45 protein-coding genes (1 of these 45 running past the window's edge) are annotated in these 57,671 nt (G+C 37.8%); 4 read left to right on the forward strand and 41 right to left on the reverse strand.

What is annotated here, in order from left to right:
• From BLP50_RS04455 to BLP50_RS04470, 4 genes are all read right to left on the reverse strand, one after another.
• The coding region (locus tag BLP50_RS04455) for an Mbeg1-like protein (RefSeq protein ID WP_090151661.1) at positions 1-1,335 on the reverse strand (1,335 nt) is incomplete at its 3' end.
• Positions 1,332-2,015, reverse strand: coding sequence for a hypothetical protein (locus BLP50_RS04460; protein ID WP_090151663.1), 684 nt, complete (start codon positions 2,013-2,015; stop codon positions 1,332-1,334). The genes BLP50_RS04460 and BLP50_RS04455, both read right to left, overlap by 4 nt.
• A gap of 98 nt (positions 2,016-2,113) precedes the next feature.
• A complete protein-coding gene (locus BLP50_RS04465; RefSeq protein ID WP_090151667.1) occupies positions 2,114-3,436 on the reverse strand; it encodes a hypothetical protein in 1,323 nt (440 codons plus the stop codon).
• A gap of 34 nt (positions 3,437-3,470) precedes the next feature.
• A complete protein-coding gene (locus BLP50_RS04470; protein ID WP_143001121.1) occupies positions 3,471-4,997 on the reverse strand; it encodes a hypothetical protein in 1,527 nt (508 codons plus the stop codon).
• A gap of 448 nt (positions 4,998-5,445) precedes the next feature.
• Between BLP50_RS04470 and BLP50_RS04475 the strand changes: the two genes are divergently transcribed.
• The gene (locus tag BLP50_RS04475) at positions 5,446-6,240 is read left to right on the forward strand and encodes a hypothetical protein (protein WP_090151673.1); all 795 of its coding nucleotides are present in this window, start codon (positions 5,446-5,448) and stop codon (positions 6,238-6,240) included.
• A 102-nt stretch (positions 6,241-6,342) separates the two neighbouring features.
• Here BLP50_RS04475 and BLP50_RS04480 read toward each other — a convergent pair whose 3' ends face one another.
• Genes BLP50_RS04480 through BLP50_RS04490 form a run of 3 tightly spaced genes read right to left on the reverse strand, consistent with a single transcriptional unit; the run spans position 6,343 to position 9,993 of the window.
• Positions 6,343-7,266 carry a hypothetical protein gene (locus BLP50_RS04480; RefSeq protein WP_090151676.1) on the reverse strand — a complete coding sequence of 308 codons (924 nt, stop codon included), beginning with the start codon at positions 7,264-7,266 and terminating at the stop codon, positions 6,343-6,345.
• A 14-nt stretch (positions 7,267-7,280) separates the two neighbouring features.
• The gene (locus BLP50_RS04485) at positions 7,281-9,095 is read right to left on the reverse strand and encodes a diguanylate cyclase domain-containing protein (protein ID WP_090151680.1); all 1,815 of its coding nucleotides are present in this window, start codon (positions 9,093-9,095) and stop codon (positions 7,281-7,283) included.
• Between the two features lie 43 nt (positions 9,096-9,138).
• Entirely contained in the window at positions 9,139-9,993 is an 855-nt protein-coding gene (locus BLP50_RS04490; protein WP_090151683.1) for a hypothetical protein, read from the reverse strand.
• Positions 9,994-10,248: 255 nt separating this feature from the next.
• Here BLP50_RS04490 and lepB point away from each other — a divergent pair, with 255 nt between their 5' ends.
• Both lepB and BLP50_RS04500 read left to right on the forward strand, forming a co-directional pair.
• A complete protein-coding gene (gene lepB, locus BLP50_RS04495; protein ID WP_176753682.1) occupies positions 10,249-10,785 on the forward strand; it encodes a signal peptidase I in 537 nt (178 codons plus the stop codon).
• A gap of 56 nt (positions 10,786-10,841) precedes the next feature.
• On the forward strand, positions 10,842-11,069 hold the full coding sequence (locus BLP50_RS04500; RefSeq protein WP_090151692.1) for a hypothetical protein: 228 nt from the start codon (positions 10,842-10,844) through the stop codon (positions 11,067-11,069).
• Between the two features lie 121 nt (positions 11,070-11,190).
• Here the strand turns inward: BLP50_RS04500 and BLP50_RS04505 are convergent, their stop codons facing one another.
• The 18 genes from BLP50_RS04505 to BLP50_RS04590 form a co-directional block, all read right to left on the reverse strand.
• Positions 11,191-11,988 carry a response regulator transcription factor gene (locus BLP50_RS04505; RefSeq protein WP_090151694.1) on the reverse strand — a complete coding sequence of 266 codons (798 nt, stop codon included), beginning with the start codon at positions 11,986-11,988 and terminating at the stop codon, positions 11,191-11,193.
• Between the two features lie 88 nt (positions 11,989-12,076).
• Complete coding sequence (locus tag BLP50_RS04510) at positions 12,077-12,703, reverse strand: hypothetical protein (RefSeq protein ID WP_090151696.1); 627 nt, start codon at positions 12,701-12,703, stop codon at positions 12,077-12,079.
• 111 nt (positions 12,704-12,814) lie between these two features.
• Positions 12,815-14,248, reverse strand: coding sequence for an MATE family efflux transporter (locus BLP50_RS04515; RefSeq protein ID WP_090151699.1), 1,434 nt, complete (start codon positions 14,246-14,248; stop codon positions 12,815-12,817).
• Between the two features lie 30 nt (positions 14,249-14,278).
• Positions 14,279-15,013, reverse strand: coding sequence for a thioesterase II family protein (locus BLP50_RS04520; protein ID WP_090151702.1), 735 nt, complete (start codon positions 15,011-15,013; stop codon positions 14,279-14,281).
• A 3-nt stretch (positions 15,014-15,016) separates the two neighbouring features.
• A complete protein-coding gene (locus BLP50_RS04525) occupies positions 15,017-16,735 on the reverse strand; it encodes an ABC transporter ATP-binding protein (protein ID WP_090151705.1) in 1,719 nt (572 codons plus the stop codon).
• The gene (locus BLP50_RS04530) at positions 16,729-18,540 is read right to left on the reverse strand and encodes an ABC transporter ATP-binding protein (RefSeq protein WP_090151708.1); all 1,812 of its coding nucleotides are present in this window, start codon (positions 18,538-18,540) and stop codon (positions 16,729-16,731) included. The genes BLP50_RS04525 and BLP50_RS04530 overlap by 7 nt, the downstream gene beginning before the upstream one ends.
• A 16-nt stretch (positions 18,541-18,556) precedes the next feature.
• Positions 18,557-19,159: a TetR/AcrR family transcriptional regulator gene (locus tag BLP50_RS04535; protein WP_090151711.1), complete on the reverse strand. Its 603-nt coding sequence runs from the start codon at positions 19,157-19,159 to the stop codon at positions 18,557-18,559.
• An 80-nt stretch (positions 19,160-19,239) separates the two neighbouring features.
• The gene (locus BLP50_RS04540) at positions 19,240-20,016 is read right to left on the reverse strand and encodes an alpha/beta fold hydrolase (protein ID WP_090151714.1); all 777 of its coding nucleotides are present in this window, start codon (positions 20,014-20,016) and stop codon (positions 19,240-19,242) included.
• Positions 19,988-21,088, reverse strand: a complete 1,101-nt coding sequence (locus tag BLP50_RS04545) for an NAD-dependent epimerase/dehydratase family protein (RefSeq protein ID WP_090151716.1) — start codon at positions 21,086-21,088, stop codon at positions 19,988-19,990. Before BLP50_RS04545 ends, BLP50_RS04540 begins: the two co-directional genes overlap by 29 nt.
• A gap of 13 nt (positions 21,089-21,101) precedes the next feature.
• On the reverse strand, positions 21,102-26,660 hold the full coding sequence (locus BLP50_RS04550; RefSeq protein WP_090151720.1) for a non-ribosomal peptide synthetase: 5,559 nt from the start codon (positions 26,658-26,660) through the stop codon (positions 21,102-21,104).
• A gap of 42 nt (positions 26,661-26,702) precedes the next feature.
• Positions 26,703-30,089, reverse strand: coding sequence for a non-ribosomal peptide synthetase (locus BLP50_RS04555; RefSeq protein WP_090151723.1), 3,387 nt, complete (start codon positions 30,087-30,089; stop codon positions 26,703-26,705).
• Complete coding sequence (locus BLP50_RS04560; protein ID WP_090151726.1) at positions 30,086-31,666, reverse strand: (2,3-dihydroxybenzoyl)adenylate synthase; 1,581 nt, start codon at positions 31,664-31,666, stop codon at positions 30,086-30,088. Before BLP50_RS04560 ends, BLP50_RS04555 begins: the two co-directional genes overlap by 4 nt.
• An 88-nt stretch (positions 31,667-31,754) precedes the next feature.
• Complete coding sequence (locus BLP50_RS04565; protein ID WP_090151729.1) at positions 31,755-32,354, reverse strand: MptD family putative ECF transporter S component; 600 nt, start codon at positions 32,352-32,354, stop codon at positions 31,755-31,757.
• A gap of 1 nt (position 32,355) precedes the next feature.
• Positions 32,356-33,768: an ABC transporter ATP-binding protein gene (locus BLP50_RS04570; protein ID WP_090151732.1), complete on the reverse strand. Its 1,413-nt coding sequence runs from the start codon at positions 33,766-33,768 to the stop codon at positions 32,356-32,358.
• Positions 33,750-34,430, reverse strand: coding sequence for an energy-coupling factor transporter transmembrane component T (locus BLP50_RS04575; protein WP_090151735.1), 681 nt, complete (start codon positions 34,428-34,430; stop codon positions 33,750-33,752). Before BLP50_RS04575 ends, BLP50_RS04570 begins: the two co-directional genes overlap by 19 nt.
• Before the next feature lie 207 nt (positions 34,431-34,637).
• Positions 34,638-36,368 carry an ABC transporter ATP-binding protein gene (locus BLP50_RS04580; protein ID WP_090151738.1) on the reverse strand — a complete coding sequence of 577 codons (1,731 nt, stop codon included), beginning with the start codon at positions 36,366-36,368 and terminating at the stop codon, positions 34,638-34,640.
• Positions 36,362-38,104: an ABC transporter ATP-binding protein gene (locus tag BLP50_RS04585; protein WP_090151741.1), complete on the reverse strand. Its 1,743-nt coding sequence runs from the start codon at positions 38,102-38,104 to the stop codon at positions 36,362-36,364. Before BLP50_RS04585 ends, BLP50_RS04580 begins: the two co-directional genes overlap by 7 nt.
• Before the next feature lie 76 nt (positions 38,105-38,180).
• Positions 38,181-38,795 carry a TetR/AcrR family transcriptional regulator gene (locus BLP50_RS04590; protein WP_090151744.1) on the reverse strand — a complete coding sequence of 205 codons (615 nt, stop codon included), beginning with the start codon at positions 38,793-38,795 and terminating at the stop codon, positions 38,181-38,183.
• Positions 38,796-38,995: 200 nt separating this feature from the next.
• Between BLP50_RS04590 and BLP50_RS04595 the strand changes: the two genes are divergently transcribed.
• Positions 38,996-39,598, forward strand: a complete 603-nt coding sequence (locus BLP50_RS04595) for a 4'-phosphopantetheinyl transferase family protein (protein WP_090151748.1) — start codon at positions 38,996-38,998, stop codon at positions 39,596-39,598.
• A gap of 4 nt (positions 39,599-39,602) precedes the next feature.
• Here the strand turns inward: BLP50_RS04595 and BLP50_RS04600 are convergent, their stop codons facing one another.
• The 16 genes from BLP50_RS04600 to clpX all read right to left on the reverse strand — a co-directional run.
• Entirely contained in the window at positions 39,603-40,367 is a 765-nt protein-coding gene (locus BLP50_RS04600) for a class I SAM-dependent methyltransferase (RefSeq protein WP_090151751.1), read from the reverse strand.
• Positions 40,368-40,409: 42 nt separating this feature from the next.
• A complete protein-coding gene (locus tag BLP50_RS04605) occupies positions 40,410-41,030 on the reverse strand; it encodes a class I SAM-dependent DNA methyltransferase (protein ID WP_090151754.1) in 621 nt (206 codons plus the stop codon).
• A 176-nt stretch (positions 41,031-41,206) separates the two neighbouring features.
• Positions 41,207-43,777 (reverse strand): translation factor GTPase family protein, encoded by a 2,571-nt coding sequence (locus BLP50_RS04610; RefSeq protein WP_090151756.1) that lies wholly within the window; start codon positions 43,775-43,777, stop codon positions 41,207-41,209.
• 108 nt (positions 43,778-43,885) lie between these two features.
• On the reverse strand, positions 43,886-44,344 hold the full coding sequence (locus BLP50_RS04615) for a GNAT family N-acetyltransferase (protein WP_090151759.1): 459 nt from the start codon (positions 44,342-44,344) through the stop codon (positions 43,886-43,888).
• A gap of 138 nt (positions 44,345-44,482) precedes the next feature.
• A complete protein-coding gene (locus BLP50_RS04620) occupies positions 44,483-45,259 on the reverse strand; it encodes a DeoR/GlpR family DNA-binding transcription regulator (protein ID WP_090151762.1) in 777 nt (258 codons plus the stop codon).
• A 53-nt stretch (positions 45,260-45,312) separates the two neighbouring features.
• A complete protein-coding gene (locus BLP50_RS04625; protein ID WP_090151765.1) occupies positions 45,313-46,053 on the reverse strand; it encodes a class II aldolase/adducin family protein in 741 nt (246 codons plus the stop codon).
• A 256-nt stretch (positions 46,054-46,309) separates the two neighbouring features.
• Positions 46,310-46,990, reverse strand: a complete 681-nt coding sequence (gene tsaA / locus BLP50_RS04635; RefSeq protein WP_176753683.1) for a tRNA (N6-threonylcarbamoyladenosine(37)-N6)-methyltransferase TrmO — start codon at positions 46,988-46,990, stop codon at positions 46,310-46,312.
• A 112-nt stretch (positions 46,991-47,102) separates the two neighbouring features.
• Positions 47,103-47,627, reverse strand: a complete 525-nt coding sequence (locus tag BLP50_RS04640; RefSeq protein ID WP_090151774.1) for an adenine phosphoribosyltransferase — start codon at positions 47,625-47,627, stop codon at positions 47,103-47,105.
• A 244-nt stretch (positions 47,628-47,871) separates the two neighbouring features.
• A complete protein-coding gene (locus BLP50_RS04645; protein ID WP_090151777.1) occupies positions 47,872-49,281 on the reverse strand; it encodes a flagellin N-terminal helical domain-containing protein in 1,410 nt (469 codons plus the stop codon).
• A 403-nt stretch (positions 49,282-49,684) separates the two neighbouring features.
• A complete protein-coding gene (locus BLP50_RS04650; RefSeq protein WP_090151779.1) occupies positions 49,685-51,034 on the reverse strand; it encodes an MATE family efflux transporter in 1,350 nt (449 codons plus the stop codon).
• Positions 51,035-51,287: 253 nt separating this feature from the next.
• On the reverse strand, positions 51,288-52,673 hold the full coding sequence (locus tag BLP50_RS04655) for a flagellin N-terminal helical domain-containing protein (protein WP_090151782.1): 1,386 nt from the start codon (positions 52,671-52,673) through the stop codon (positions 51,288-51,290).
• A 733-nt stretch (positions 52,674-53,406) separates the two neighbouring features.
• A complete protein-coding gene (locus tag BLP50_RS04660) occupies positions 53,407-54,210 on the reverse strand; it encodes a metal ABC transporter permease (RefSeq protein ID WP_090151785.1) in 804 nt (267 codons plus the stop codon).
• Positions 54,200-54,964, reverse strand: a complete 765-nt coding sequence (locus tag BLP50_RS04665; protein ID WP_090151788.1) for a metal ABC transporter ATP-binding protein — start codon at positions 54,962-54,964, stop codon at positions 54,200-54,202. Before BLP50_RS04665 ends, BLP50_RS04660 begins: the two co-directional genes overlap by 11 nt.
• 232 nt (positions 54,965-55,196) lie before the next feature.
• A complete protein-coding gene (locus BLP50_RS04670; RefSeq protein WP_090151792.1) occupies positions 55,197-56,222 on the reverse strand; it encodes a metal ABC transporter substrate-binding protein in 1,026 nt (341 codons plus the stop codon).
• Positions 56,222-56,842 carry a ribosome biogenesis GTP-binding protein YihA/YsxC gene (yihA, locus tag BLP50_RS04675; RefSeq protein WP_090151795.1) on the reverse strand — a complete coding sequence of 207 codons (621 nt, stop codon included), beginning with the start codon at positions 56,840-56,842 and terminating at the stop codon, positions 56,222-56,224. Before yihA ends, BLP50_RS04670 begins: the two co-directional genes overlap by 1 nt.
• Positions 56,842-57,671 carry the 3' portion of an ATP-dependent Clp protease ATP-binding subunit ClpX gene (gene clpX / locus BLP50_RS04680; RefSeq protein ID WP_090151798.1) on the reverse strand. The gene runs 463 nt beyond the window's last position, so 830 of the gene's 1,293 nt are visible here — the last part of the coding sequence; the start codon falls outside the window, past its right edge — the gene reads right to left on this strand; the stop codon is at positions 56,842-56,844. The genes yihA and clpX overlap by 1 nt, the downstream gene beginning before the upstream one ends.

Raw genomic sequence — 57,671 nt, forward strand, 5'->3', positions numbered from 1 at the left:
CTGATTAATAGTCTCCGCCTCCGGTTTATGGGATTTGAACATATATTTTTTTTCATACGGATTTCGTAGTTCCGTACTTATCATTTTTGATTTTAATGAATCTTGCGATTCTAGTGTTGGATATTCAATAACATTTTCATCCGTTTTTACGTTGTAGACTGTCTGTTGATTGTCTCTACTTTCGGTGTTGTCTTTACCTGTATCTTTTAATCTAAGAGTCTGTATCAGTCCCCACCAGTCTTTCAGTTTCACATTCTCTGATATACTAAACTGTATAAACTCTATGAGTATCATTATCTTTATAAGATTACCAGCTTTAGCCTTATGCTTCGCGTCTAATTTGCTTTCATTCCCTATTAATTCTCCTGCAATAGGTCCCAAATAGTTAGCAATTTTTTGTACATCTTTAGTTTCTCTTTCATCCATCAAATGTGTCGTAAATTTACGTAATAAAGCAATGTTTCTATTCTCATTCGTATTTACGAATACTGGGCTCTTGTCGGAACCAATTAGCTCCATTTTTCCATCACTAGATTTAAACATTGCAAATGGACTATGAAACTGTGCTCCACTTTGTATTCCAAAGGCTTCACAATACTTTTGCTCAGCATTCGGAATTTGCTTCATTAACACATGCACGTAATCTCTATCTACCGAATAGTTTGTAATCTTGCTACCATGTTTATCTATTTGTGATTTATAACCTTCTAGGAATTCATTAGAAAATCCTTGACCATCCATTGCTACACACTTGGATATTTTGTCTGAGTCTGAGACTATAGTTGTGTACATGGCTTTATTTGCGCCCTTGGAATGTCCTACAACCACTATATCATCAAATGACTTCTCATTCCTCTGAAAAAACTTTAAGGCATTATCCTGGCAAGGAGTATCTTTTAGATAAATTGCTTTAACGTTGTCGTCCCACTCGTCATATCCCGTAGTCCCTTTGTAGGTAATTATTCCTTGCTTAGAAACTGGGTCTTGATAACAAATTTGAAGATTATATTGCTCTTCGTTCTTCGTAGTTATTTGCTCAGAATCAATTACAACAAGCTTCTTTAGTTCATCATCATTACTGATTGTTTCTATAATGTTCGCCCAATCTTTACCACTAATTAAAGCGCCATCAACAATGTTTTTCTTTTCTTCATTTTCAAGATTGATATAGTTGCGAAGGTTGTTAAGGGCTTTGTCATCGAAAGATTTCAAAGCATATTCAATAGTATTATTATGAGCAAGTTTTAATAATTTATCCTCAATTCCTGCCGCTTTTAAAACATTCTCATCTATGTATGTTATATGCTCTAGTAATGCTAATTTTTCATCTGTCATCTTTTTGTCCAACCAATGCCTTTTTCTCTATCCTTCTCATGACTCATGTAATGAATAACAATATCATCCAAGTCAAAACATCTATTGTGTTCCTTAGCGGTTATCTTATCCACAATTGATTCTCCAAAACAATACATATTAATATTATGTACTCGAGAATCACCCGTGATAGTCAATATAACCTTGTCCATTAATTGCTCCGTCACTGACAGATCAGTATTTTCAAGGTATATGTATATATGAAAGCACTTGACCTCACCCTCGTCAGAAACTCCAGTCAATTCAACAAACATCTTGTACTTCTGACCTTCAAGGATTCCAGCAAGCTTTTCTTCCATTTCTTTTTGTACAACACGAGTTTGCGTAACCCAAGCATAACCGTCTCTAAAACCAATCTTTTCGCGCTTTACTGTAAAACAATCTATATCAGGATCATCCCCCTGCGCATAACAAAGTAATGATTCTTCGTCCATAAAAAGAGGATTTCTACGCCTATATCCCGCATAACAAAATGGCTTCTCGTATTTTTTCTCCACATATTCAAGCATTTCCTCTATAGCTACAATAGACTGACGTTGGATGGTGGTAAGCTGCTTCCATTCTGTTGGTAAATCTTTAGACCGAAGTATCTCGAGCTGTCTTTCATTTAATTTTGATTTTCTTTTAAAAATATTTCCCATAATAATTCTCCATGCATTAATTTTTTCCAATATTGGATTTGAACATTATACCATTTGTCACTAGAAAAAATCATAGAAATGGCGCATTAATGCGTAGTTTAATATACGTAAGAGTTAATTCCTTCTTTTTCAATCTCAGTTTCCTTCTCAATTGTAATAGCGTCGTTGACAATATAGTTATCAAGTCCTTTGGCACTGACAAATTCAAATCCAATATCCCGTGTGCCATTTTTAATAGAGCCGTCGAGATTCTGACATAATACATGAACAAATTTATCTGAATATCCCGGGAGTCCATTGGTTTTTAATTCTCTAATAATAAACTCTATCTCCGCCATACACTTCTTGTCTGGTGTAACCAACTTATCGTTGTTCCTTACATACTTTCCTGCCTTCATTCTTATCTCTGACAAAGCTTTATTAAGTGCTTTCTCTTTTCTCATAAAAGAGTTAACCTCCTGATTAGCAGAAATTGCTCTTCTAGAATAAGAAGCATCCGAAGTAAGAATAGGTTTATCCTCTCCCCTTAATACTTCCGAAGTATATTTCGAAAGCATTGTAAATTTTTGTGTCCGACTCATATCAGAAGTAACTGGAATAGTTGAAAGAATAGGTGGTGTTATTTTTCTATTTTCAAAAGCAAACCTATCTGTATCACAATCATATAAGATTGCTTTGCTTCCTGACATATTCTCTATCTTGGCATCCAATCCCTGTTGAGCACGATTAATAAACTCCTGAAGAGTCTCATTATTTGTATTTGCAACTAACTCCTGATATTTCCTATAGATTGTTGACGCTGCAAAGATAGTATATTTAGCCGCCATATTAACAATTGTTGTAACAAGATCCTTTTTGTTTTCTTTATATGCTTGATTTGGATAAACAATCACCTTACCAGACTTATCATCTAATCCATAAGGCACGTCATTCTTTGCCAATTCTGCCGTAAAGATTGCTCTTGTTACAGAATTCTTAAATTCAAATATAGGAGTACGTTGACCTTTAAAAATAGGCTCATTTTTAATGTCACGAATCATAACATTAAAATCTAATTCTCTATAGATTCTTCCATTTTGAATAAAGACACTATCCTGTGCCGCAAGAAATATTTCTTTATCTCTTCCTCTTATAGCTATCGATAGCATTTCCTGTTCTCTCATCAAGCATGGAAGAATAATATATGGAGTATTCTTAGCATCAAGAATTCTCATAATAGCTTTTGCATCATTTGCATAAAAAATATTGGATAGTAACGATTCGCCCTCACGAACAGCCTTGTATAACTCTTTTAAATTATATTGCGCTTTTGATAGTCCTTGATTATCTTGAAACTTTTCTAATTCATTTAACACGCCTTGAATAAAACTAAGTATCTCTTTTTCATCAACAACAATATTTGTTCCAATTGTACTTGCCATTTTACTTTCTCCTTAATTAATAAATGCTCCAGTCCTATTGTTCATTAGGATATGTTTCTTCATTATTTTCAATTTCTTCATTATCTTCTTCATTATCATTATCTTCTTCATTATCTTCGCTCTCTACTTCATCAAGACTAGGAAAATCTTGTAAATATGAAGGGAATACTGATAGTGATTCACTGTCCGGTGTGGATTTAATGTTTGTAAGGTTAATATCATATGTGTGCCACAATCCTGCTACAACAAGGGTGTAACATTTCCCATCTCCTTTTATATCAAGAGTGTATGTATTATATATACGGTCGTAGGTTAATTGTTTGACAGTGTCTTCCACAAGAAGATAAACGTCACCTGAAGCATCAATTTCGGAAGGATTAATTTTAATTGTGCAATTCTCATTTTCCATTAGTGTTAAATTATACGTTTGCATAGATACTTCTTTTAATGTACTTTGATTTGTTGCAACCTGCGTTTTATCTACAGTATCTTCATCTGTTATATAGCCTAGACTTTCTTGTGCTGCTGTTGTGGATGACCATGAATTTAAATCCTCAGTTTCAGAATATGCACCTTTTGCAATATCACGATGCCCGTCATCAAGAATTAATAGTGGTTTATTAAATGATTCAGCATCATCATTATCGTATGAATCCATTCCGACAACAATTCTAACAAGTCCTGTGTATGAAGAAGATCCAATACACTTAGCAAAGAGCCTATAATACCCTGTTACAAAATAATCTGGGATATCAACTTCCCAAGCACTTGCTCTAAGCGGTGTTACGTCTGTAGATTTATATATTTCAAACTGCTCAAATGCATGCATGTTACATGTCGCTAAATAATGAAGATAATTTGTACCATCATAGACTTCTAAGTCATAGGTTTCGTCTTTAACGCATCCTTTGAGAATCTTTGACTTAAGATCAATTTCTTCATACGCACTGCCGGTAGAATCAGTACCTTCAAGTTCAATGCTCGAACGAATAATATCTTTTGTTATATCTAATCGCCCTATATTTGAAAGCGTAATATTCTGCCCCTCAATCACATCCTTCTCAATATTTTCTAAAGATGAACCTGGTAAAATGCATCCCATCTCTTCATCCAAATCAATGTAATAGCGAGTATCTCCTGTTGTAGCATGGATATTGTATATAGGAACTGTATAACCTAGGTCTTGATAACGTTCGAATGTAATGTAATCAACTGCATCCGTATCCTTGTAATAAATTAGCTTATCTCCCTTTTCTAAATAAAGAGTAGGGATATTCTTTTCCTCTTCTTCTGAATAATACAATTGTCTAGTGGAAGGGTCTGCTGGAACATAATCACTTGGTTCTTCTTTCTGTTCGTAATTAGCATTAGCCCCCCACGCTGGATAATATACTCCATTATGAAGTACATAAAATTCATCTGATTCTAGAGAATTAATATCTACTCCTGTCGAAGCATTCTCGTCGGCCTGTAAATCCTCACTTTCTTTTGAATTGCCAGTAACTGAGCCAACAAAATCTGTCGCTTGAGCCGTGAGTTTACCAAGTGAACATGCCGTCAATGGTATAGTACATATTGCCGCTAAAAAAGTCGCAAATATTTTCTTTTTCATGCTTTATAAAATCACCTTTCTTCTATTTTATGTCTGTTCATAATCTAATTAATCTTCTCCTTGAATTTTAGATTCATATAAATAATGGTCTTAAATTTATTTTTTCATATAAATTTTATAGATAATATTTTTCCTAATTATCTTCAACGTCTATTTATGGTTTTGAATTATTATTCATTTTTTCCAAAAATTCACATAACCATCAAATTACTTTTATTTTCTTGTGTTAAATTTATCATTGCAGCGTTATATCACTTTAAAAATTGTATTTTTATGTATTTTTTATAATTTTATAAATATTTTTTCCACATTATTTATTTTTTTTCATGTAAAAAATAATTTCTAACCATTATTTGATAGCAGTTAATTTTTATAGATTTTTTATTAGGAGGATTAAATGGGAGAAACACAAAATGTTAATGGAATTGACATGAAAGACGGTCAGCGTGTTTATCTTGAGCTCAACCGTGAATTTCAAAAAGTTGCCAGTAAATATTCATGGCAGAATTTTACAAATTTGGTTGCTTTTGAAAGAGAAGTACATAAAGATCATATTTTTTCACCAGTCCTTGCATACACACTTATGAAAGCTACTTTAGAGCAAGGGTTGCGCGAAGAATGTAATCGCAATAACATAATTTCTTCTAGTCGACTTCCAGATGCACTTGATGAGCTATATAGTATCTCATATACATTCTTCAAGGATAAGATTTCGACTTGGGATTATACTAGAGGTGTTTATTTTGACAGATATATCAAAGCACATTGTAGAGATTTATATAGACTCGTAGAATTCTCAGTCGCAGGTTATAATTCAAAAAGCAAGAAAGCATTAGAATTTTACAAAAAAAATGATATTGTAAGGCTTGATGAACAATACAATTACGATATAGACGATGATAACTTAAGTCATATCTCATGTGATACAAGTAATAATAGAACACTGATGTCTCCCGAGGAATACTATATTAGTCAGGAAGAGGAAGAATCTAAACAACGACTTAATAGTCTTCTAGAACGAAACGGTGAAAATATTGAAGAAGAAAAAGCATTCTACTTTACATTTGTTAATAGTTTCTTAGGCGGCCCAAATCATGTGCCTAATGATTTTTATCAAAAAGAGGTTGAATTTTTCTTTGGATCCGAAGGATTTGAAATGTCTAGAGAAGATGCGGCATTGTTGCATAGATAAATGATATTACATAGAGCTTAGTAATTTGATGAGTTACCTCAATATACTAGGCTCTATTTTATTGCAAAAAAAGAGAACCCTGTTAAAGATTCTCTTTGTATATTACATTGCTATGTCCATTGATTCAGTTTTAGAAGCCTCATCTATTCCTTTAATAAATGTATTTAAAAACTCAGTAACCTTATCTGGCTTCTTTTGGTATTTTTTTCTAAATTCAGCATATAAACGAACATATTCAAATTGCTGGGATCTAGAAAGATTATTCTTGAAGTAAAAATCAAGGAATGACTTATTATGAATACCCCTATTTGCCAAAATCTTATAAACTCCAAGGGATTTAAGTCCGTTTTTCTTGGCTTCCGCACATACTCGAAGTTTTTCTTCTACAGTATGAATTCCTTCCAAATCGAAAAAAGTTTCAAGTGCTTCTGCTATAAGTTCATCAACCACTTTCCCTTTACTTGGAGTGTGATAAGAACCTTTGGTACTCTTTTTAATCTTTCCATAAAGATTGATATTTCTTAAAACACTATCTTCCGCATCAAGTACATCTCTTATATCATATGTATTTCCATATGTTTCTTCATAATATTCTGGAAAAGCCTCTTTTAAACAAACTTTTTTCTTATCGAACAGACAAATCTTTAAGTTATACTCTGATGTTTCGGAACAAATTTTTGAAGCGATAGAATTAAGCTGCATAGTGGCAAGTAACTTTGTTGACCAAAGAGCATCAAGCATCTCGGGAGTAAGTTTACATACATCTGTAACTATTGTTCTAAAGATATGTACCAATAAATCATAATCAGCTTGATTTAATTTAATGCCTTCTTTTGTAGCAACATTTGTTGTTAGCTTTTCGTTAGTTTTTTCATCTTCGACAGCTTTTGTTAAAAGACGGCCTGTTAATACAACATTGGTTGCCTGAGTAAGAAGCATTTTTGTCTTAAGGTTATTATCTTTTAAAAATTTATTCTTATTTTCTTCTACTTGATTTAGATATTCTTGCTCTTTACTTTTGTCCATCGTGTTTATTTCCTTTATCTGATGTATACATGTTCAAATGTATTAATTCCTTCTATCATCTGAATATCCTTTTCGCTAATTTCTTGATCCAAGGGAATACCATCTGCAATGGTCTGGAAAAGATCTGTTACCTCTTTTGAATATTTATCTGCCCCATAATACAAGGCTCCACCTTGATACATTGCATAGATGTATGAAAAATCAATTTCTCCATCAAGCTCATATAGCATTTCTAAGAACTCTTCTGCATCTGCAAAAATAAACAAATGATTGAAATCAGAAGATGTCATAAAAATTGCGATTATGTCACCTCTACGCCTTCTAATTTGATGCTGAATATCTTCAAAATCCTCTGCTTCAATTGGTTCGTGTTTATCTTTAACATTAGCTTTAAGTCTTCTTTGGGCCGAAGATAGACGTTCGTCATATGAAAGATTCTTTTGCGGTTCCTTGCTTATTGCTTTCTCAAGGACATCTATTGCTTCATCAATCTCTGTAAAATTTGTATCCTGACTATAATTAACAGCTAACGATATTGTGTTGGCCTTTATTTTGAAAGATTCCAAGTCCTGATTCGGAGCATTAATTACCAAAAATCGTCCTTGTTCTATATAGAACACCGCTTCTCTATCAAAAGATTTCAGAAGCAATTCGGAAAGCAACGCTGTTTTTTCTTCTAGCTGACTCATTTTGAGTTCCTTATTATTTTCAAGAGAAATAAGCGTGAGACTGTCTAGTTTTGTTATCTTCTTAAAATCAAGAGCTGTTTTGTTATAGCAACCAGTCCTTCTGTCTTTGAAGGCAAGCTCTTTCCATCTAGACTCATCACTACTTATCTCCTTCAAATCTTTCTTTTTAGGCTCAGTTTTTCTTACAGAATCTTTATACCTCTTCTTATCATTATCCAGAAGCTGATTGGCTTCTTTTTTTAGCTCTATTAAATCTTTCTTTCCATTAGCAAAAGCTACACCTTTAGACGCAGAATAGATAATACTGTTATTATCTTTCTTTGTATGTAAAATAAGGGCTTTTGTAATAAGAGAAATCTTATTTTCAACGTCTTTTTTTTCGCCTTCAGTTATAACGATAAAATTGCCCCCGTCTATTCGATAAGATTGATTATTGAATTGACGATTAATCTCACTTGCTACTGTTGTAATAAGTTTGTTCCCTGCGTCATGCCCCAAGATATCATTTGTGAGTTTTAGGTTATTGATATCATAATAGACAAGTATTCCTTTTTCAAGATTAAACGACAAAATATCTTCATCGTAGGCTATTTTATTCAATAATCCTGTTAACGTGTCATGGGTTGCTTCATATTTCCAATCAATTATAGACTCATGAACCATTTCAATTGGCTGCTCTATTTCTGTATCCTCATCGTCATCAATCGGATTATCATCAGTTATCTCCGGCAGGTATAAATCTACAAAATTTCTAAGTTGCCTGAATTCCTCTAAGGATTCATTTTGTTTTTCCTCTCTTATACTAGCCTCTTCCGCTGCTCTTTGTTTTGCTATTTCAAGATTTCTTTGTCGGATAATATCTTCTCTAGCAAGTTGATCTATTTGTTTTAGCTTTTCTATTTCTTCCTGTTCTTTTTTAATTGGAGCATGATTCTGCTCATTCACTTTCTGAATCATGTTTAAAAGTTCATCGCTACAATCTTCAGAATGTTTTACATTTTCTCCAGATATGGCTTTAACATGAGGTGTATCATTTTCAGAAAAATTCATTGAATGAATGAAGGTGTCAACTGCACTATATTTTTGCTGATTCATATAAATAGTCTCATCTGTATTAGGAACAGACGCTGCTGCATCCATAATTCTCCTCCTACTATTAAATATTCAAATTGCATCAAATACTCTATAGTTTCTTTTTAATAAAGATTGTTACTCCTACTAAAGCTACAATTCCGATTAATGGGACTATAGGGAGGCTTTTTTTGTCTGTTTCTTTAGTATAATTTTCGTTTGTATTTTCTTCATATCTAACACTATCTATCACATAATCTCTATTGGAATCAGTATCGTCTTTATCACCCAAAGAACTATTGCTTTCAATAGTAACGTCATCTAATTGCTCGTCATTGTTATTTCCGGATATTTCCTTTGCATATTCTGCAAATTCTTGAACATTTTCTTCGACAAATTGGGTATTTGTCGCGAAAATAGCATATAGCTTAATACTATGAGTCGACTCTGTTACTGTCACAGGATACCTGACTTTATTCGCTTCAAACTCTTCCTCTGTGGCTCCTTCTACTCTGCCTGGATATTCCAAATCTGGAGTTAATACGGCAAAATTTAAATAACTATTGGTACTAAAATTATAGGTGCCCGGTTCAATAAAGAATGTGTAATGTAATAGTGTTCCAGTACCTATATTTTTATCTAATCTTTTTGCATTCTCCCAACGATTCTGATAACAAAATTCGCTTAGATTATTTGGCCCAAAACTATATCCCTCAGGCACATCTACATTTTCTGCTGTAAAAAACCACGAAAATGTACCTTCCTGAAATAGTTTCTGTGGATATAATACAGTCAAGCTTACCTGACAAGTTACATTTGGATGCTCTTTCCTATCTACTAAAATAGTTCCATCATCTTCTATTCGGTCATAGTCCTCATAATTATATGCATAACCTGTTATTCCCATAGAATAAAATAAAAAGCAAGCAGCTAATATGCTTAAAATTTGATGTTTAATTTTTCTCATGTGTTTTCTCCTTTTGTTATAATCTTTTTCATTTTTATCACATATATTATCTTGATAATTAAATAATGGAAGAAAAAAAGAAAACCGCATATTTTTCTATTCAAATTTTTAAAATTCTCTCAAAAAATCTCACTAAAAAATTTTATTAAGACATTATTTTTACATGAGCAACATAATTCGTATTGCTAATCCATCGTGAAGATCTCTAAAAATTTTATTATGTAGGGACTTCTATGCTAAGAGAGGTAAAAACTGGTGCGTAATTGTATTAAAGAAATAAACCAATCAATAAAAGCCTTATTATCCATCCGAGCTTTCCGTGTATTTATTACTGCCTTTAGCATTATTGTCTTTTTCATTAGTTTTACTTCTTTTAAGGGCGTTACTGCCTCAAATGAAATGTATCCGACCTTTAATAAAGGTGAAAAGCTAATAGCCATGAGGAGTAATTCTTATACATACGGAGATATAGTTACATATAAATCACCTCTTGATACTTCTGATGCATATATTATTAGACGAGTTATTGGACTTCCTGGTGATACCATCTATTTTCATGACGGAACACTTTATATAAACGGGGCTGCAACCGACGAAGAATATGTTTATTATGACCCCTCTAAAGAAGGTTACGTTGAGGGAATAATTTATACATTAGAAGACAATCAATATTTTTTAGCTGGAGATAATAGAAATTATTCTGTTGACTCTAGGGTATGTGGTGGCATAGTTTCAGATGATATATTTGGAAAGATTGTTTTTTCAACAAGTAGATTTTTCAATTTTAGATAGTAATATTTTGAAATAAAAAGATCTTGTATATACGCTAAATGAGAGGTAGCCAGGACATGTTTAGACTTTTTAGATTAGCAAAAGAGAATAAGTTCAAAGACGGACAGCTAGTAAAAGCTATTTGTGATATTACCGCTCCACGAGCTGAAATAAAACAAGGAACTTTGTGTACCGTAACCCCTTGTAATTTATTTTTTAGAAGTGATTGCTATGATATTTTCTCGGTGGAAAATGAAAGAGATTTAATTTTATTTGTTCCTGAAGAATACTTAGATACAGTATAATCAGCGAATTAATCCAAATAACGTAAATAACAACAGTTACTAAATGCCAACTAGAAAGGTTACTTTAAAGTAGCCTTTTCTGCTGGCTTTTAGTAATTTATTTAATTATAAATCTTGGAAATTATTGAACCGAAAATTTATATCCTATCTTATAGATTGTATTAATATAGTTACCTGAAATTCCAAGTTTTTTACGGAGGTTATTTACATAGATATCCACTATTTTCGGGGTTTTAGTATAAGATGCACCCCAAATTTTCTCAAGTATTTGTTGCCGAGAAAGGATAATATTTTTATTAACAATGAAATAGTATAGAATCTTATATTCTTTATCTGACAAAATTACTTCATTACCAGATACAAAAACTCTCCTCGCTTTATTATTTAAAAATACATGACCCTCAGTGTATTCTTCTTTTGAATCTATAATAATTCGCTTATCATTCAGCACATTTCTTTTTTCTTTTGTGGCATTTTTAATTCTGTAAACTAATTCCGTTAAGAATTCCGTATTTACGTTATTACTATGGTACGTGAAAAAATCAACTGCTCCAATGATAAAGGCAATTTCTCTAGTCAAAACATCTTTTTTGCAATATAGATATTGCTTTTCTTCTTGTGTGTATAATTTAGATAACACAGCATCATCTTCTTGTGCTTCTTCTGAAACAAATAGTATAGGGATATCTGGATAATGTTTATGTATAGTTGATGCTACTGAAATTCCACTAACATCAAACAAATAAACATCAGTTATTACCGCCATAATACTACTGATATTATGGCTCATTTTCATCAAATCCATTCCATTGTCTGTTATAAAAACGCGGATACAATCTATATCTAGCTTTGTCTCCAAATGAAATTTTATTGCATTACAAATTTTGTCATTTCTATTCGCCAATAAGATATTGTACATAACTTAATTCCTATATTCTGAATTCTGTTATTATGTATATTACTAATTCTTTCGAAAAAAAGAAAGACAGCATTACCTGTCTTATCTTTTATCTCTCAAAATCTTCAAATTCTTGACTATCTTTTTCTATTTCAGTTTCTTTTTTGCCAATAATCTCCTTTGATTTTGATAAAAAGAGGAAGCGTGTTTGTTTCTTATCCATCCTCTCGGTTTCTTTTTTTAAACTACCTATAAGTATTCTATCCATTTTTTGGGATAAACTCGTTAATGATAATCTTTCTAGGCTAGATAAGGAATACAAACACTCCTCTAGTTCAGGATCATTTTCTTTATTTATAGACTGAATGGTTTTCTCTTTTAGTTTACTTATATAAATTTCAAAATCTTCTATCGGATATTTTTCCTCACCTGCTGGGCTTTCTTTTATATATGCTCTTTTATTATCAAAATCTATTTTAATTGTAACCCCGCTGCGCTTAGATATATCAATTGGAATATTGATATATTTAACGTTTTGAATTCTTAGGAAATCACCCTTTTCATTTATAAATGAGTTTACAGCTAGCACAATCTCTCTAAAATTATTTTTTATTCTCTCGCTTGTTATATTAACCTGATCTATCAATGCTCTCTGCTGTATATTTAACTTCTCACTCAGTCTAATTTGATCATAATTGTTTTCCCGTATAAATTTTTCAAATCCTGGTAAATCCATTTTTTAATTCCTTTCATTATACAAATAGATAATTTGATTTTCTCCATATGCTTAATAATATGAAGACTGTTCTATTTCTATAATTAAATAATGGATTATATATTTTTTTTATTAACCTTCCATCTTCTCTACTTTTGCAGAAGCTGTTTCTGTAGCATTTTCGATATGTGGATTTGTAGTCTCTGATAGTTCTTTTCTGATTTTAGCAAATGCGCTTGTCATAAAGATTACTACCATTACCATTACAACAATATCAGTAAATGTCTGTGCAAAGAATACACCGCCTACGCCCAATGCCTTGATTCGTGGAAGTAATATTACAAGTGGAATGAATAATACTACCTGACGAAGAAGTGTAAGGATAGCTGCAATACTTCCCTTTCCAATAGCCTGGAAGAATGTGATTGCAAGAATCATAACACCGTATGAAATATATGTGGCGAAAAGAATTCTAAGCATTGGCGCACCCATAACTACAACGTCGCTTGCATCCTTGATAAACATTGAAAGCATCTTGTCAGGGAAGCACATAATTGGGATGTAGAATACTGCTGCAATAATTGTAGCCGCAATCATAAATGCCTTGTTAAAGCCTACCATTCTGTCATATTTCTTAGCACCATAGTTGGTTCCGATAGCTGGCTGGAAGCCCTGGCTGATTCCCCAAAGAGGAATAAATGCAAATGCCTGCAAGCTAAGTGAAGCACCAAGGATTGTCTGCCAACTGCTACCACCAAATGACTCTACAGTGTTGTACATAATAGTCTGCTGTACCATCTGAAGCACCTGCATCATCATTGCAGAAACACCTACGCTAAGTACTGGCTTAACCATTGAAGAATTTACACCAATCTTGCCAATCTTAATCTGCTCACTCTTATTTAAGAAATAGTAAAGAGTGATGCATGCCTGAACAAACTGAGAAATGATAGTTGCAAAAGCAGCACCTGTAACACCATTTTCCTTGCCAACAATAGTAATCATAATTGGATCAAGAATGATATTTAAAATGGCACCGATTGCCATAAATGTCATAGCCTTCTTAAGCTTTCCTTCGCCTCTCATTACCATGTTTGCTGACTGGGCAAAGTTAACAAATAATGAACCGCAGAATACTATACGAAGATATCTTACTGCCTCATTTAAAATGTCTCCCTTAGCACCGCTAAGTGAAAGGAGCTGTGGTGTAAAAGCAAGTCCCACAACCATTACAATCACAGAAAGAATTCCAATTAATGCCATAAGATTTCCCATGATGCCATCAATTGTTTTCTTATCCTTTTTACCAATAGCAATTGATAAAAGTGATGATGAACCCACACCGATTAGTGTAGAAACACCACTATTTAAAAGTGTAAATGGATAGGATACCTTTACTGCAGTCATGGCTGTAGCATTAACCATCTGCCCTACAAATACTGCATCCATAAAGTTATAAAGACCAATTACAACCATTCCAAGAATAGCTGGAATACTAAGTGTCAGCATTGTGCTAACGATATTTCCAGAGACCAACATCTCTCTAGTATCTTCACTCTTTTTCATTTTTCCCTCCGTTAAATCATTTCTAAACGACTAATTAACCTTATCAAAATATTCTTTTATTTGACTAAGCACCTCTTGCTCTTTCTCCTTAATATAAAAGTGAGTACCCTCAAACATCCTATATGAAAAATCATCCTGAGTATAACTTGCCCAAGCCTTGATAGCAGGCTCTAAGGCGTCATAATCCTGATTTGCCCCCATTGCACATATAGGACATTTTATTGGGGTGTTGTCCTCGCATACATAGTCTTCGCTAAGTCTAAAATCAGCTTTCAGCATAGGAAGAAACATATCAAGCAGCTGCCTGTTCTCAAGTAGTACCTGAGGGATCCCATCGTAATTTAAAAGTGCCTCTATAAATCTGTCATCCGGAAGATGTGCGATTTTTTCTGACTCTAATCTATCTGGCGGCGGGCAGGCAGACACTACAGCAAGCTTTGCCATACGTCCATTCTTTTCAAGTAATTTTTCTACCTCAAAAAGCATCTTTGTCCCCATGCTATGGCCAAACAAAATAAAATCATTTTCTAGAGTCATGAGAATCTCCACTATTTGGCTGGCAATTTCTGTCATTGACTCCATTGGTTTTTCAACGATTCTCTCCTCACGTCCTGGCAGCTGCACTGGGCAAATAACATATGGCTTTTTTAAATATTTGCTCCAGGAATTAAAGAATGATGCTCCGCCCCCCGCATGTGGGAGGCAAATAACAACAATGTCATTCTTTTCTATTTTCTCAAGCCCTTTTATTAATTTTGTTTCCATTAGTTACGCTTCTTTCTGAAGGGCTACCATGTGTGAATATAAGCCACCGCTTGTGATAAGCTGCTCTGGCTTGCCTGACTCTACGACCTTGCCATCATCGAGAACTATAATCTGATCCGCATTTGCGATAGTTCTCATTCTGTGGGCAATTACAATTACAGTCTTATTCTTAAGAAGTACTGAAAGCGCATCCTGAACAAGGTTCTCACTCTCTGCATCCATTGATGCTGTAGCCTCGTCAAGGAGAACAATTGGAGCATTTTTAAGAAGTGCTCTGGCAATAGAAATTCTCTGGCGCTCACCACCTGAAAGTGTGCTTCCGTTTTCACCGATTCTTGTGTTGTATCCCTCAGGAAGCTTATCTATAAATTCCTCGCAGCATGCAGCCTTAGCAGCAGCAATGACCTCTTCGTCAGTAGCATCTTTTCTACCAAGTCTGATGTTCTCCATGACAGTGTCATCAAAAAGAAGTACATCCTGGAAAACAACTGAGAAATTCTTAAGAAGCACTTCCTGGTCGATACTTGAAACATCTACGCCGCCAAGAGTAATCTTTCCCTTGTTGGCATCCCAGAATCTTGATGCAAGTCTTGATACAGTAGACTTTCCTGAACCTGATGGTCCAACAAGTGCTGTAACCTGACCCTGTTTAGCAACAAATGAAACACCCTTTAAAACTTTCTCATCATTGTAAGCAAACTCAACATCCTTAAACTCGATGTCATAACCATTGTTCTGGCAATTACGGCTTCCTGACTGCTCTGGAATAGCTTCAATCTCTTTTGTGCGCTTGATACTAACCATTGCAGAAAAAATCTCTGCCATAAGCATGAAGCATGAGTTAAATGGATCGTAAATACGGCCTGCCATAATCAAATACATAATGAAATATGGAATACTAAGTGTACCGTCTGATACAAGCTTTGCACCAACTAAAAGAACAAGTACAAGACCAAATCTAAGAACAAACTGAGCTGTTGTTGTAGCAGCGCCAGGAGCTAATTCGTTTTTGAAAGATGCCTTAACTACATTTTCAAGCTTTGTATCAATCTTGCCTAAGTACTCATTTTCTCTAGAAGATGACTTGATTTCCTGAATAGTATCTAAGAATTCCTGAACTCCATCATAGGCTGTTCTCTTTGCATCCATATTTGCAGCCTCTGCCTTCTGCTGAGCCTTTCTTGCGTAAATAACAATAAGTGCTGCAACAGGAACAGGTGCTAAAATACATAGTCCCATTCTCCAATCAATCACAATCAAGCAAACAGCTGATATTGCAAACATAGTAAGTGTTCCAAGCATAAGTGGAATAGCATTTGAAAATGTTCGCTCAAGAGCTGTACAATCTCCCATCATTGTGGTTGTTAAATCAGCAAGATTCTTCTCACCGAAAAATGAAAGTGGAAGCTTTCTAATTTTCTCAGCAAGAGTGAGACGTCTATTTGCGCTCTCCTCGTATGCAACTGTGTATGTCTTGTCATACTGAATCCACTGAGAGATAAAAATAATCACATACATAATCAATGTAAGTGCAATAAATCCACCAATTCCAAAATCAGTTTCAAATACTCCTGTATCAATGCCTGTAAGCATCTCAAGTACAAGAAGCATCATGATTCCAACTGGAAACATCAATAAAATATTATAAATAGCTGTAGCTGCAATTCCCTTCTTTAAATCCTTTGCGCCACCATCACTAAGAGCAAATATTCTTTTTAACATGCCTGACCCTCACTTTCTGCATCTGATGTATTCTTAATATGCCAATTTGTAGTCTTCTGATAGTTAGACCACATCTTTGCATATTCACCATCTGCTGCCACCAGATTCTGGTGTGTACCCTGCTCTACTAATTGACCTTCATTCATAACTAAAATCTGGTCAGCATCAACGATAGTAGAAAGTCTGTGAGCAATCATAATAACTGTCTTGTTCTTTACAAGTTCCTTAAATGCAGCCTGAATCTGGCTTTCATTTTCTGGATCCGCATATGCGGTAGCCTCATCTAAAATTACAATTGGAGCATTCTTAAGAATAGCTCTTGCAATGGCAATTCTCTGAGTCTCACCACCTGAGAGATACACGCCCTGTGTACCTACAACAGTATCAATTCCCTGTGGGAATTTTGCTAAAATGTCATCGCACTGTGCAAGATGTGCTGCCTCAAGCGCCTCTTCTCTTGTGGCACCAGGACGACCTGCGCAGATATTAGCAAGCAATGACTCCTTGAAAAGCTTTGGATTCTGGAAAACGAAAGAAACCTTCTCCATCAAATCCTTCTGGCTCATGTTTCTGATGTCCACTCCACCGATTAGGATGGCGCCATCATTAACATCATAGAATCTAGGAATAAGGCTTGCTGTTGTAGTCTTACCAGAACCAGAATGTCCTACAATAGCTGTGCTCTCTCCTGCATTTACCTTAAAGCTAAGGTTCTCAACTGCATTCTTATTTGCTCCCTCGTATGCAAATGTAACGTTCTTAAACTCAATATCAAATCCCTCTGACTTCTGAAGGTCTCTAGCATCCTCCATAGGTGTAGCTGTAAGGATTGTATCGATACGACGCATTGCCTCCTCGGCCTGCATCTTGTAGCTAGTCATGTACATAATCTTGTTAAGCATTACTGAACAAGCTGGTGTGAAAATCAAGTAGAATAAGAACTTCTGAGTAAAGCCAAGCAAATCATTTGTATTAAGAGCTACCAATACACCTGCTGGAATTAACACCAAAAAGCTTGAATTAATAAGTGAAGAAAAAGCTACCATACCCTTTCTGCAGGAAAGTGTATATGCAAGAGCATTTTCCTTGTAGTCATTAATTGCCTTTGTAAACTTGGTAAATGACTCAACTGTCTGTCCAAATACCTTAACTACTGAAATACCGCGGACATACTCAACTGCCTCATGGTTCATAGTCTCCATGGCATCCTGATATGTCTTCATGAATTCCATGCTCTCCTTGCCCATAAGAGCTCCCTGAAGCACAAAACTAATTGCAAATAATACGAAAAGTGGAATACCGATTCTAAAGTCGAAAGCCACCATAACAACCAAACTTACAATCATTGTTACGTATGCTCCGACTAAATCAGGCAACTGATGTGCGATAAATGTCTCTGTCTGGAAACTGTTATCGTCAATGATTTTTCTGAGCATACCACTTGGATTTGCCTCGAAATAACCAAGTGGCATTTTTGAAAGATGACGAAGTGCTGCCATCTTAAGATTTTTTTCTGTTCTAAAGGCTACTACGTGTGAACAAAGCAAAGCAATGAAATAAAGTAATAACCCAATAAACTCAGCGACTACAGCTTTGATTCCCCAACCTACAAGTGCTGCACTGTTAAGTGTCTCACCTGCAAAAACTACAACCAACTCTTTTGCCGCAAAAAATACGCAAAGGAAAGGTGCCATAATAAATACTGCACTGATTCCTGATAAAACTTGCGCTACAGTAAGTAAACCTCTGCTATTGCCAGTAAAAGATAATAAACGCTTTAAACCATTATTCTTATCTTTTTTCATATTATCCTCCTAATTATTAGAGGAATTGGCTCCAACCTGCTTCATTAAATTTAATCAACTTATCAATATATTCCATGGCCTTATTCTTGTCATATCTATGCCTTACTATCTCAAAGTATCCATCGAAAAATGCCCTACTCATAAAATGAATAAAATCATAATCAATTTCCTTTGATTTAGACGAAATAGTATTAATAAACTTGATGGTATGTTTTGCTTCAATGGAAGCCAATTCTTCTATAAAATTTTCAAATTCTGTTCCCTCTGAACAACAGATTAAAAGGTAAAACTCATCAAAGTTTTCATATAAATAATCTGTTAGCTCATATAAACAGTGTCTTGACTCTCCCTGTCTATTAGCTATCTGCACAGCAACCGGCCTTCCAGACATGCCATTTAAATATTCCTTAAATGTCATATAAAAATAGTCCATATGCTTACTAACAAAGAAGGCAAAAAGCTCTTCCTTGTTAGAAAATCTCGTATATATAGATCTAGGGCTAGTCTTTGCATTTGCTGCAATTGTCCTAAGAGATGCGTTTAAAAAACCACATTCCATAAACTCAGCTTTTGCAGCTTTTAAAATATTTTCAGTTGCCTCTTCTACCCAAAGTGCCATAATGTCCCTCCATTAAAACAGCGTTTTATTCACGACATAGTATATCGTTGTTCCACTTGCTTTTTCAAGGGGCCTTACTTTTATAGGCAGTTTTTAATTACACCCATAATCTCCTCAGGTTTTTCTGATAAAGCCTGGGCGTGTCCACAATCTTCAATAGTCACTTCCAGTGGTGCGTTAATGCAAATCGATGAAACAACTGGTGTGGATTGAGGTGCGTAAATTTCATTAGTACCATACATAATTACAACTGAACTATCTAACTTTTCAGTAGCATTTCTCACATCGTACTCATATACAGCCTTAAATGTGTTGTAAAGTGTCTCTCTTGAGATTCCTTCACCTAAAAGTGGCTGAAGTGCCTTTACATCCTCATTGTTCTCGTATCCCATACTTTCTTTTACAGGAGAGTTAAAATGTACTCCCTGCTCCAAAGCGATAAACGCATCAGCCATAAAGTTCGAATACTGATCTGTCATTTCTCCCATGGAAATGTACTGGCCACTGTCCAGAATCATCTTGTCAATCTTGACCTTTTTCTGTAGCCCAATCTCGCATACAATTGATGCTCCAAGGGAAATTCCATAAGCCACATCAATCTGATTGATTCCCACCTCTAATAGTTCATTAGAAATCAACTGAGCTGTACCAGAAATTGATTTCATGTAGGATGGGTCCTCCTTGCTATGGCCCTCAAGTTCAGGAATAATCAAGCAATAATTATCCTTGAACTCATCGATAAATGGTTTGAAACATGTTTCCCAGTAAAATCCTGCCCCATGCACAAGCAGGATTTTGGGAGCGTTTTTGTCTCCCAAAATATGAACGTTATATAACGCCCTCTTCGTATTCTTCAAAGCTATCCTCCTTCCCTACTTCAAAAATCTGCTCTAAAGATTCTCTATGTTTATATTCAACATTTAAGTCTTCAAGCCTTGCGATAACATCTTCTGGCTTAAGTAAATCCATTGCATAATGAATTCCCGGGTCGACTTTATTATTTAAAACAAACTCGGCAGTGCTTGCTGCAATAAGAGCACTAAGCTCACTGCTGCAGCTACATTTCACACTAGACTTGCTTGAATATAACATACCGTTTTTTGTTCCCTGGCCTTCTACATAGATGTATGTATAGCCCTCTATATCTTTAAGCTTTTCTTCAAAAAGCTTTGGAACCTCTTTTATAGTTTCCTTGTATCTATCACTTCCCTGGCGGAATTCAATAATTGCCTGCTGCAATTTACCTATTATCTCCTCCCCAAAGGATGCGTTATACCAATTAGCCTTTTTAAGGTTAAATTCTCTTGCAATATGCTCAGCCTCCACAGAAAGATAATTTGTAAGCTGATATGGCATATTTTGAATTATCTCCACAACTGGAGTGTCATCTCTTTTAATCTGGCCATCCTCGTAGTAGCTTCCTGTAACACCAAAGCCAGAAAGGTTTGTGAGAATGAAATCCTCTATCGCTGATTGAGATGGAATCTCCTCACTTACGCTATAGCCACTGATTGATAATGGTTCATCAAAGCCCTCACAAGTATTTCGCATAAGCACTCCTGTAAGGCCTGGAAAATATCCACTAGATAAAACAAAAATATTGTCTTTCTTAAGTTCCTCCAGCTTGTCCTCCAAAAAGGTTTCCCCAGATGGATCTATATATGGAATCTTAAGTTCTCCAGCTATTTTTGATACCCTTTCGCCATTTAAGTAGGACGCCCCAGCGCAGTTAATAACTGCGCTAAGACCATCCATAAACTTTCGCAGGTCCTCTTCCTTAGAGACATCTACTCGCATGTATTCACAATCCTCTGTGGACTGTCTTTCATTACGTAAATACGAAGCTCTAAGTTTGTATTTTCCCTGCAAAAGTTTAAGAGTTCTACTTCCAATAGCTCCAGTGGCACCAAGAATTCCTATAGTATTCAAAGTGCACCTCCATTTAGTCCTCTAATTTAAAATCTAAAATTCTATCAATGTTTTTATTTAGATTTTCTCCTACGATACAATCAAAGTGCTGACCCTTAATAAGCTCAAATGTATGCTCGCCCTTGATGTACTGCTTCCAGGTCTCATAGTCTTCTCCGAAGAATTCCTGGTAGAAGCTTGCCCCTTGTATCTCGCAGGAGAAAATTCTAACGAATCCTGTGTACTCTCTTGGAACATGGAAAGCTACACAGCCAAAGTTTTGCGAGAAAATGTTAAAGAGGGTATTCAGTAACTTTCTCTCATGTTCCATAAGCTCAGAGTCAGAGCGTTCAATAGCAGAGTACAAATTATTTAATCTCTCAGAAAGAGGCTTACTTGCAAGTCGTCTAAACTCATCTCCAACTTCCTTGTATTCTCCATCTAATGCACAAAGTGTATCAGCAGAAACATTGGCATCTAATTCCTTAACGATGTACTGAATAACTTCCTGCATCTTTTCCTCAGGAATTGTATATCCAGCCTTTAGCTCATTTGCATTGATAAGCTTTGCAAATGTTCTCTCCAAAAGAAGCTCATTATCAAGACTTGTTCGAAGAGCCTTGTAGTAGATTTCATCGTTAAGTCCACCAAAGGCTGTCTGTGCCTTGTTCTTCTGAATTGTTGCACTGATGAGTGTTACATCAGAAACGCTAAGTCCGTTATCCTTAAGATACTGAGCTGACTCAAGTGCGATAAGTCCACCTACACAGTGGCCAATAAGCACGTAATTTTTATATCCTAGCTTTCTAAGAATCTCGCCATACTTCTTTCCAAGTACCTTAAATGTATCTGGAGTGTTGATTGAAACGTACTCTGCCTCATTACCAAATGAGAAACCAAGTACCGCTTCATCATCCTTGCTATCCTGCTCAAGTAAAGTCATGAATTCCGTATATGCGGATAATGTACCAGTACCAGCATGGAAAAGTACCTTTGCAACAGACTGGGCATTTTCCTTCTTGCTTTCCTTAATCTTGATAAGGGATGGATCTACGAATTCATCTCTTGAGCTTAAGAACTTCTCTATCTGAATAGAGATTTCTTTTACTGTTGGATGCTGCATCATCTCAGTAAGAAGTGAACTCCACTCCCAGTCCTTTGCCTCTTCGATTTCCTCTACCATCTTTCCTACAACCTGAGCAATTAAAAGTGAGTCACCACCAATGTCATAGAAATTATCATTTCTTCCCACATCAGATATTTTTAATTCTCTTGCCCAAACTGCAGCTACCTTTTTCTCAAGGTCTGTCTCTGGCATTTCCTTTGTAACAAAGGCATCGTCTCCTGTGGCATCTACCACTTCAAGAAGACTCTTAATCTTCTTTGTATCCACCTTTTTGTTTGCAGTAAGTGGAAGCTCAGAAAGTACCAGCAAGTTGCTTGGCATCATATAAGGAGACACCTTCTCAGAAAGTTCCTTAAGCACCTTTTTCTTATCAAGCTGCTCATACTCACTTTGATATCTGACTACATATACTGTCTGTCCTGTGATATCAAGCTTTGACTGTTTGCTTGGGAATTCAAATACAATATTTCCACCAGCGCCAGCAAAGTTGTTCTCCCACTGTGTTCTTGTAAAGAATGTCTGGTCTTCAATTGCACGCTCATCCTCAAATCCAGTAAGACCATCCTTGAACTCCATAGAAGTAAGAAGAATGTAGCTTACTCTAGTCTCCTCAAGGACTGTCATGATACCGCCATCAACAAGCATATTTTTAAGGTTATCAAGTACCCAGTGAATATTTTTTGCATTGTGAAGCACGTTTGCACAAAGTATTACGTCAAATGAAAATGCATCGTATCCCTGCTCTGAGAAATCCTGATTAATATCAAAAATTCCATACTTAAGGAAGTCATAATCCTTAAAGTTGATCTTGGCGTTATTTAAGAAGAATGTAGACAAATCAGTAAAGTGATACTCTACATTAAGACCGTCTAACTCTGGAATCAAATCAAGTGTTGTTCCACCTACACCTGCTCCAACCTCTAAAATTCTAAATGTCTTTTCTGGATTCTCAGCATATGAACGCTTTGCCAGATTAATAATCTCAGTCTTTGCAATACCGTTTTGAACTCTATTAATTTTGTTGTCATGGTAAGATGCCATGGCAGGTCCCACATCTCCCTTAGGGAAGAGAATGTTAAGAGGATTCTCATCTCCTCTAATCATCTCTGGGAGCACGTCACTAGACATCTTTAAGTACTTGAAGAACTCCTTGCTGTATTCAAAGTCTGCCTCTGCCTGAGCAAATTCTTCCCAAAGCTTTTTGCTATCAAGCTCCACATTGTTTTCAATGAGATAATACTGGCCATCCTCTTCAGCTAAAACGCCCTTTTCTACAAGTACGTTTAACCAACGCTTTGTAAGCTTGTAGAGCTTTTCTGGAACGCCGATTGTATTTACTACATCATCAAAAGATGCCTTCTTTCCCAGCTCATCAAAAAGCTTGTAATATACAAATGTGTTATAGATATCACCTACAACCACTTCCTCAGACTTCTTTGTCCAAGCCTCAAGCAAGTCGCCATCGATAAACTCCTCGCACTTTTTAGCGCATTCATTTGACCAATTCTGCTCTGCCTCATCTACTGTGTACTCTGTAGCAGCTGCTTTTCTTCTAGGTGTAACTGCTGCAGCAATTTTCAGCTCCTCAGCCTTCTCACCTGTTGTGAATGTAACAGCGCTATCAACACCAGTACACTCTGTAAGTGCTGAACGAATCTCTGCAAGCTCAATTCTGTGTCCGTGAATCTTAACCTGCTCATCGCCTACCTCACGGCCCATGAAAATTATATTTCCATCAGGTCTGTAGTAGCCTCTATCGCCTGTTCTATAGATTCTCTCACCATTCTCTGGAAGTGACACAAATTTTGCATCGTTCATTTCTTTGTCATTTAAATATCCCGCTGAAAGACCAATACCTCCGATATAGAGATTTCCTGTTACATAATCAGGACATGGTACTAAGCTTTCATTTAAAACAAAGAACTTTTGATTTGCCATTGGCTTGCCGTAAGGAACACTCTTTTCAAATGTCTCCCCTGGCTTGATGTCATAGTAGATAGACCAGATAGATGCCTCTGTGGCTCCACCCTTGCTCACTACTCTTACATTCTCAAAGAATTCGTATATACGTTTTGGAAGATTTACTGGAATCCAATCTCCCGACATAATTACAGTTCTAAGCCAGCTTGACTTCTTGATAGATTTAGCTGATTCAACATAATTTACAATCATCTGAATCTGGGCTGGAACTGCATTTATGAAGCTTACACGTCTAAGAAGCATCAGGTCATATAAATATCCTGGGTCAGCAATCTTTGATGATGTAGGAAGCACAAGCATTCCTCCCACCTTAAAGCTGCTGAAAATATCAAACACTGATAAGTCAAATGAAAGATTTGCAAGTCCAAGATATACATCTTCCTCGCCAAGTTCGTATCTATCATTTACATCACAGATAGTATTCATAGCTGCTCTATGTGTGATACAAACGCCCTTTGGCTCACCTGTTGTACCTGATGTAAATATGATGTATGCCAAGCGGTCATAATCTGTAACCTGTCCGCTTACATCCAAATCATTCATTGAAAGTGTAAGATTCTTTACATTTACACTCTTACAATTCTCATATGTATCTGAATCAGAATCTGTAAGAACAACCTTGATATTTGCTGAATTGGTAATCTTATTTTTTCTAGCCTTTGGCTGTCTTACATCGATAGGCACGTATGTACCGTTGCAAATAAGTGTTGCAAGAACTGCAGCAACTTGATAATGGCTTTTGTCAATATCAATACCAATCTTATCGCCAGGTTGAATGCCATTTTCCTTTAACACCTCCGCTACAGTCTGTACATATCTAGAAAGCTCCTTGTATGAAAGGTGTGTTTCATCTGTACTGAGAGCTATCTTGTCAGGATGATTATTAAGAGAATTTAAAAATCCATCCTGCATCATTTCTGGTGCATATTCTTTTACAAATGAGTTGGCCTCATTTCTTGCCTTAAGACTTTCTGCACTTAATTCAATTGGCTCCTTCTTCTCAAGAAGGGCATCTGTGTTATCTACAAAATCAATCAAAATCTGCTTGAAACTTTCAAACATCTGATCAATTAAGTCCTCATCAAACACGCCATCTCTTACATCCCAGTTTACCTTTGCGCCGCCATTTTCATCGCAAGCCTGGCAATCAATGTAAACCTGTGGAGTCTGACTAATCTTGTAAATGACATTTCGCTTTACTGTGGCGTCATCAGAGCTAGCAAGTCCAAGCGTACTTGTGAATACCACGGGGATAATGACATTTTTCTTTTTGTATTTTGTAAGTCGACGAAGAACCTCAACACCAGAAATCTGGTTGTGCTCCAAATCATCCCACAAATCATTTTGAATCTTCTGAACACGCTCTAAAAATGTCTTGCTGTGGTCAATGTCGATTGAAGTAATATTTACATCTGTGAAATCACCAACAACATCATTTACACCTTCCACCTCAAGTGGACGGGTAAACATGGTGGAGTTGATACAGAATTTATCATTTCCTGACCATCTAGCTACCACCTCAGAAAGGACTGAAAGTACAAGAACAGATGCTGTAACCTGATTATCCTTTGCCACTTTGCAAAGCTTTTCCCATTTTTCTCTTTCAAAGAAAACTTTTTTCTGTGTAAAGCTGCTTGTTTCGATTCCAATCTTTTTAATAACTGGAATATCCGCTGCCTCTCCCATAGTAGGAAGCTTTGCTTCCCAATAATTTTCTGCTTCACGTTTTGCAGGACTAGTTATCTTCTTTAATCTATCCTGATATAAAATCACATCTCGATATCTAATAGTCTTATCCATAGGAGCATCGATATCGCGATAGTATTTCTCTAAGTCATTAAGGATTAAGTTCATGCTTAAGAAATCAGCAATCAACATATCAAGTGAAAAGTAAACAATACTCTTCTTTCCCTCAAGGGATACTGCCAAATCACACATTGGCCATTTTCCAAGCTCATACTGCTTGTCACAAAGCTCAGCTCTTAAGGCTTCAACTTCTGATTTATCTGCTCCATTATTTAAATCAATGCATTTAACATCCACATAAGGAACAGATTCCTGAATAATCTGATAACCTACATCAAATACAATTGCTCTTAGCATGTCGTGCTTTGCAATTACTTTGTTCCATGCTCGCTCTAAAAGCTTTGGATCAATTTCTTCATCGAACTCTACTTCTAGGTATCCATGGCAGGCAACTCCACCTAACTCGTAGGTATTGCTACGTCCCATTACATATGAATTTTGAATATCATTAAGTGGGAACTTTTCATATCTTGCTCCCTCATCCTCTGAAAAAGTAAGAAGCTTATTATTGTTATTTAAAAATACAATGAAATCTTCTTTTCGATTAATCAAAAACTCTTTTATCTCTGGTGTAACTGCACCCTTTGGCGCTTTGAATTTCAATTGATTATCCTCGCACCAAATATGGATATTCTTCAACTCTAGTTCTTTAATCTCTTTGGTTAAATCTAGCTTTTCCATTATTCACCTCATGTTGCAAATTAATAAGTGTCTACTAGATGCCTAAATAACATCCTCCTCCATTTCTTCCATGTTGGCCTCTACGATTTGGCCAAGTGCTTTGATTGTTGGAGATTTGTATAGCATGTTGGTTGTCCACTTAATACTTGGGTCAACCTCTTTTTTCAATTTTGAAACTATGGAAACAGCTTTTAAACTGTCGCCACCAATTGAAAAATAATTGTCTTCTCGAGATATTTCTTTAATCTCAAGTACTTCAGACCAAACTTTATATATGGCCTTTTCGATATCTCCCTGTGGAGCCACAAAAGACTCTCCCACAAGTTCATCCTCAATAAGCTGTTTAATAGCTTTTCTATCTGGCTTTCCATTGGCTGTTACTGGAATCGAATCCATCAGCTTGAATATTTCTGGAACCATATAATTTGGAATATAGTTTTCTATATCCGCCACCAGCTTTTCTTCATCGAAATCGCTTTTTGGCAACTGATTCTCATCTATAGCCACTGCCGCTGCCAGTCTCTTTCTCTTTGTTTCATCAATTATGCAGACTACAGCGTTTTTGATGTAATCAATTCTGTTTATGCCGCTTTCTACCTCGCCAATCTCGATACGGTAGCCTTTGATTTTTACCTGATGATCCTTGCGTCCTAAGAACTCAATAGACTCATCATCCCAAATCATTCCCTGGTCACCTGTTCTATACCAAGAAATCTCATCCTCTATAAATTTCTGACTAGTAAGATTTTCATCACCCTTATAGCCCTTTGCCACACCGTGACCGCCAATCCATAATTCGCCTGCCACATAAAATGGACAAATTCTTCCCAGCTCATCTACCACTCGATAGGTCTGACCAGCAAGAGGTCTACCATATGGAATAGACTTCCATTCATCAGGAATAGTATCTGGAACAAAAAGATAATTTGACCAAATAGCAGCCTCTGTAGCGCCACCCATAGCAATGACTTTTCCGTCGGAATTTAGCTTCCTAAATCTACTTGTTAAATCAAGTGGAATCCAGTCACCTGAAAGTAAAGCTGTATCCACACTAAGCGGCTCTCCTAAGCTTTCAAAATAAGTAACACACATATCAAAAGCCATTGGAGTTGAGTTCCATAGATTGACCCCGTAATTTTCTATGGCCTGAGCCCACTTTTCTGGATTCTTAGCATTCTCTTCATCTAATACAACTAGTGTTCCGCCTGCTCCAAGTATTCCAAACATGTCATAAACGGATAAATCAAAGTCAAAGGAAGCAACCGCCAAAGCAACAGAATTACTGTCCACATTTGCAAGTCTTGTAACCTCATCGATTGTATTCATAGCGCTTTTGTGAGAAATCTCAACGCATTTTGGAACACCGGTGCTACCTGATGTCATTATGATATAGGCGCTATCCTCGCCTGAGTTTATGTATGCATCAAGACTATTTTCTCTTGAATTAACCTGTGAGTAATCCTCAATCACAACGGCTAAATCAATTTGGGATGAAAGCTGCTTGATTCGCTCCTTTGGCTGAGCCGCTCCTATAGGCACATAGCAGGCTCCCGCCATCAAAACACCCATGCAGCAATAAATCTGCTCTAGCGAGCGTGGTATTCTCACACCTACATAATCTCTTGGTTTAACACCATTTTCTTTTAGATAATTTGCCACCTTAGAGGCATTTTCAAGCAGGCCTCTGTAGGTAACCTTTTTATCATCTATGGCATCAATAAGAGCAATGCTATCTGGCGCCTCAAGACATGCACTCATTACATCCGTAATTAAGCTCTTGTCTTTTGCAAGGTACGCTTTCACATTCTCGATTTCTTTTTCATAGAAACCAAGCTGATATTCTGGAAGAAGGTCGTGAACTTCCTTCCACTGACTTTCATCCGTTAGCTTTGTAAGAAGATTTACAAGAGCCTGTTGCATATCTTCAAGCATTGATTCTTCAAAAAGTCCCACTACAGAATCCCAGCATATTTTAAGCATGCCGTCTCTTTCATACATCTGAAAGTCAAGCCACACCTGAGGAGTCTGGGAAATCATATAGCTCATATCAGAAAAAACTCTTCTGGAATTTGCTGTCTCAATTGAAGCATCGATATTGCAGGCAAAAACAACAGGTGCAACAATATTCATGTTTCCATTTTTCTTTTGCACCATTCGCTGGACCTCAACTCCTGAGCATGAATCATGGCTCATGTTCTCAAGAAATGTTTTCTTAATCCGTATAGACGTATCAAGAAATGTCTCCCCAGCTTTTCTGCAATAGTCAACAAGAAGTAGATTAGTGAAATCTGCCACCATTTTTTCTACATTCTCATCCTCCATTTTTCTATCAAACAAAGGAAGATTTACAAAAAAGGATTCCTGATTACACCATCTTTCAACAACCAGACAGTATGCCGTTAAAAGCACCATCGATGGAGTAATTTCATATTTTGCGGCTATAGATTTGATTTTGCTCCAACAATCAGCCTGGATATCCTTTTGTTTTCTCTCAAATTTCTGAGTTTCAAGCTTTTCAGGCTCCACCTTAAGATGTAGGTTTGGAGTACATTCTGGCATGTTATCCACTTTGCCTTTCCAAAACTCTATATCCTCCTGGCGTTTTTGGCTGTCTATGTTTGCCTGGTCTGCCAAATAATTTTTGAAATTATAGCTTCCTAAAGGCGTAAGCTTTCCTGATTCATAAGCCACGGCCAAATCATCTAAAATAATTCCTATACTGGCCACATCGGCAACTAGTAAATCTACATCTAAAATCATCTTTGATTTACCGTCAGGAAGTTTTATAAGGGCAAGTCCTGCCACCTGACCAAGGGCAACTTTTAGCTTTCTATGACTTCTAGACTCTCGCAGGCTGTTTATCTGCTTTTCAATCTCATCATCAGAGGCCTTGGTACAATCAACAACTGTTATCTCCTTTGAATAAGGAGCTTCCATAAACTGCTGCATGCCATCCTCTGAGAATTTTGCTCTAAGCATTGGATGTTTGTTTTGGACCATGTTCCATGCATCCTCAAGTCTTGCAGCATCAATATCCCGGCCATCAAATTCCATATATGCGTGGCAAGAAACTTTTCCAAGAGTTCTCTCCTCATCTCGCCCAGCAAGATATGCATACTGAACATCTGTCAATCGAAATGGGCTATTGTCTGCTTCTGTAGATTCATTGGTTTTGTCTCTCTTTTTAGTTTTTACTTCTGCAGATTCAATCAGCTTTATCCAGGCATCTACATTTGGAGTGGCAAAAAGCTTTGCAAATGGAATTCTCAATCCGTATTTACGTAGACGGCTGGAAATTTGCATTACCATAATTGAGCTAAGACCAAATTGAACAAGGTTATCAGAATCAGAAAATGAAGCGCCCGACATTTGCTTAGCTAACTCTTGTCTTATAAACTCTATAGCCTCATTCTTTACATCTTTGCTCATATTATTTCTCCCATTTTCTTAAGTTCTTTGCGATTGATTTTGCCCACATTTGTAAGTGGCCAATCAGAAACATACTTGATTTGATCTGGAAGCTTAAAGGCCGCCACCTTATTAGCTATCAAGAATTCTCTGATTTCATTAAGCTTTAACGACTCTTCATCATCCCTGATAAACACGCATATCTTTTCACCTAGATTGTCATCCTTGATTCCAACAACCTGCACATCCTCGATTTCCGGATGAGATACAAGCATGTCTTCAAGTTCTGTTGGGTCTATTTTTTCTCCAGCTCTGTTAATCATTTCCATAAGGCGACCAACTACCTGGATGTTTCCATCCTCGCAGAATCTAGCCCTGTCACCTGTAAGGAAATAGCACTGCTCATCTACACACTCTTTGGCACCCTTGAAATAACTGTAAATAGTGTAAGGACCGCGAGTAATCAAATGACCGAACTCTCCTGCCGGCAGATCTCTTCCCTCTTCATCTACAATTCGAGGCTCATCATAGCTGGATACCGGTGTGCCCTGCTTGTAAAATCTGGTTTCATCATCATCCTCAAGTTTTGTTGTACAGATTAATCCTTCTGCAATTCCAAATACCTGCTGTAATGTACATTCAAAACTTTCCTCAATTCTCATAGCCAAGTTTGGATCAAGAACTGAGCCGCCGATTTGAACAACCTTAAGTGTGGATAAATCAAAATCGTCGTACTCAAGTAAATCGATGCACATATTAGCAAGGACAGGAACAAGAGCTGTTATAGTAACTCCCTCATCTTCAATAAGACCTAGAATTTCATCAGGACTTGAAACAGAAGCGATTACAACTCGACCACCTGTCAAAAGGGTTCCGATAACTCCAGGGCACCCCCATGGGAAATTGTGCTCAACAGGAAGGGAAACAAGATACACGCTTTCTTCATCTAGCTCGCATCTTTTTGCCACCTGACTTGCCATGTAAAGGTAATCCCCGTGTCGTCTAGGAATAAGCTTTGGTATTCCTGTAGTTCCACCTGACAAAAGATATAACGCCACAGAACTAGGGGATATATTCTCTACCAGCACGTCAGCGCTTTCTCTGTACAAATCTTCAGTGGAAAGAAATGATTTACAGTCTCCTGAAACCAGAACTTTTCCCTCATAGCCCATCTCTATCACTTCATCTGCTAGGCTTAAATAGTCAAATCCCATAAATGAATCCGCTATTACGTATCCAGTAGCATCTGCATTTTTGAGAATTCCATATATCTCATTTTTCCTCTGAGCAGGAAGGGCGAAAATCGGAATAATTCCCGCCTTAAACATTCCAAAGACAAGGGCTATGAATTCGTAAGAATTTGGAAGTTGAACCACTATGTGTTCTCCTGGCTTGAATCCCATTTTCAGCAGTCCATTTGCAGCTCTACTTGCCTTTTCATTTAAATCTTCGTAGGAATAATCCACTTGGTCAAATGTGACTGCTACCTTATCCTGGTATTTTTCAGCCCAGTTTTCTAAGGCTTCTCCAAGAGTGGTATCTATCCACACTTCCTTTTCATAGCGAGCTTCCAGTTCTTGTTTAATAGATAAATTCATAACTATTCTCCATTGAAACACCGTTTCATTGCTTTAAAAAATTTTAAAATTCCCCTAAAGAGCAACTATTCTCTTTAGGGGAAAATTTTTACGCTGCCTGTAATTCCTTCTTAGCAAAATGCTTTTTAAGGATTGCGTGTCCTACAAAGATACCTGCAAAAGCAAGTACGAATACTACAACAACTGCAAGTACACCCATAACACCTGTTGCACACTTAATCATGGCGTCCATCTGCTCTGGAGTCTGGCCTCTTGCAATCCAGTCTTCCTTGTAGCTCTCCATAAAGAACATTGAAGGGATGATTGAGCCGAGAGCCTGTCCCACATGGAACACACCTGATGCAACAGCAAGCTTCCATACAGCTGGCTTTGCCTCGCGAGATGCAATTATATCGGCGATAACTGCAGCTACCATAGATGTGATAACCCATGGAATATAGCCTGCACCCATGATGCTAAAAAGAATCATTACAATTGCCTGCATCAATGTAAACTGAAGGAACTTTCCAACCTTTCTGCTTACAAAATACATAACAACGCCACATAATAATCCGCAAATTCCTGGACTAATAGCGTGACCAAAAGGTCCAAATACCATAGCAGCCATTCCACCAATGTTGTAAATAATGAAGTACAATGCTGTAAGTAATGCAATCATTACAACATCTTTGATTTTGAGCATTTTCATATTATTCTTCCTCCTGCATTTGCATAAAAATATTATTTAATTCAGACAAGGTACTCTCGTCCAAAATAAAATCTTTTTCAATCACACCGTCATTCAGGTATACGATTCTATTTGCCACGTGACGGATAAATTCATAGTCGTGGGATATTACAAGTATTCCAGCTTTTTCTTTTAGCTTTTTTATCTCTTTAGAAACATTGAGCATGGAGTATACGTCAAGTCCACTTGTAGGCTCATCAAAAACGATTAATTCTCTGTCACATAGCATGCCCATTCCAATCTGAAGTCTCTGTTTTTGTCCACCACTCAAATCAAATGGATGCTTATATTTATATTTTGAAAGCCCTAAATACTCTAGAATTTCATCTATGGCCTTTGGGTCTTTTTTCACAAGCTCAAGCTCATTTTCCACCGATGTACCAAATAGCTGGTAGTCAGGATCTTGCATAATAAAAAATGGAAGTCCATCTATATCAACCTTGCCACTGTCAGGCTTGATACTCTTACATAGAGTCTTTGCTATAGTTGTTTTGCCTGCCCCATTATTTCCTACTAGCACTGTAATCTCACCTTTGTTCAAGGAAAGATTTACGCCTTTTAAGATGTCTTTATAGCAAACATTTTCTAGTCTTGCCACAGTCTTTTCTTGAGATGCCTTCTCTGAAAAAGGTATGTTGATAGAAAAAATATCAAAGCTTCTTGTGTTGTATGAACCCTGCTTGAATTCATCCTCGCTGTTGCAAATCACAAGCTTTCCATCATCCATAAAAAGCACTTTGTCAATAACACCACTCAAATAATAAAATCTATGGTCTGCAACTATAACTGTATAGCCCTTGTCTCGAAGCTTTTTTAGAATTCTTCCAAGCTTCATGGCGTTACCGTAATCTAAATTCGCGGAAGGTTCGTCGAACAAAAGCACTTTTTGTTTCATGGTAACAGCAGAGGCAAGAGCTATAAGTTGTCTTTCTCCACTTGATAAAGAAAAAATATCTCTATCTAACAAATCATCCAAGCCAAATGTATTTTTCAAGCTTTCAAGCCTTGCTCGCATATCTTCAGGGGAGAATCCATAATTCTCCATAGGAAAAACTAGTTCAGCCGTAGTATTGTCTGTAAAAAACTGAGAGCGAGGATTTTGGAATACAGAGCCAATCAATTGATTTAGCTGATGCATTTTTAAATCACTGTAATTTTCACCCTCGATAGAGAGAAGTCCCTTCATCTCTCCTTCTGTAACTGAAGGAATAAGACCGTTTAGACATTTTAAGAGCGTAGATTTACCGCTACCGCTATTGCCGGTTAATAGAACTATTTCTCCCTCGTCAATGGTAAAGCTAATATCGCTAATACCTTCTGATGATTCCTCATAACAAAAACTCAAATCATCTGCTTTTATAACATTTGCTTCCATACAAAACCTCCAGCTAGTCCTGCGACGAATACTATAAGAACTAACGCATCAATAAATGTGACTTTTTCCTCGTAATAAGATGTTCTTCTCATAGGAGCATCTATACCTTTTACCAGGCCTGCCGCCGTAACTTCCTCTGCAAGAGCAGCGCATCGAAACAGCTGAGGAACTATAAAATACTGAAAACTTTTCACAGGCTGTTTCCATGTGAACCCTATTCCTCGAAGTCTCATTGATTCTGTTATGTATGAAAACTCTCTTCTAAATGTAGGAATATATTTAAGGGTGATAGTAACTGCCACCACCAAAACTCTCGGAATGTGCATTGTCTCAAGAGCCGAAAGCAGCTGAGCCGAATTGTACTTTGTCACTAAAATAGTAGCCAGCGCTATGCATGGAACCGATTGAACTATGACAATTATAAAAAGTCCTAAAAACTCTGTTCCTTTACTCTGCATTGTCAAATAGTAAAGTCCCATCATCAGAGCATATACAACCCAAAATCCTGCTAATCTTTTAAATCTTCCCATTAAGATAAACAGCGCAGATGCAAATGCCAAAAGGTAGATTTGCAAATACTTACCACTCATAAATATATACATGGATGGTGCTATTATATTTATGATGATTAAAACAATCGGGTTTATTTTTACAGCTTTCAAAATACTTACCGCCTATAGCCTTTTCTAATTTCTGTTAGCTTATACTAACCTCGTATAAAGTACACTAACTCACTTATTTTGTCAATAAATATACGCAATAAAAATTATCAATAAAAAAAGATGGACCAGGGGGACGGGGTTAGTGGGCCATTTTCTGACAATTCTCTTGAAAATGACCCACTAACCCCGTCCCCCTGGTCCACTCCACTATGCTTGTAGTGAAACCATACGGGTGTATACTCCATCTTGTTGTATCAAAGAATCATGGTTTCCTCTTTCTATGATTTCACCATCAGATACAACAAGGATTTGATCTGCGTCCTTTATTGTCTTTAGTCTATGGGCTATAACGAGAAGTGTCTTATCCTTGCAAAGCTCTGATATTGCCTCTTGAATAGCTCTTTCATTATCTGCATCTACACTTGCTGTAGCCTCATCTAGAATTACTATTGGAGAATCTTTGAGAATACATCTTGCAATAGAAATTCTCTGCTTTTCACCACCGGAAAGGGATGCTCCACCTTCACCAATTACTGTATCAAATCCCTCAGGTAGCTCCATTATAAAGTCATAGCATCTAGCCTTTTTTGCAGCCTCAATTACTTCCTCTTTTGTGGCGTCAGGTCTTCCTATAGCGATATTGTTATATACAGTATCCTGGAAAAGATAAACTCGCTGGAACACCATACTAATCTGATCCATCAGACTACCAAGAGACACATTTTTTATATCTTTGCCTCTAACAGAAATGCTTCCCTCCTTGATGTCCCAGAATCTTGCAAGAAGAGATGCTATTGTTGACTTTCCTCCGCCGGATGGCCCAACCAAGGCTGTCATCTCACCCTTCTTTACTTTAAATGATACATTTTTGAGTACATCCTTTTGGGTATAGCCGAAGTTTACACCATTGTATTCTATCTCTGCTTCTTCATCCTGTGCCTTAACCTTATCAGATAAAATTTCCTTACCACTATCCTTAAGTTCTTCTGCCGCAAATACCTCCTCTATTCTATCAAGACTTGCATTTGTTACGGTAAGACGCGCCATCTGTCCATAGTAACTCTTGATTGAAACAAAAATATCGAAAAGAAATAACACCATTCCCATCATATATTCTGCTGATATTTCTCCTCCTGAATATAGGATTCCTGCTAAAGCAAGTATGAGAGATGTTCCTATTCCAAATGTAAGATAAAGCGCTCTTGCCCATGGCCCATATGCAACTTCAAAACCAATGCTTTCTCTACAGCTTTTTTCAAATTCATCTGAAAGTCGCTTAGACTTGTCACCAAGCATGTTGAAGGACTTAATAATTCCTATACCTTCTGCAAAATCAAGAACCTCCTCTGTAAGGGACTCTGCACCTTCTTGTTTGATAACAGAGTGCTTCAAAGTAGTTTTAAGCATTAAGTTTCCTACAACTATAAATGCCCCAACAATGAGCACTGATAGTAACCCAAGTCTAAAATCCATCACAAACATCATTACAACCATTATTCCCTGGGAAATAATAAATGATACCAATTCTGATAAAACACCCATACAATTTTCTTCAATGAAAACCATATCCGTTGAAAGAACTGCGCTTATTTTTCCAATATTTCCTTCTGTGAAATATCCCATAGGAAGCTTTCTCAAATGGTCGCCGAGTCTCATTCTCATGTCCGCAAACACCATGTAGCCTGTTGCCGATTGGAGTACATTTGTTATATGCTCAAATACTGCTTCAAGCACAATACTTACAACAATTCCAATTCCCAGATACAAGCATTTTCTCTTATCCATAGCGCCTTCCATGAAAAAGCTGATAGCAAAAAAGCTTAGGAAAAGAGGTACTTTCATCATTATTCCTTTGATAAATGATGTTATGTATGAGGCTCTTATTCGACTGCTATATTTTCCTGTCATAGCAACTATTCTATGTAATATCTTTAACATGCCTTTTCCCCCTTAATCTTCCATGTGCTTGCACTTACTGATGCATCCCAGAATTTCTTGTACTCTGGGCAGCTTTCAAGCAATTTATCATGTTTATCAGCAGCTATACACTGCCCATCCTTCATAACGCAAATCTTGTCTGCATTTTTTACTGTAGAAAGTCTGTGGGCAATAACAAATACTGTTTTATCTTTTGTAATTTCATCAATTGCTGCATTTAATTTTTCCTCATTCTCTGGATCCATAAATGCAGTAGCTTCATCCAATACAATAATTGGTGCATCTTTAAGAATTGCTCTGGCCAAAGAAATACGCTGCCTCTCACCACCTGAAAGCTGCTTTCCACCATCCCCGGCAAGAGTTTCAATTCCATTTGGAAGTCTCTCTAAGAATTCATCACACTGCGCTCTTCTGGCTGCATCCAAAACTTCCTTCCGTGAGGCATTAGGTCTTCCAATCAAAATATTCTCATAGAGAGTTGTGTTAAAAAGGAATTGCTCCTGAGAAACGTAAGATACCTCATTGTTTAAGGCCTCAAGGGACATGTCTGTTATATCCTGCCCACCGATTGTTATACGTCCGCCATCTATGTCATAGTAATGGACCAGTAGCTTAGCCAGTGTAGACTTGCCGCTTCCCGATTCTCCAACAAGAGCCGTTGTAGTATTCTGTTTTAATTCAAGATTTACACCATGTAATACTTCTTTGTCTTCGTAAGAAAACTTAACATTTTCAAATACGATATTTCTGTCAGTTCCTTTAAAAGGTGCATTGCCCTCATTAAGAGGTGGTTTATCCATGAGATTTTCAAGCTCTGTAATCTTATAATCAAGCTGTGGGAACTTGCCAGCAAAATTGAGCGCCTTCAACAAAGATGGTCCTACTGCAAATGACATACAAATAACTAGAATTAATTTATCAAGAGCAAGGCTTCCTGTAATAACCCATAATGCTCCAACAGGAAGAATTAAAAGCGTAAGACAAGGAAGAACGCTTGAATACATTGCCATCCATGGCCAGCAGGCCTTGTACCAGGCAATGGTGAAATCGCGATAATTTCTAACCACTTCCCCAAACTTCTTGTATGAATCTCCATCCTTATTGAATACCTTTACAACTTCCATACCATTTACGTATTCAATAATTGTGTTGTTCATCTTTGCCGCTGATTCGTAGTAGGCATTCATCTTTGAGTAACCTTGTTTCATCATCATGCTCATGGCAAACATGCCAACTACAAGTGGAACAAGTGATAAAAGTCCAAGTCTAAAATCTCCAATAAACATAAGGACAATGATTAGAAGTGGCACAACAATATTTGCAATTCCCTCTGGAATAGCATGAGCAAGCAGTAACTCTATCATATCGATGTCGTCTGTAAAGACCTTCTTAATACGACCAGTGCCTAGATTTTGAATATTTCCAAGAGATTGTTTTTCCAGTTTTCCCTGCAAAGAAACTCTCAGATTTTTCAATGTGTTATATGCACTTATATGAGAAAATGTAAGTCCCTGCACATAAGCAAAAGAGTATATAACCTCGCAAATAGCAACAGCCAATACCCTTAGCATTACAAATTGAAAACTAATACTCTCACCTCTAGTAAGAGGGGAAATTATTTGATAAAGAAAATAATATGGCATTACGCTTGCCACAATACCAATACACATAGCTATAACAGCCCATATTGTGTATTTCTTGTACTCTCCTATATAAGGAGCCACTTTTTTAAACATTTTTTCTCCTTCCATGTTAGTTCTAACTAACCATAGTGTTTATTTTAAGCCGTCTTTCGACGGCCTAATTTCATTTTTATTTAAGTCCTATTGCATTTGCCCAATCAAAAAAACGACATAGAACCTTGCAATGACTCTCTATCTCCTTCCATGACATACCATGGATAAAAGGCTCATATATAGAATTCCAGAAAGATGTGCAAAGCACATGCATTTCCTGCTTGGTTATCTCAACATTTGCAAGACCTCTTTTTCTCGCTTCCTTGTAATATTTCATGTAAGCTTCTGTCATCTGAGAAGAAAAATCATGCCTGTAATCTTCATAGATTGTGCCTGCAGATTTTTCTAGCAGTAATGCAAATTCATCCCTGTAATCCCAAATCATCTTGAACACATCAAGTGTATATTTTTCATTCATAACCCAAGTATTTTTCACCTCGTCATCAGTCATGGCTGAAAAATCTAATCTTGAACGTTCTCCTATAAATTCTTTAAATGCAAGAACAGCCTCCTCCACAACTGCGCAAAAAAGCTCTTCCTTGCCCTTATATCTCTTATATACAGCTCCTGTTGTAACCCCTGCATTATCACAAATGGTCTTAAGCTCGGCCTTTAGAAAGCCCCTTTTCATAAACTCGGCTTTTGCACTTTCAAGAAGCCGAGGATCTATACTTGTATCACGTACCGACATGATTTACGTCCTTTCTCTCACCGATAATCCAATTATCGATAATAGGTTTATCACTATTCCCAATTTTTGTCAAGTGTAGATATGGACCAGGGGGACGGGGTTAGTGGACCATTTTCTGACAATCCCCTTGAAAATGACCCACTAACCCCGTCCCCCTGGTCCACTTTTCTTCCATCCTAATTTGTATTATTATCAATACCATGAGTACAAAAGTTTATTTTCTTAAAGACAATACTGAAAACTGGGGACCGGTACATGATTATTTATCCGGTTTCGTTTCTGCTGAGCGCAGAGAAAAAATTAATAGATATAAATTTGAATCAGATAGAATGCTTTCCCTCTACGCTGCTGTAATCACAAGGCTTGCCATTGTAAGGGAGACCGGTATCAAAAATGATGAGCTGGTATTTGACTGCCCTTATATGAAAAAACCTACATTGTCTGCGCCAAGGACTGACATTCCACTAGATTTTAATTTTTCTCATACTAAGGGAGCCGTACTTTTTGGCCTTTCCACAGAAAAGGCTATAGGCGTTGATGTTGAGCGAATCTGCAAGGCACCATTTAATACTATGAAAATGGTCTGCCACCCTGCCGAGGCCGACTATATTAACAACTCCTCTGATAAAGAGAAGGCATTCTTTGAAATATGGACAAAAAAAGAGGCCTACACAAAGTGCATGGGAACCGGTCTTTCTGTTGACCTGAAATCCATAAACACTTTGGCTGCCCCTATATGTGAGAATATTGAAACATTTATACAAGATGGATATGTATGCTCTGTTTGCACACTAAAAAAATAGAGCTTTACTTTTTTCCTATCAAAATTTTGGAGCCTGAAAGCCCCATCCAAGTGGCTTCAGTTTTATTCATAAACATTCCACTTGTAGTATCGATTAGCTTGACCTCTTCGTATCCCATATCTTTAAGCTGCTTAACGAACTCATCCATATTGCCATATTTGCTTTTTGACATGATATCATGAATCACAAAAGTGCCGCCCTTCTTAAGGGTTCTAAAAGTCTCAAGAAGCAATTCATGTCTGTCTTTACTTGGGATATTGTGATATACGTAGTTGCTTGTTACAGCATCAAAACTCTCATCTTCAAATCCTAGCTTGCATGCATTTCCCTGTTCAAATACTATATTCGAAACTCCTTCTGCCAAGGCGTTCTTTTCACATAGTTCTTTGCTAAATGAAGAATATTCCTTCCCCCATCTATCAATTCCTAAGATTGCAGCATTTGGATTTTTCTTAGCGCAGGCGATTGCAAGTGCTCCACTTCCGCAGCCCACATCAAGACACACTCCACCATCAGGGATTTTCACATAGGAAGATACCCCTTCTATAATCTGTCTAGACAGCTGTCTTGAGCCATTATAAGAAAAAGCCTTGTACATCAAATACATCCAAAGCACTGTAAATGCGCATAGTATGGTTACAATCAAAAGAACCTTTCCTATTATTGAATCAAGGCCTACTATGGCTGTAACAACGCCTACCACAGCCGTCGCCGCCAGAGTCCCATATATCATTTCCTTTGGCATCCAATTTTTATAATCAGCACTCATATAGCCTCCATAAGTTTATCAATTAACCAAAACTTTTTCCTATTACTTCTTGGCGATTACAGTAACCCAAGGTTTGCTTTCGTGACGATCCGTCTTTATCTTTGAAAAACCTGCCACTGAAAGTGCACTCTCGATTTCGTTGACAGTGTGACACTTCATTCCATCTACCATCTTCTCATACTTAAGGCTAGCCTGATCATCTCCAGTTGCCTCATTGACAATCATAAATGTTCCGCCTGGTTTTAATGCCTTGTTGACCTCTGAGAAACATTTTTCTAGACCAGGCCAAAAATAAATTGTCTCAAAAGCTGTGGCAAGATCATACTGCTCATCAATATTAAGAGCGGACACATCTCCCTTTTGTACATTGCAACGACCCTTTTTAATCATCTCAGAATTAAACTGCTTTGTCTTTTCAAGAGAAGTCTCAGAATAATCAACAGCAGTAAGCTTTGATGAAGGATACTTTTGCAAGAGCTGATATGCATTTCTTCCGCCTCCACAGCCCACTTCTAGTATCTTCTCAGGCGCAATAGTTGTAAGATGAGCTAATCCCCAATCTGCAACTTTTGCATGACCATTATTCATTCCATCAAGCATCATTCCTCCAAGAAATCCTTGTGGCTTTCTTGTTTGATTCATTATCTTTTTAAAAAGTCCCATATTTCAATTCCTCCCTATTAGGTTTTTTGCTGATTTCATATTACTACTTCCTGTTAGTCTTGTCTAACTCTTTTTCAAAGAAATGGACCAGGGGGACGGGGTTAGTGGACCATTTTCAGTATTTTCAGAAAATGGTCCACTAACCCCGTCCCCCTGGTCCACCTCTACGCGTCCCCCTAGTACATTTCGATATCGTACATATTTCTCAGCTCTACAGCCTTTTGCTCCACTTCTTGGATGAATTCTCTGGAGGAAATAAGTCTTGCTCCTGCACCTCTGATGATAACCTGCTCCAGTCCATCTGAAGTGACAACAGTGATATCGTATTTTTTGCCATGTTCATGGGTAAAGCGCTCAATATAAGCATCTGCAGTCTGAGCCTCTGCAGTAAATACCTGATGGATGTTTAAATAGTCAGAAGCAGTGACCTCGTGCCCCTTTACTCTATAGGCGTCAAATACCGCAATTACGTTATAATCCGTCATAGCCTTATAGTTGCTAAGAATATCAAGAAGCTTTCCTCTGGCTCCATCTAGATTCACATCCAAAACTTCCTTCAGCTCTGGCCATGCGTAAATCAGATTGTATCCATCCACCAATAGATATTTTTCCTTGGCCTTAATCTCCTTTGGCGCCTTGTAAACATAATCCGAGTCAACGCGGCGAACTCTATCTCCATCGCCATAATGCCATCCCTTTTTAGGATTCTTGCCGTGATTACTGTGGGTTGCCATATGAAGTATTTTATCAATTTCATCTGGATCAAGCCATTCATCCACGCCGTGATTCATGCGCTTTGTTGGAATCTCGTCAAAATCCTGCGAGGCATTTTTATCAACCATACATGGCACATGACACTTTTCCTTTACCTCATACCAAGGCACAATATCTCCAGCACCATGGCTGCAAAAAACTGAAGACGCTGGATTGTCTACATCCTCATCAGGATTATATCCGGACGCTTCGATTACCTCAGCCTCATTGTGACAAGCATCATAGCCATCATAAATCAGGGATATTCTTCCCTCACCCTTTGTAAACGTTGCCAGCTGAACCTGATAATTTCTGATAGTGCTAGCTGGCGCGCGACCTACAAGAATAGAAACTCCATCAGCTTCATCGGGAGCATCAAAAGTACCATTCATATTTTGAATGTCGGTCATAACACGGCCAATCATATTCCCTGGCACCGCGATTTCAAATTTGAAATAAGGCTCAAGCACCTTCGTTCCTGCCTCCATCAGCCCCTGCCTGATAGCACGATATGTAGCCTCTCTAAAATCGCCGCCCTCTGTATGTTTGATATGGGCTCTTCCACCAACAATCGTAAATTTAATATCTGTAATAGGAGCTCCAATGGCAACTCCCACATGTTCCTTTTCTAAAATATGAGTCTCTATAAGTCGCTGCCAATTAAGGGCCAGCTCATCTGTAGAAACATTGGCCTCCACCTGAATTCCACTACCCGGCTCAAGTGGCTCCATTAAAATGTGAGCCTCCGCATAATGACGCAGTGGCTCAAAATGACCTACTCCCTCAACTGCTGCTGTAATAGTCTCTTTATAAAGCACACCACATTCTACAAATTCCACCTTGTGAGAAAGCTCGTTTTCAATTCTTTGGGTCAAAATCTCAGTCTGAACCTGCCCCATCAAATTGATTTTAATCTGCTCTAAGCTTGCATCCCAGGTCACATTTAGCGAAGGGTCCTCTTGATTAAGATTCATAAGATTTGGAAATGCCACTCTTGGAATCGTATCATCTAAAAATGAAATCTGATACTGCAAAACCGGAGTAAGGCTAAGCTCTTCTCTGTCATTTTCAACACCAAGTCCCTGACCTGCATATGTCTCCTTTGGCCCTACCAGCGCCACTATATCAAAAGCTTTTGCCTCATCCACCTGCTCATATTTATTGCCAGAATATACTCTAATCTGGTCTACCTTTTCTCCATTTGGAAGTACATCTTTTACCTTAATCGAGCCACTTGTGATTTTAGTAAATGTCAGTCTGCTATCTCTGCCTAGACTTTCTATCTTGTAAACTCTAGCTCCAAAATCCTCTGATTCTCTGGCCTTCATTCTATCCTGATTTTCACTGGCCATAAGAGACATAAATGAAAGCAGCTCATCAACTCCATCATTTTTTAGCGCCGAGCCAAACAATATAGGATAAATTTTTCTAGAATTAAATAGCTCTGCAACAGTGACATCAGAAATACTTCCTGTTTCAAAGTACTCCTCCATGGCCGCTTCACTTTCAGATGAGATGGCTTCCTTGTCTGCAAGGTCTACACAGTTATCAGCCAACTCTGATTTTATATTTGCAATCAAACTATCAGCCCCGGCATTTTCCATATCCATTTTATTAACGAAAATGATTGTTGGAATCTGAAATTTTTTAAGAAGGGAAAACAGTGTTCTAGTATGTGGCTGCACACCATCTGTACCGCTTATAAGAAGGATTGCTCCATCTAGTGCCCAGAGAGCTCGCTCCGTCTCAGTTGCAAAATCCACATGCCCCGGAGTATCAAGAAGTGTCATCTCATTTGCACCATAAGAAAAAACTGCCGGCTTTGAAAAAATAGTAATTCCCCTATTTTTCTCCTGCATATCTGTATCCAAAAAAGCGTCGCCATGGTCTACTCGACCTAGCGACGCAATAGCTTTCGCGTTAAACAAAATCGATTCTGAAAGAGTGGTCTTGCCCGCATCTACATGAGCAAGAATTCCCCAAGTAAAATTCATCCTAGCCTCCAATCACAGATAGTAAGCTTCATCTTAGCCTCCTGTGATTTAAATTTTCTACGAATTATTATAATCTAAATACTCGATTTCACCAACACTTATATAAAATTATATTAGCTCCATCTCAGATGGCATATCCGTAAATCCGTATTTCTCATACAGAGGTCTTCCCATATCAGTAGCCTCGAGAGTTATTTCCTTAATCCCCCTCTTTTTTGCTTCATTTACTAGGATCTCAAGGGTCTTAATAGCTATGCCCTTTCTACGATAATCAGGGTTAGTATACATATTCATGATATATGCCTTCTTGCCTGTTGAATTGTGATATGTAGGCATCACGGTATAAAAGCTCACGCCACCTGCGCCTACAAATTTATCATCATCCATTACTAAAATCGCAACATGACTGTCGTCCGCCAGAGCCTTCTCATAATACACTCTAGACTCCCTCTCCACCTCAGTCATATCAACTGAATCATCTAGCTTATTGGCAGCCCTTAAAACCTCTATCCTAGATGTAGTTAATAAATCAATGTCCTTTAGTGTTGCAATTCTGTAGTCAATCATCGCTGTCCTCCTGTAATGGTGTAATTCTATAAGTTTCGGCTCCCAATTATCCCCTATAAGTACATAATACTTTCAGCCGGATTTAACCACAATTTTACTACACATGTCCATAAGTATCAAAGTATAGTTTTTTAATTGTTAATTAGAATCCGGATATAAAAGGCTCACGCCCTGTTCTTTAAAATACTCAATCCACTGGGCTGAGGGCTGCTCGTCAGTAACTACTACATCAAAATCGTTGATAGAGCATATCTTAGAAAATGCCACCTTGTCAAACTTACTATTATCTACAGCAAGCACCTTTTTGCTGGCACTTCCAAGCATCTTCTGCTTGACCTGGCTAAGCATTTGGTTAGAATCAGTGACGCCCTTTGCCAAATCAATTCCCTTGCAGCTGACAATTGCAACATCTGCGTGGAATGATTCAATAGCCTGTATACACTGTGGTCCAACCAGCGCCAGATAACCTGGTACCAATGCACCCCCAGTAGAAATTACATCACAGTCATCCCTATCAGATAGCTGCAAAAGAATCTCCACCGAATTAGTCAAAATCGTCAAGTTACTTTTCCCCTCGCAGGCCTTGATGACTGACACTCCTGTGGAGCTTGGGTCAACAAAAATATGGTCCCCATCATTAATTAACTCTGCCACAAGCTGGGCTATCTTCTTTTTTCCAGACTTGTTGTTCTGCTGCCTCAATTTAAAAGGCATTTCACTGTCATTGTCTTCATTTAAGATAGCTCCACCGTAGCTTTTGATGGCAAATCCTTCTTTTTCAAGCTTCTCAAGATCTCGGCGAATAGTCTCCTCTGATACTGAAAACTCCCTGGCCAGAGCCGATACTACCACCTTTTTTTCTCTGTTAAGCTTCTCTAGGATAATGTTTTTGCGTTCAATAGAAAGTGCTGCCATATTTTCTCCCCAATAATAAGTATTGATATAATCTATCTGCCAAACCATAAGTATTAATCGCTAAAATCATACTCATAGCCTGGCATCGTCCTATCTATATTAGCAGATGCAGCCTTGTCAAAGCAAACATCTGCAGGATGCTTGCCAGTCATTCCAAACTTTCCACGAATCCTATATAGCTTTTTGATGTTCTCCACACTAAATTCCTGTGGGCCTCCAAGCATTGTGGACTTGTATAAAAGCTCTGCGTAGAACTCTAGCGACTCCATCTTCATATATGCTGCATTCAAATCAGTTGACCAGGTAAGGGCCCCATGATTTTCAAGAAGTACTGCATCATAATAAGGCAAATATTTCTCCAAATTATCCGGAATCTCCATAGTTGATGGTGTGCCGTACTCTGCTATTGGCACGCAGCCAAGAAAAATAACTGCCTCTGGCATAATTGGCTGAGTAAGTGGAATCCCTGCAATGGCAAATGCTGTTCCATACATAGGATGAGCATGGACAACTGAACCCACATCAGGCCTCTTCTCATAGACTCTCATGTGCATCTTAATCTCAGAAGAAGGCTTGAACCCTTCATGGGCCTCAATAACATTTCCCTTCTCATCCACCTTGCAAATGTAATCCGGTGTCATAAATCCCTTAGACACACCAGTTGGAGTGCATAAAAACTCATGGTCATTTAGCTTTACAGAGATATTGCCATCATTGGCTGCCACCATATTTCTGTTGTAAATACGCCTTCCAATCTCACAAATCTGTTCCTTGATTTTCATTTCATCTAACATAATAAATCCTCCCAACACATAAACAATTGATTACAATGGGTCCTTGAGAAAATGTGCAAAAACCACACAAACCCAGATTGCAAAACCACATTATCCCACATCCATAACCTGAGTATATGTTGTATTATGTTGTTTGTCAAGAAGTAACCCACCGAATCTCTCACAAATCCACACCATCTCCAGCAGCATTTTCCCCCAAAAAACACAAAAAGAGACCAGCGCCCCTGACTTCTTCTCAAAGGCTGCTGGCCAACTATTATTTATTAAATTCCACCACATCTGTCACAACTAGCTTGTCCTCCTCGGCGGTAAATACTATGTCGTATCCATGATATAAAAGTCTAAACTCTCGCTCCTTATTCCTGTCGTAGCCGGCTCTTGGATCCTGCGCTAAGACCTGAATAGCCGATTCCCTAATTACCACAGGAAGCTTATTTAGATGCTCCTCTGGAAATACCACCTGTATCTGCTGGCCCTTTGACAGGTCATCAGTAAATCCACCTCTAGCATTCTCGTGGACATCCGCATATGGAATATATGGCTTAATATCGTAAATAGGTGTGCCATCTAGCATATCAACACCACTTACCAAAAGTATAGTACCTAGCTTTTCATCCTGCTCCACTCTAAGTAGCTTTACAGATGAAAGGCCTATGTTATTAGGGCGAAATGGAGAACGGGTAGCAAATACACCCATGTGCTTCTGACCACCAAGTCTAGGGGGTCTTACTGTTGCTCCCTCCAAAGGCTTATTCTTGGAAAAGCCCCAGATTATCCAGAGATAGTCGTAATCAGATATTCCCTCGATATAGTTTGGGTCTCTAAAGTCTGGCTCAAAAATAATCTGCCCCACTTCATCTACAAGTCCACTCTGTCTAGGTATTCCAAACTTTTGTGTAAAGCCAGTTTTTATATGGGCAATCTTTCTTAACTCCATTAACAAACACTCCTCTAATAGCAAAATAGAGTTTCTGCTCAAAACTCCACATATTTAATCCTGCAAAATAAAAAGGGCAGTACTAAAAAGCACTACCCTAAAAAATCTGTAATTATTTTCCCTCGTAAGTAACAACTGAAGCAACGTCATACTTAGCAAGCTTCTCACGTCCATTAAGACCTGCAAGCTCCATAAGGAAGACGATCTTAGAAACCTCGCCGCCAAGCTCCTCGATAAGCTGGCATGCTGCCTCAATAGTACCACCTGTAGCGATAAGATCATCGACTACAACTACCTTCTGACCTGGCTTAATAGCATCCTTGTGCATCTCGATTGTAGCTGTACCGTACTCCAAGTCATATGTCTTCTCGATTGTCTCACATGGAAGCTTGCCCTTCTTGCGAACAAGTACGAAAGGCTTGCCAAGTGCGTAAGCAAGAGGTGCACCAAAGATAAATCCGCGGCTCTCTGCTCCTGCTATAACATCACAATCAACTCCATCAAGAAGCTTAATCATCTCGTCGATAGCGAGCTTGAAGCCCTCTGCATCCTGAAGAATGCTTGTGACATCTCTAAACATAATGCCTGGTTCTGGAAAATCCGGAATAGTTCTTATGTAATCTTCTACTTTTTTCATTTATTTAACTCCTTCTATATGCGACACCTGTATTTCCTCTAGGGATGGTGTCATCATCAGTCGGATAAAAAGATATTATCCTTATCAATTATACGGGTTTTCTTCTATTTAATCAAGTATATTACCCCTTCTAGCCCTACCTACTCCCGCTAAAAAAGGGTCCCCGAAGGGACCCAATTTTTGTGGATAGTACCAGATTTCATCATTGGAAATCTATTTGTACTAATGCGTTTGGCCACGCTAATTACTGAAGAATAGATAATACACCCTGAGTTGCCTGATTTGCCTGAGCGAGCATTGATTGGCCTGCCTGCATAAGAATATTATTCTTACTGTATGTAACCATCTCGTCAGCCATATCTGTATCACGGATACGTGATTCAGCTGCTGTAGTATTCTCTACTACATTGTCGAGGTTGGCAATAGAGTGTTCTAGTCTGTTCTGAATAGCACCGAGTGCGGATCTCTGGGCAGATACCTTAGCTAAGGCATCTGAAATGGCATCAATAGCATAAGTTGCTGCCTTACCAGTATCGTCGGAAACATTCATTCCGTGAATTCCTAAGCTCTTAGCATCCATTGTATCGATTTCAACGCCAATCTTGTTTGTCATATCAGCGTCTGAACCAACATGTAAGTTGAATACAAGAGTATTCTTAGAAATTACATCGCCACGTGTAATGGTGAAGTTAACATATGTTGCACCAATATCTTCTTCTGAAGTAACAGCACGTGTATTAGTTGCACCAATAGAAGATGCTGCTGTAAGCTCTGTTCTTACTCTAAAGTAAGCTGCTGTTGTTGTAATAAGAGTCTTATTATTCTGATCAACACCAGATACTACAGATTCAGAGAATACTGAAACTGAACGGCCATTGAATTCAAGAGTAGATCCCTTGCCAGCTAGCTTACTAATCATTGTTGCCTTGATGCGAGACTGTTCCATATCAGTCTCATTCTCATCGATAGTAAATGATTTACCATCAATTTTAATTACATCACCTGTTTTAAGAGCTGTAATCTTATCGTCAGAAGAACTAGCTGCTGTTGTAATCTTTAATGCTGTCATTGCCTCATTAACACTTTGAGCACCAATTCTATATGTTGTTCCACCAATTGTGTATGAGTCGCCAATTTCAAGCTTTCTCATCTGGAATGTTGCCGTAGTTGTGTTCTGGCTTAAGCTACCAACGAGACCTGCATCATGTGCAGAAACCCTTACGGTTCGATCTCCGTTGCCGCCCTTCAGCAAGTATGTCTCATTAAACTTCGTTGTCTCAGCAACACGATCGATTTCTGTTGTAAGCTGATTAATCTCGTCCTGAATTGAAGAACGATCAGACTCACTGTTTGTACCGTTCGCTGCCTGTACTGCAAGTTCATTCATACGTTGAAGCATTGAGTGTACTTCTGTAAGGGCACCCTCGGCGGTTTGTACTGCCGAAATACCATCTGATGCATTGGTTGAAGCCTGGTCAAGACCTCGAATCTGCTTTCTCATCTTCTCTGAGATTGAAAGCCCTGCTGCATCATCTGCTGCTCTGTTGATTTTAAATCCTGATGAAAGCTTTTCTGTTGACTTTGACTGATCCCCTGTTGTTATTCCTAACATTCTTGAAGCATTAGCTGCCTGCATATTGTGTTGTACTACCATAATTTCTACCTCCTTGTAGATACTCTTGTGATTCCATTCATAAGAGATGCGCTGTGCGCATAACATAATTTTAAAAAGTTACGATGATATGGAATGCTACATACTTTAGGCTTGCATCCGTATCTATATAACAAGTGGTGTGACCAACCACCACTAGCTATCAAGGTGGAAATTATGTAGTATACCTTATTAAATTGTAAAGGTACGAAAAACAGTTACTCTTCCGCGCGATTTTATGAAAAATAACTGCCCAGATGGACAACAAAAACAAAGGTTTACTGCCTCCATCTAATTTAGTTATCGGAAAAGCAACAAAAATCTTTAGTTTCTTAATAAAAAAAATTTGAACCCTATTTATTAGACAATTTTTCTAACACATAGGATTCAATCATTCTCCATTTCATTAATATTGCAATGCTTGTTTCTTGTACCCCAAATATCTCAACCAGGCAGTCAAGCCACTAATGGACCAAACTATTCCAACGGACCACCATATTCCCCATAGTCCGATAGTAGCAAAGCCAGTCAACATTACAGGAACAATGAATCTGCCAATAACCTCCACTATTCCATTTAATAGTGCAAAAAATGCATCTCCTAGACCATTCAACACTCCTCGCACCACATAAATTACTCCAAGCATTATATAAAAGAGGCTTGTGATTTGAAGAGCAGTTGCTCCCATTGCTATTACATCTGCACTTTTAACGAAAATGCTTATAATTGCCGCGCCCAAGAATTGCATTATTGGAAGCATCAATAAAGAAAAAATAGCCATAAGCATAAGACTCTTTTTATAGCCAACTATAATCCTATCAGACTTACCTGCACCATAGTTCTGCCCAGTATATGTTGCCAATGCTGCACCAAGTGTCTGATATGGCAAATGAATAATCTGCTCTATTCTACTAGTTGCGGTAAATGCAGCCACGGCAACACTTCCAAATGAATTAACAACTCGCTGAAGTGCCATACAGGATATTGCAATCAAGGAAAACTGTAATGACAAGGGAAATCCTAATCTAATAATTTTATGGGAAATAAAACTATTAAACTTTAAATCTTCTTTTTTCATATGGAAATATTCATTCTTAGAAATTGCATAAATTAAACAACTCACCCCTGAAATTAGCTGAGAAATTACAGTTGCAACACCTGCTCCAAAAACTCCCATATGAAAAATGCACACAAAAATCCAATCTAAAATTGTATTGAGAATACATGAGAATATCAAAAAATAAAGTGGTGTTTTAGAATCACCAAGAGCTCTCAACATTGCCGAAACATAATTGTACAGAGAAACAAAAATTAACCCAACGCACATAATACTTAAATATGATCTGGAATCTGCCATAATCTCAGCAGGTGTATCAAGAATAATAAGCACAGGATCAATTAAAAAATATGCAATTATACCAACCATTAGCGGAAAAACGAACATGATATAGCCTGTGTTAGAAATGCTGATTCTAACTTCATCATCATCTCCCTTTCCAAACGCCTGAGAGGTAATGATGCCCCCACCATTTCCAAATCCATTGCAAAGAGCAAAGAATAAAAATGTGACTGAACCTGTTACGCCAATAGCTGCCAAAGCCTGTGGCCCCACAAACTGACCTACTATAATTGAATCTACCAGATTATATAGCTGCTGAAAAAGATTACCAATGAGCATTGGAATAGAAAACTTTATTATCAAAGAAACCGGATTACCCTCGGTCATATTAAGCACTGAAGAATTCTGTTCTTTCATCGTCCCACCCTAGAAAATACATTATATATTAGCAACACTATGCCTTATAAAATATATTATGAACCAATCATTTATATATATCAAGCTCAATTAAATTATGCACTAATAAATTTGCAAATATGCTCTTCTATATCCTATTACACAAAAAAGGGACCCCCATCCCTGGGAGTCCCTAATTTACTAGTATTTAACTAGTCTGCGCGAAACAATTAATTTGGACTGTTAAGCTATGCTTAACTCAATCAATGTTTGATTATCCAAGAATTGATAATACGCCCTGTGTTGACTGGTTAGCCTGTGCAAGCATTGCCTGACCTGCCTGCTGAAGAATATTATTCTTGCTGTAGTTAACCATTTCATCAGCCATATCTGTATCACGGATACGAGATTCAGATGCATTTGTATTCTCAACTACGTTGTCTACGTTAGCGATTGTATGCTCTAATCTGTTCTGGATAGCACCAAGTGCAGATCTCTGTGCAGATACCTTAGAAACAGCGTCTGCGATAGCATCGATAGCGTATGTAGCTGCCTTACCTGTATCATCAGATACATTAAGTCCTGCAAGACCAAGGTTCTTAGCATCCATTGTCTCAATCTTAACACCAATCTTGTTTGTCATATCAGCATCAGAACCAACATGAAGATTGAAGTTAAGGTCATTCTTTGTGTTTACATAACCACGGTTGATAGTGAAGTTAGCATATGTAGCTCCAGCTGCAGGATCTGTGTATGAAACAGTTGCTCTGTTATCGATTGCACCGATTGAAGATGCAGCAACGAGCTCTGTCTTAACCTTAGCATAAGCTGCTGTAGCCTTGATAAGAGTCTTGTTGTTGTCATCAACACCAGCTGTTGTTGACTCAGAGAATACAGTTACGCTCTTGCCGTTGAATTCGATTGTAGAACCTGCGCCTGCAAGTTTATCAATCTTACCCTTTGTAATCTGTGCCTGATCCATATCAGTCTTGCCAGCGATTGTGAATGACTTGCCATCGATTGTGATAACATCACCATTAGAAAGCTTGCCATCTGTAGCCTTAAGAGCTGTTCTAGCTGCTGATACATCAGCTGCACCGATTTCGTACTTTGTACCACCGATTGTGTAAGTATCACCAACATTGAGAGCCTTCATCTGGAATGTTCCCTTTGTTGTGTTCTGTGATAATGAACCTACAAGACCAGCGTCATGAGCTGCTACGTAGCTCTTCTTTGTTCCGTTAGAACCCTTAAGTAAGTATGTCTCGTTGAACTTTGTTGTCTCAGCAACACGATCGATTTCTGTTGTAAGCTGATTAATTTCGTCCTGGATTGAAGAACGATCAGACTCACTGTTTGTTCCGTTTGCTGCCTGTACTGCAAGCTCGTTCATTCTCTGAAGCATTGAGTGAACTTCTGTTAAAGCACCTTCAGCTGTCTGCACTGCAGATACACCATCCTGTGCGTTTGTAGAAGCCTGATCAAGACCTCTGATCTGCTTACGCATCTTCTCTGAAATTGAAAGACCAGCTGCATCATCTGCTGCACGGTTAATCTTGTAACCTGAAGCTAATTTCTCAGTTGACTTTGACTGATTTCCTGCTGTGATGTTGAGCATTCTTGAAGCATTGCTTGCTTGCATGTTGTGTTGTACTACCATAAATTCTACCTCCTTGTAGATACTCCCTAGAATCCTTTCTTGGGAGAAGTGCCTCTGCACTTAATTGTTAATAATTGCTAATTTATAATCAACACAGTACTCGCGCGACATACTGTAAATGATTATCACTTACTATGAGTGGCCCATTGCCAATGCAATCTGTATTGGTCATCTCTCCATGAATTGTTATTAAGTTAATTCTTCGCATGAAAAAATTCTATTGCGATTACAATAGATAAATAGAAAACAAATTTGATTATTCCGATCCTTAACATCCTTGTCCTGGTAACGAAACCTATATGATATTGTGATGTAACTTTCGAGATAATGAAATCCTTTTCATTTATCTAATGTGTATATCGGTCATCTGAGAAATTACTTAACCCCTTTTTAGAAATTTTTTTAAAAAATTTATTTCACTCTAAAGCGGGTCTAAATACATCTCTTCTGCCCTTACAAAAAATATATCGGATGATCTCTTTTATAACTTAACCCCTTTTTTTAAAAAATTTTTTACATTAAAATGGGTGTTAAAACAAGGTGTCATCCTTAAGTGTAGATGTATTATATCACGTTTTTTTCTCTGTGCACGTTTTTCACTAAAAAAACATAAATTGCATTCAATTATCTGATTTTTACACAATATTTTAACTTTCGTATATTATTTGGCATTCATTTCCATAAAAATCCCCAGGCTCTAAATCAGAGTCTGGGGATTACTATTTATCTTCAATTATCTATCCTTACCATATATATATGTAGCAAAATAAATAACGCTTGCTATGATTACAATCATAGGACCTGTAGCCATATCTGTAAAATAAGAAACAAACAATCCTACTATTCCAGAGAAGAGGCTAAATATAATAGAAAAATAAGTATACTCTCTAAAGTTCTCCGAGATATTTCTACTGCTGGCTGCAGGAAGAATTAAAAGTGCATTAATAAGAAGTATGCCCACCCACTTGATAGATAACATAACAAGAAGGGCTATCAATACAGCAAAAGCATCCTCCATCACTCTAACTGAAATACTGCGGCTCTTAGCAAGTGTGGCATGAATACTAATAGCTGTCAGCCTATTAATGCTAAAGCACCAGAAAACTAAAATAACAGCAAATAACACAATAAGCTGAATAATCTCGCTTCCGGTGATTGATAAAATATCGCCCACTAATATAGCTGAGTAATTGCTGAAGCTACCGCCCCTTGATAATATTGCAAGACCAAGTGCTGTAGCACAGCTGGCAAATACAGAAATCAATGTATCTGAAGAGCTAAGTCCTTTTCTAGAAATATAATTAAGAAGCAAGGCAAAACAGATACCAAATATAATCATGGAAACTGTAGTGTTACCTATTCCCATAATTACTCCTGCTGCAATACCAGTAAGAGCCGAATGTCCAAGGGCATCACTAAAATATGCCATCCTCTTTTGCACTATCATGGTACCAACTGTTCCAAAGAGCGGTGAAATCAAAAGAATAGCTATAGTAGCTCGAATCATGAAGGTATAACTAAACATCTCACTGAACATCTGTCTTCACCTCCACTTCTCCTACTGCGCCCTTACCAAATACTGATTTAAAGGCATCAGTCTCATACACAAGCTTTGGTCTGCCTGCTGCAGTCACAGTCTTATCAATCAGGATAACATTGTCCGCATATTTATATACGTAGTCAAGATCATGGCTCACAAGAATAATAGCCAAGTCATGTGTCTCCTTTAAGTACTGCATCTTTTCATAGAATGCATCCATACCATTTTTATCGATACCAGATACTGGCTCATCTAATAATAGAAGGTTTGGTGTATCATGGACAGCCATAGCAAGAAGAACTCTCTGAAGCTGTCCGCCAGAAAGAGTACCTACAGGCTGGTCTATAAGCTCTGCCACATCAAATTCTGCAAGAGCCTCTCTCACATGCTCGTGTTCCTTCTTATTAGAAAATAAAATAGGTAATTTTCCTGTAAATGACTGGAACAAATCATACACACTAAGTGGTGTAGTTCTATCTATATTAATAGTCTGTGGAACATAGCCTATCTTAAGTCCCTGCATGTTGTTGTTCATTTTATTCTTGAACTGAATCTCTCCTGTATATGGAACCTCTCCAAGGATAGCTCTTACAAGAGTAGATTTACCAGCGCCATTGCGCCCAATGATAGCGGTCATCTGGCCACAATGAACATGGAGGTTGATGCCAGACAGCACCTGCTGGTCGCCAAAGGCAACGCCCAAGTCTATGAACTTAATACAGTGAAATCCACATGGAATAATTTTCTTCATACTATAATCTTTCTCACATTATAATACGTCGGTTACGGTTGTTACACTCTCAAGCCTGAGATATTGCTTCGCTCTACTACATGTTTCGCTACGCAACACTCAGAGCTTGATAGTTACAACCTATCCGACTCATTTAATAGCTTCAGCGCTTTATAGCTATAACCTATCCGACTCATCTAATAAATTCAGAGCCTGGTGGCTTAACCCTAGCTGACTCTGAATAAAATATTCCCTATTCTACCACGTTGGAGATTCGGGCGTAGTTTTCGTTCATGGTGGTTACGTAATCGTCGGCTCCATATGCGCCATGAACTAGAGTCTCTAGGTAAACCACCTTAGCCCCTGTCTGCTCTGTAATTAGCTTGCCCATTGAATTGCCGTAGTCGTACTCTGCTAAAACAAGCTTAACATCATTTGCCTTGATTGTCTCGATAAAATCACTGACCTCGCCAGCACTAACCTGACGCTCCTCATCCAAATCCATCACAGCCACTACATTGGCATTAAGTGAACCTGCAGTATATACAAAGGCCGCATGCAAAACAGCTACATTTGCACCCTCAAGTGATTCTAAGCCTGATTTATCCACATATTTAGAAAGAACCTCTATGTAATCAGTGGAATTCTTCTTATATATATCTGCATGTGCAGCGTCTGCCTGGCTCAATCCCTCTGCGATAGCCTGAACCTGATAAGCAAAAAGCTTGCTATCCATCCAGATATGACTATTCTCCTCGTGGTGATGGTCCTCGTGCTCATCAGACTCTAGTGTCCTATGAAAATCATTTGGAGTCTGGGATAATAACTTTTCTTGAGAATGCTCATCAGCGTCATGCTCATGTTCCTCTTCTTCTGGAAGCTCGACTCTATCCTCTACATATTCAAATGTATCTATAATAGTAAGCTCAGGATAAGCCTCCACCACATCATCAAGGTAGCCTTCCATACCGCCGCCATTTACCACAAGCACATCTGCATTAGATAGATTCTTCATATCCTCTGTAGTAAGTGTGTAATCATGGAGACATCCTGTTGTAGGCTGGGATAGGTTGGAAACAGTCACCCCATCTGTATCACCTACAACATTTAATGTAGCAATATATACTGGATTGCAGCTAGTCATGATAACAAATTCATCATCAGCATTTGCAGCTACATTAGCATTATTAAATTTTACATAAAAAAAAGTGCCACAGGTGCACACCACACTAATAGAGATGAGCAGTAGTAGCACAAAAATATATTTGTTTTTCTTCATTAATCAAGATCCTCTACATCAGAAAGACTGGCTTCATTCTCGATAACCTGAGCCAAGAAATCCTGTATAGTGTCAAGTCCCTGCTTGGTCTGGGATGAAAATGGAACAATGATTGTGTCCTTTGTAGCACCTAAGCCCTCACGCAAAATCTTAATCTGCTTATCAAGCTGGCTTCGCTTGATCTTGTCAGCCTTAGTGGCGATGACTATTGGGTCGTAACCTACGTAGTCCATCCATTCAAACATCTGCTTGTCATTGGCTGATGGAGCATGTCTGATGTCAACTAAAAGAAAGACAGCTCTAATCATATCTGATGTGTTCAGATATGTCTCTATCATCTTGCCCCAACGCTCACGTTCCTTTTCAGATGCCTTAGCAAAACCGTAGCCCGGCAAATCCACCACATAAATCTCATCATTAATATTGTAGAAATTGATGGTCTGTGTTTTACCAGGCTGGGCTGATACTCTAGCTAGAGACTTGCGGTTCATAACCGCATTTATGAGTGATGACTTGCCTACATTGGACTTGCCTGCAAATGCTACCTCTGGGAGGTCATTTTTAGGAAGTGTAGATGTAGGCCCGCACACTGTTTCAAGATTACATGATCTTATGACCATTATGCACTCTTTTCCTTTTTATCTTCGATTGATACTACGCTGTCTTCGCTGTCTGAGTTCTTGTCGATAAGAAGAAGGTTGCTGTCAACCATCTCCTTTGTAACTGTAATCTCAACAATCGACTCATCAGATGGTACATGATACATGTGATCCATCATAACGCTCTCTACGATAGCGCGAAGTCCACGAGCACCTGTTTTTCTCTCGATTGATTTCTTAGCAATCTCTCTAAGGGCATCCTCTTCGAACTCAAGCTTAACGCCATCCATCTTGAAGAGTGCCTGATATTGCTTTGTCAATGAATTCTTAGGCTCTCTAAGGATGCGAATCATATCGTCCTCAGTAAGCTCGTTAAGAGATACATTGATTGGTACACGTCCAATAAACTCAGGAATCAAACCATATTTGATGAAATCCTGTGGAAGTACCTGCTGAAGTAAATCATCAATCTTTTGATTGTTCTTATCCTTAACATCAGCGCCGAAACCGATAGCTGAGCTATCTGTACGCTGTGAGATAATCTTTTCAAGACCCTCGAAAGCTCCACCACAGATAAAGAGAATGTTCTTTGTATCGATTGCGATAGTCTCCTGCTGTGGATGCTTACGTCCGCCCTGAGGTGGAACGTTAGCAACTGTACCCTCGATAATCTTAAGTAATGCCTGCTGAACGCCCTCGCCAGAAACATCTCTTGTGATAGAAACGTTCTCAGACTTCTTAGTAATCTTATCAATCTCGTCGATGTAGATGATACCAATCTCAGCCTTTTTAATATCAAAATCAGCTGCCTGGATAAGCTTAAGAAGAATATTCTCAACATCCTCACCTA

The organism is Pseudobutyrivibrio sp. AR14 (genome assembly GCF_900101325.1).
In the GTDB taxonomy this organism is placed as follows: domain Bacteria; phylum Bacillota; class Clostridia; order Lachnospirales; family Lachnospiraceae; genus Pseudobutyrivibrio.

What these genes read in the sequence shown, in the direction of transcription:
- BLP50_RS04460 (WP_090151663.1), bottom strand. Translation starts at nt 2,015, where the DNA reads ATGGGAAATATTTTTAAAAGAAAATCAAAATTAAATGAAAGACAGCTC.
- BLP50_RS04465 (WP_090151667.1), bottom strand. Translation starts at nt 3,436, where the DNA reads ATGGCAAGTACAATTGGAACAAATATTGTTGTTGATGAAAAAGAGATA.
- BLP50_RS04475 (WP_090151673.1), top strand. Translation starts at nt 5,446, where the DNA reads ATGGGAGAAACACAAAATGTTAATGGAATTGACATGAAAGACGGTCAG.
- BLP50_RS04480 (WP_090151676.1), bottom strand. Translation starts at nt 7,266, where the DNA reads ATGGACAAAAGTAAAGAGCAAGAATATCTAAATCAAGTAGAAGAAAAT.
- BLP50_RS04485 (WP_090151680.1), bottom strand. Translation starts at nt 9,095, where the DNA reads ATGGATGCAGCAGCGTCTGTTCCTAATACAGATGAGACTATTTATATG.
- BLP50_RS04490 (WP_090151683.1), bottom strand. Translation starts at nt 9,993, where the DNA reads ATGAGAAAAATTAAACATCAAATTTTAAGCATATTAGCTGCTTGCTTT.
- BLP50_RS04500 (WP_090151692.1), top strand. Translation starts at nt 10,842, where the DNA reads ATGTTTAGACTTTTTAGATTAGCAAAAGAGAATAAGTTCAAAGACGGA.
- BLP50_RS04505 (WP_090151694.1), bottom strand. Translation starts at nt 11,988, where the DNA reads ATGTACAATATCTTATTGGCGAATAGAAATGACAAAATTTGTAATGCA.
- BLP50_RS04510 (WP_090151696.1), bottom strand. Translation starts at nt 12,703, where the DNA reads ATGGATTTACCAGGATTTGAAAAATTTATACGGGAAAACAATTATGAT.
- BLP50_RS04515 (WP_090151699.1), bottom strand. Translation starts at nt 14,248, where the DNA reads ATGAAAAAGAGTGAAGATACTAGAGAGATGTTGGTCTCTGGAAATATC.
- BLP50_RS04520 (WP_090151702.1), bottom strand. Translation starts at nt 15,013, where the DNA reads ATGGAAACAAAATTAATAAAAGGGCTTGAGAAAATAGAAAAGAATGAC.
- BLP50_RS04525 (WP_090151705.1), bottom strand. Translation starts at nt 16,735, where the DNA reads ATGTTAAAAAGAATATTTGCTCTTAGTGATGGTGGCGCAAAGGATTTA.
- BLP50_RS04530 (WP_090151708.1), bottom strand. Translation starts at nt 18,540, where the DNA reads ATGAAAAAAGATAAGAATAATGGTTTAAAGCGTTTATTATCTTTTACT.
- BLP50_RS04535 (WP_090151711.1), bottom strand. Translation starts at nt 19,159, where the DNA reads ATGGCACTTTGGGTAGAAGAGGCAACTGAAAATATTTTAAAAGCTGCA.
- BLP50_RS04550 (WP_090151720.1), bottom strand. Translation starts at nt 26,660, where the DNA reads ATGGAAAAGCTAGATTTAACCAAAGAGATTAAAGAACTAGAGTTGAAG.
- BLP50_RS04555 (WP_090151723.1), bottom strand. Translation starts at nt 30,089, where the DNA reads ATGAGCAAAGATGTAAAGAATGAGGCTATAGAGTTTATAAGACAAGAG.
- BLP50_RS04560 (WP_090151726.1), bottom strand. Translation starts at nt 31,666, where the DNA reads ATGAATTTATCTATTAAACAAGAACTGGAAGCTCGCTATGAAAAGGAA.
- BLP50_RS04565 (WP_090151729.1), bottom strand. Translation starts at nt 32,354, where the DNA reads ATGAAAATGCTCAAAATCAAAGATGTTGTAATGATTGCATTACTTACA.
- BLP50_RS04570 (WP_090151732.1), bottom strand. Translation starts at nt 33,768, where the DNA reads ATGGAAGCAAATGTTATAAAAGCAGATGATTTGAGTTTTTGTTATGAG.
- BLP50_RS04580 (WP_090151738.1), bottom strand. Translation starts at nt 36,368, where the DNA reads ATGTTAAAGATATTACATAGAATAGTTGCTATGACAGGAAAATATAGC.
- BLP50_RS04585 (WP_090151741.1), bottom strand. Translation starts at nt 38,104, where the DNA reads ATGTTTAAAAAAGTGGCTCCTTATATAGGAGAGTACAAGAAATACACA.
- BLP50_RS04590 (WP_090151744.1), bottom strand. Translation starts at nt 38,795, where the DNA reads ATGTCGGTACGTGATACAAGTATAGATCCTCGGCTTCTTGAAAGTGCA.
- BLP50_RS04595 (WP_090151748.1), top strand. Translation starts at nt 38,996, where the DNA reads ATGAGTACAAAAGTTTATTTTCTTAAAGACAATACTGAAAACTGGGGA.
- BLP50_RS04600 (WP_090151751.1), bottom strand. Translation starts at nt 40,367, where the DNA reads ATGAGTGCTGATTATAAAAATTGGATGCCAAAGGAAATGATATATGGG.
- BLP50_RS04605 (WP_090151754.1), bottom strand. Translation starts at nt 41,030, where the DNA reads ATGGGACTTTTTAAAAAGATAATGAATCAAACAAGAAAGCCACAAGGA.
- BLP50_RS04610 (WP_090151756.1), bottom strand. Translation starts at nt 43,777, where the DNA reads ATGAATTTTACTTGGGGAATTCTTGCTCATGTAGATGCGGGCAAGACC.
- BLP50_RS04615 (WP_090151759.1), bottom strand. Translation starts at nt 44,344, where the DNA reads ATGATTGACTACAGAATTGCAACACTAAAGGACATTGATTTATTAACT.
- BLP50_RS04620 (WP_090151762.1), bottom strand. Translation starts at nt 45,259, where the DNA reads ATGGCAGCACTTTCTATTGAACGCAAAAACATTATCCTAGAGAAGCTT.
- BLP50_RS04625 (WP_090151765.1), bottom strand. Translation starts at nt 46,053, where the DNA reads ATGTTAGATGAAATGAAAATCAAGGAACAGATTTGTGAGATTGGAAGG.
- tsaA (WP_176753683.1), bottom strand. Translation starts at nt 46,990, where the DNA reads ATGGAGTTAAGAAAGATTGCCCATATAAAAACTGGCTTTACACAAAAG.
- BLP50_RS04640 (WP_090151774.1), bottom strand. Translation starts at nt 47,627, where the DNA reads ATGAAAAAAGTAGAAGATTACATAAGAACTATTCCGGATTTTCCAGAA.
- BLP50_RS04645 (WP_090151777.1), bottom strand. Translation starts at nt 49,281, where the DNA reads ATGGTAGTACAACACAATATGCAGGCAGCTAATGCTTCAAGAATGTTA.
- BLP50_RS04650 (WP_090151779.1), bottom strand. Translation starts at nt 51,034, where the DNA reads ATGAAAGAACAGAATTCTTCAGTGCTTAATATGACCGAGGGTAATCCG.
- BLP50_RS04655 (WP_090151782.1), bottom strand. Translation starts at nt 52,673, where the DNA reads ATGGTAGTACAACACAACATGCAAGCAAGCAATGCTTCAAGAATGCTC.
- BLP50_RS04660 (WP_090151785.1), bottom strand. Translation starts at nt 54,210, where the DNA reads ATGTTCAGTGAGATGTTTAGTTATACCTTCATGATTCGAGCTACTATA.
- BLP50_RS04665 (WP_090151788.1), bottom strand. Translation starts at nt 54,964, where the DNA reads ATGAAGAAAATTATTCCATGTGGATTTCACTGTATTAAGTTCATAGAC.
- BLP50_RS04670 (WP_090151792.1), bottom strand. Translation starts at nt 56,222, where the DNA reads ATGAAGAAAAACAAATATATTTTTGTGCTACTACTGCTCATCTCTATT.
- yihA (WP_090151795.1), bottom strand. Translation starts at nt 56,842, where the DNA reads ATGGTCATAAGATCATGTAATCTTGAAACAGTGTGCGGGCCTACATCT.